The 57,671-nt window shown below is 63.7% G+C and carries 54 protein-coding genes and 1 tRNA gene (2 of these 55 running past the window's edge); 23 read left to right on the top strand and 32 right to left on the bottom strand.

Features of this window, described 5'->3' with window-relative positions:
* Nucleotides 1-225: the 5' portion of a hypothetical protein gene (locus ACE37B_RS11105; protein ID WP_409923390.1), read on the bottom strand. The gene continues 159 nt to the left of window position 1, outside the view; only the first 225 of its 384 coding nucleotides appear in the window; its start codon is at nucleotides 223-225; its stop codon lies off the left edge, out of view.
* Nucleotides 226-347: 122 nt separating this feature from the next.
* On the opposite strand from ACE37B_RS11105, the gene ACE37B_RS11110 reads away from it, so the two are divergent.
* Both ACE37B_RS11110 and ACE37B_RS11115 read left to right on the top strand, forming a co-directional pair.
* The gene (locus ACE37B_RS11110) at nucleotides 348-1,376 is read left to right on the top strand and encodes a M23 family metallopeptidase (RefSeq protein WP_409923391.1); all 1,029 of its coding nucleotides are present in this window, start codon (nucleotides 348-350) and stop codon (nucleotides 1,374-1,376) included.
* A 542-nt stretch (nucleotides 1,377-1,918) separates the two neighbouring features.
* The gene (locus tag ACE37B_RS11115; RefSeq protein ID WP_409923392.1) at nucleotides 1,919-2,680 is read left to right on the top strand and encodes a hypothetical protein; all 762 of its coding nucleotides are present in this window, start codon (nucleotides 1,919-1,921) and stop codon (nucleotides 2,678-2,680) included.
* Nucleotides 2,681-2,724: 44 nt separating this feature from the next.
* Here ACE37B_RS11115 and ACE37B_RS11120 read toward each other — a convergent pair whose 3' ends face one another.
* Both ACE37B_RS11120 and ACE37B_RS11125 read right to left on the bottom strand, forming a co-directional pair.
* On the bottom strand, nucleotides 2,725-5,964 hold the full coding sequence (locus ACE37B_RS11120; RefSeq protein ID WP_409923393.1) for a LysM peptidoglycan-binding domain-containing protein: 3,240 nt from the start codon (nucleotides 5,962-5,964) through the stop codon (nucleotides 2,725-2,727).
* Nucleotides 5,961-6,323, bottom strand: a complete 363-nt coding sequence (locus ACE37B_RS11125) for a hypothetical protein (RefSeq protein ID WP_409923394.1) — start codon at nucleotides 6,321-6,323, stop codon at nucleotides 5,961-5,963. The genes ACE37B_RS11120 and ACE37B_RS11125 overlap by 4 nt, the downstream gene beginning before the upstream one ends.
* Nucleotides 6,324-6,519: 196 nt before the next feature.
* Between ACE37B_RS11125 and ACE37B_RS11130 the strand changes: the two genes are divergently transcribed.
* The 5 genes from ACE37B_RS11130 (at nucleotide 6,520) to ACE37B_RS11150 (ending at nucleotide 10,623) form a co-directional block, all read left to right on the top strand.
* Nucleotides 6,520-7,647: a tyrosine-type recombinase/integrase gene (locus ACE37B_RS11130; RefSeq protein WP_409921483.1), complete on the top strand. Its 1,128-nt coding sequence runs from the start codon at nucleotides 6,520-6,522 to the stop codon at nucleotides 7,645-7,647.
* A complete protein-coding gene (locus ACE37B_RS11135) occupies nucleotides 7,616-7,933 on the top strand; it encodes a helix-turn-helix domain-containing protein (protein WP_409921482.1) in 318 nt (105 codons plus the stop codon). Before ACE37B_RS11130 ends, ACE37B_RS11135 begins: the two co-directional genes overlap by 32 nt.
* Nucleotides 7,934-8,601: 668 nt before the next feature.
* A complete protein-coding gene (locus ACE37B_RS11140) occupies nucleotides 8,602-9,618 on the top strand; it encodes a hypothetical protein (RefSeq protein ID WP_409921481.1) in 1,017 nt (338 codons plus the stop codon).
* Nucleotides 9,619-9,657: 39 nt separating this feature from the next.
* Entirely contained in the window at nucleotides 9,658-9,966 is a 309-nt protein-coding gene (locus ACE37B_RS11145; RefSeq protein WP_409921480.1) for an ArsR/SmtB family transcription factor, read from the top strand.
* Nucleotides 9,967-9,969: 3 nt separating this feature from the next.
* On the top strand, nucleotides 9,970-10,623 hold the full coding sequence (locus ACE37B_RS11150; protein ID WP_409921479.1) for a cation diffusion facilitator family transporter: 654 nt from the start codon (nucleotides 9,970-9,972) through the stop codon (nucleotides 10,621-10,623).
* Nucleotides 10,624-10,732: 109 nt separating this feature from the next.
* Here ACE37B_RS11150 and ACE37B_RS11155 read toward each other — a convergent pair whose 3' ends face one another.
* Nucleotides 10,733-11,125: a pilus assembly protein gene (locus ACE37B_RS11155; protein ID WP_409923395.1), complete on the bottom strand. Its 393-nt coding sequence runs from the start codon at nucleotides 11,123-11,125 to the stop codon at nucleotides 10,733-10,735.
* 32 nt (nucleotides 11,126-11,157) lie between these two features.
* Nucleotides 11,158-11,508 carry a TadE/TadG family type IV pilus assembly protein gene (locus ACE37B_RS11160; protein WP_409923396.1) on the bottom strand — a complete coding sequence of 117 codons (351 nt, stop codon included), beginning with the start codon at nucleotides 11,506-11,508 and terminating at the stop codon, nucleotides 11,158-11,160.
* A gap of 261 nt (nucleotides 11,509-11,769) precedes the next feature.
* Here ACE37B_RS11160 and ACE37B_RS11165 point away from each other — a divergent pair, with 261 nt between their 5' ends.
* On the top strand, nucleotides 11,770-12,864 hold the full coding sequence (locus ACE37B_RS11165; protein ID WP_409922866.1) for an IS5 family transposase: 1,095 nt from the start codon (nucleotides 11,770-11,772) through the stop codon (nucleotides 12,862-12,864).
* 172 nt (nucleotides 12,865-13,036) lie between these two features.
* Here the strand turns inward: ACE37B_RS11165 and ACE37B_RS11170 are convergent, their stop codons facing one another.
* The 10 genes from ACE37B_RS11170 to ACE37B_RS11215 all read right to left on the bottom strand — a co-directional run bounded on the left by ACE37B_RS11170 (nucleotide 13,037) and on the right by ACE37B_RS11215 (nucleotide 21,393).
* On the bottom strand, nucleotides 13,037-13,207 hold the full coding sequence (locus ACE37B_RS11170; protein ID WP_409923397.1) for a hypothetical protein: 171 nt from the start codon (nucleotides 13,205-13,207) through the stop codon (nucleotides 13,037-13,039).
* A gap of 29 nt (nucleotides 13,208-13,236) precedes the next feature.
* Complete coding sequence (locus tag ACE37B_RS11175; protein WP_409923398.1) at nucleotides 13,237-13,959, bottom strand: type II secretion system F family protein; 723 nt, start codon at nucleotides 13,957-13,959, stop codon at nucleotides 13,237-13,239.
* A gap of 164 nt (nucleotides 13,960-14,123) precedes the next feature.
* A complete protein-coding gene (locus ACE37B_RS11180; protein WP_409923399.1) occupies nucleotides 14,124-14,978 on the bottom strand; it encodes a type II secretion system F family protein in 855 nt (284 codons plus the stop codon).
* Complete coding sequence (locus tag ACE37B_RS11185; RefSeq protein WP_409923400.1) at nucleotides 14,975-16,327, bottom strand: ATPase, T2SS/T4P/T4SS family; 1,353 nt, start codon at nucleotides 16,325-16,327, stop codon at nucleotides 14,975-14,977. Before ACE37B_RS11185 ends, ACE37B_RS11180 begins: the two co-directional genes overlap by 4 nt.
* Complete coding sequence (locus tag ACE37B_RS11190) at nucleotides 16,324-17,079, bottom strand: hypothetical protein (RefSeq protein ID WP_409923401.1); 756 nt, start codon at nucleotides 17,077-17,079, stop codon at nucleotides 16,324-16,326. Before ACE37B_RS11190 ends, ACE37B_RS11185 begins: the two co-directional genes overlap by 4 nt.
* Nucleotides 17,076-17,726 (bottom strand): hypothetical protein, encoded by a 651-nt coding sequence (locus ACE37B_RS11195; RefSeq protein ID WP_409923402.1) that lies wholly within the window; start codon nucleotides 17,724-17,726, stop codon nucleotides 17,076-17,078. The genes ACE37B_RS11190 and ACE37B_RS11195 overlap by 4 nt, the downstream gene beginning before the upstream one ends.
* A gap of 9 nt (nucleotides 17,727-17,735) precedes the next feature.
* Complete coding sequence (locus tag ACE37B_RS11200; RefSeq protein WP_409923403.1) at nucleotides 17,736-18,611, bottom strand: hypothetical protein; 876 nt, start codon at nucleotides 18,609-18,611, stop codon at nucleotides 17,736-17,738.
* Nucleotides 18,612-18,763: 152 nt separating this feature from the next.
* Nucleotides 18,764-19,579 carry a hypothetical protein gene (locus tag ACE37B_RS11205; protein WP_409923404.1) on the bottom strand — a complete coding sequence of 272 codons (816 nt, stop codon included), beginning with the start codon at nucleotides 19,577-19,579 and terminating at the stop codon, nucleotides 18,764-18,766.
* Complete coding sequence (locus ACE37B_RS11210) at nucleotides 19,576-20,529, bottom strand: GNAT family N-acetyltransferase (protein WP_409923405.1); 954 nt, start codon at nucleotides 20,527-20,529, stop codon at nucleotides 19,576-19,578. Before ACE37B_RS11210 ends, ACE37B_RS11205 begins: the two co-directional genes overlap by 4 nt.
* Nucleotides 20,530-20,970: 441 nt before the next feature.
* Entirely contained in the window at nucleotides 20,971-21,393 is a 423-nt protein-coding gene (locus ACE37B_RS11215) for a hypothetical protein (protein ID WP_409923406.1), read from the bottom strand.
* Between the two features lie 257 nt (nucleotides 21,394-21,650).
* Here ACE37B_RS11215 and ACE37B_RS11220 point away from each other — a divergent pair, with 257 nt between their 5' ends.
* From ACE37B_RS11220 to ACE37B_RS11255, 8 genes are all read left to right on the top strand, one after another.
* Nucleotides 21,651-22,262, top strand: coding sequence for a BrxE family protein (locus ACE37B_RS11220; RefSeq protein WP_409923407.1), 612 nt, complete (start codon nucleotides 21,651-21,653; stop codon nucleotides 22,260-22,262).
* A gap of 5 nt (nucleotides 22,263-22,267) precedes the next feature.
* A complete protein-coding gene (locus tag ACE37B_RS11225; protein ID WP_409923408.1) occupies nucleotides 22,268-23,026 on the top strand; it encodes a BrxA family protein in 759 nt (252 codons plus the stop codon).
* Nucleotides 23,013-23,588: a BREX protein BrxB domain-containing protein gene (locus ACE37B_RS11230; protein ID WP_409923409.1), complete on the top strand. Its 576-nt coding sequence runs from the start codon at nucleotides 23,013-23,015 to the stop codon at nucleotides 23,586-23,588. The genes ACE37B_RS11225 and ACE37B_RS11230 overlap by 14 nt, the downstream gene beginning before the upstream one ends.
* Nucleotides 23,585-27,040, top strand: coding sequence for a BREX system P-loop protein BrxC (gene brxC / locus ACE37B_RS11235; RefSeq protein WP_409923410.1), 3,456 nt, complete (start codon nucleotides 23,585-23,587; stop codon nucleotides 27,038-27,040). Before ACE37B_RS11230 ends, brxC begins: the two co-directional genes overlap by 4 nt.
* On the top strand, nucleotides 27,037-30,819 hold the full coding sequence (locus tag ACE37B_RS11240; protein ID WP_409923411.1) for an Eco57I restriction-modification methylase domain-containing protein: 3,783 nt from the start codon (nucleotides 27,037-27,039) through the stop codon (nucleotides 30,817-30,819). Before brxC ends, ACE37B_RS11240 begins: the two co-directional genes overlap by 4 nt.
* Nucleotides 30,816-33,302 carry a PglZ domain-containing protein gene (locus ACE37B_RS11245; protein WP_409923412.1) on the top strand — a complete coding sequence of 829 codons (2,487 nt, stop codon included), beginning with the start codon at nucleotides 30,816-30,818 and terminating at the stop codon, nucleotides 33,300-33,302. Before ACE37B_RS11240 ends, ACE37B_RS11245 begins: the two co-directional genes overlap by 4 nt.
* Nucleotides 33,299-35,296: a protease Lon-related BREX system protein BrxL gene (gene brxL, locus ACE37B_RS11250; RefSeq protein WP_409923413.1), complete on the top strand. Its 1,998-nt coding sequence runs from the start codon at nucleotides 33,299-33,301 to the stop codon at nucleotides 35,294-35,296. The genes ACE37B_RS11245 and brxL overlap by 4 nt, the downstream gene beginning before the upstream one ends.
* A gap of 99 nt (nucleotides 35,297-35,395) precedes the next feature.
* Entirely contained in the window at nucleotides 35,396-36,295 is a 900-nt protein-coding gene (locus ACE37B_RS11255) for a hypothetical protein (protein ID WP_409923414.1), read from the top strand.
* 63 nt (nucleotides 36,296-36,358) lie between these two features.
* On the opposite strand, the gene ACE37B_RS11260 is transcribed toward ACE37B_RS11255, so the two are convergent.
* Together ACE37B_RS11260 and ACE37B_RS11265 are read right to left on the bottom strand one after the other, a co-directional pair.
* Complete coding sequence (locus ACE37B_RS11260) at nucleotides 36,359-36,769, bottom strand: hypothetical protein (RefSeq protein WP_409923415.1); 411 nt, start codon at nucleotides 36,767-36,769, stop codon at nucleotides 36,359-36,361.
* 125 nt (nucleotides 36,770-36,894) lie between these two features.
* Nucleotides 36,895-37,557, bottom strand: coding sequence for a hypothetical protein (locus ACE37B_RS11265; RefSeq protein ID WP_409923416.1), 663 nt, complete (start codon nucleotides 37,555-37,557; stop codon nucleotides 36,895-36,897).
* 450 nt (nucleotides 37,558-38,007) lie between these two features.
* Here ACE37B_RS11265 and ACE37B_RS11270 point away from each other — a divergent pair.
* Both ACE37B_RS11270 and ACE37B_RS11275 read left to right on the top strand, forming a co-directional pair.
* Nucleotides 38,008-38,081, top strand: a tRNA-Gly gene (locus tag ACE37B_RS11270).
* A 126-nt stretch (nucleotides 38,082-38,207) separates the two neighbouring features.
* Nucleotides 38,208-39,308 carry a tyrosine-type recombinase/integrase gene (locus ACE37B_RS11275; RefSeq protein ID WP_409923417.1) on the top strand — a complete coding sequence of 367 codons (1,101 nt, stop codon included), beginning with the start codon at nucleotides 38,208-38,210 and terminating at the stop codon, nucleotides 39,306-39,308.
* Between the two features lie 60 nt (nucleotides 39,309-39,368).
* Here ACE37B_RS11275 and ACE37B_RS11280 read toward each other — a convergent pair whose 3' ends face one another.
* The 4 genes from ACE37B_RS11280 to ACE37B_RS11295 all read right to left on the bottom strand — a co-directional run bounded on the left by ACE37B_RS11280 (nucleotide 39,369) and on the right by ACE37B_RS11295 (nucleotide 42,621).
* Nucleotides 39,369-39,590 carry a helix-turn-helix domain-containing protein gene (locus ACE37B_RS11280; RefSeq protein ID WP_409923418.1) on the bottom strand — a complete coding sequence of 74 codons (222 nt, stop codon included), beginning with the start codon at nucleotides 39,588-39,590 and terminating at the stop codon, nucleotides 39,369-39,371.
* A gap of 447 nt (nucleotides 39,591-40,037) precedes the next feature.
* Entirely contained in the window at nucleotides 40,038-41,141 is a 1,104-nt protein-coding gene (locus ACE37B_RS11285; RefSeq protein WP_409923419.1) for a three-Cys-motif partner protein TcmP, read from the bottom strand.
* 2 nt (nucleotides 41,142-41,143) lie between these two features.
* Nucleotides 41,144-41,890, bottom strand: a complete 747-nt coding sequence (locus ACE37B_RS11290) for a DUF5131 family protein (RefSeq protein ID WP_409923420.1) — start codon at nucleotides 41,888-41,890, stop codon at nucleotides 41,144-41,146.
* A gap of 353 nt (nucleotides 41,891-42,243) precedes the next feature.
* The gene (locus ACE37B_RS11295) at nucleotides 42,244-42,621 is read right to left on the bottom strand and encodes a hypothetical protein (protein WP_409923421.1); all 378 of its coding nucleotides are present in this window, start codon (nucleotides 42,619-42,621) and stop codon (nucleotides 42,244-42,246) included.
* A 625-nt stretch (nucleotides 42,622-43,246) separates the two neighbouring features.
* On the opposite strand from ACE37B_RS11295, the gene ACE37B_RS11300 reads away from it, so the two are divergent.
* Complete coding sequence (locus ACE37B_RS11300) at nucleotides 43,247-43,660, top strand: helix-turn-helix domain-containing protein (RefSeq protein WP_409923422.1); 414 nt, start codon at nucleotides 43,247-43,249, stop codon at nucleotides 43,658-43,660.
* A gap of 16 nt (nucleotides 43,661-43,676) precedes the next feature.
* Here the strand turns inward: ACE37B_RS11300 and ACE37B_RS11305 are convergent, their stop codons facing one another.
* The 3 genes from ACE37B_RS11305 to ACE37B_RS11315 form a co-directional block, all read right to left on the bottom strand.
* Nucleotides 43,677-43,958, bottom strand: a complete 282-nt coding sequence (locus ACE37B_RS11305; protein ID WP_409923423.1) for a hypothetical protein — start codon at nucleotides 43,956-43,958, stop codon at nucleotides 43,677-43,679.
* A 102-nt stretch (nucleotides 43,959-44,060) separates the two neighbouring features.
* A complete protein-coding gene (locus tag ACE37B_RS11310) occupies nucleotides 44,061-44,498 on the bottom strand; it encodes a hypothetical protein (protein ID WP_409923424.1) in 438 nt (145 codons plus the stop codon).
* A 251-nt stretch (nucleotides 44,499-44,749) separates the two neighbouring features.
* On the bottom strand, nucleotides 44,750-45,160 hold the full coding sequence (locus ACE37B_RS11315) for a DUF6349 family protein (protein WP_409923425.1): 411 nt from the start codon (nucleotides 45,158-45,160) through the stop codon (nucleotides 44,750-44,752).
* Between the two features lie 340 nt (nucleotides 45,161-45,500).
* On the opposite strand from ACE37B_RS11315, the gene ACE37B_RS11320 reads away from it, so the two are divergent.
* The 3 genes from ACE37B_RS11320 to ACE37B_RS11330 are packed head-to-tail and all read left to right on the top strand — an operon-like array spanning nucleotide 45,501 to nucleotide 46,745.
* Nucleotides 45,501-45,833, top strand: coding sequence for a hypothetical protein (locus ACE37B_RS11320; protein WP_409923426.1), 333 nt, complete (start codon nucleotides 45,501-45,503; stop codon nucleotides 45,831-45,833).
* Nucleotides 45,834-45,855: 22 nt separating this feature from the next.
* Nucleotides 45,856-46,446 (top strand): hypothetical protein, encoded by a 591-nt coding sequence (locus ACE37B_RS11325; RefSeq protein ID WP_409923427.1) that lies wholly within the window; start codon nucleotides 45,856-45,858, stop codon nucleotides 46,444-46,446.
* Nucleotides 46,446-46,745, top strand: a complete 300-nt coding sequence (locus tag ACE37B_RS11330; RefSeq protein WP_409923428.1) for a hypothetical protein — start codon at nucleotides 46,446-46,448, stop codon at nucleotides 46,743-46,745. Before ACE37B_RS11325 ends, ACE37B_RS11330 begins: the two co-directional genes overlap by 1 nt.
* Before the next feature lie 425 nt (nucleotides 46,746-47,170).
* Here ACE37B_RS11330 and ACE37B_RS11335 read toward each other — a convergent pair whose 3' ends face one another.
* From ACE37B_RS11335 to ACE37B_RS11345, 3 genes are read right to left on the bottom strand one after another with little or no spacing between them, the layout of a single operon-like run.
* Nucleotides 47,171-47,500: a hypothetical protein gene (locus tag ACE37B_RS11335; protein WP_409923429.1), complete on the bottom strand. Its 330-nt coding sequence runs from the start codon at nucleotides 47,498-47,500 to the stop codon at nucleotides 47,171-47,173.
* Entirely contained in the window at nucleotides 47,500-48,102 is a 603-nt protein-coding gene (locus ACE37B_RS11340) for a hypothetical protein (protein ID WP_409923430.1), read from the bottom strand. Before ACE37B_RS11340 ends, ACE37B_RS11335 begins: the two co-directional genes overlap by 1 nt.
* Entirely contained in the window at nucleotides 48,099-48,422 is a 324-nt protein-coding gene (locus ACE37B_RS11345; RefSeq protein ID WP_409923431.1) for a hypothetical protein, read from the bottom strand. Before ACE37B_RS11345 ends, ACE37B_RS11340 begins: the two co-directional genes overlap by 4 nt.
* A gap of 279 nt (nucleotides 48,423-48,701) precedes the next feature.
* Between ACE37B_RS11345 and mobF the strand changes: the two genes are divergently transcribed.
* The gene (gene mobF, locus ACE37B_RS11350; RefSeq protein ID WP_409923432.1) at nucleotides 48,702-53,012 is read left to right on the top strand and encodes a MobF family relaxase; all 4,311 of its coding nucleotides are present in this window, start codon (nucleotides 48,702-48,704) and stop codon (nucleotides 53,010-53,012) included.
* A gap of 158 nt (nucleotides 53,013-53,170) precedes the next feature.
* Here the strand turns inward: mobF and ACE37B_RS11355 are convergent, their stop codons facing one another.
* The 5 genes from ACE37B_RS11355 to ACE37B_RS11375 all read right to left on the bottom strand — a co-directional run.
* Nucleotides 53,171-53,722 carry a hypothetical protein gene (locus tag ACE37B_RS11355; protein ID WP_409923433.1) on the bottom strand — a complete coding sequence of 184 codons (552 nt, stop codon included), beginning with the start codon at nucleotides 53,720-53,722 and terminating at the stop codon, nucleotides 53,171-53,173.
* 137 nt (nucleotides 53,723-53,859) lie between these two features.
* On the bottom strand, nucleotides 53,860-54,342 hold the full coding sequence (locus tag ACE37B_RS11360) for a hypothetical protein (protein ID WP_409923434.1): 483 nt from the start codon (nucleotides 54,340-54,342) through the stop codon (nucleotides 53,860-53,862).
* Nucleotides 54,343-54,552: 210 nt separating this feature from the next.
* A complete protein-coding gene (locus ACE37B_RS11365) occupies nucleotides 54,553-54,858 on the bottom strand; it encodes a hypothetical protein (protein WP_409923435.1) in 306 nt (101 codons plus the stop codon).
* Nucleotides 54,855-56,627, bottom strand: coding sequence for a hypothetical protein (locus ACE37B_RS11370; protein WP_409923436.1), 1,773 nt, complete (start codon nucleotides 56,625-56,627; stop codon nucleotides 54,855-54,857). Before ACE37B_RS11370 ends, ACE37B_RS11365 begins: the two co-directional genes overlap by 4 nt.
* Nucleotides 56,624-57,671: the end of a type IV secretory system conjugative DNA transfer family protein gene (locus tag ACE37B_RS11375; protein ID WP_409923437.1), read on the bottom strand. Its footprint extends 1,055 nt past the window's final position; 1,048 of the gene's 2,103 nt are visible here — the last part of the coding sequence; the start codon falls outside the window, past its right edge; it ends in the stop codon at nucleotides 56,624-56,626. The genes ACE37B_RS11370 and ACE37B_RS11375 overlap by 4 nt, the downstream gene beginning before the upstream one ends.

The following is a 57,671-nucleotide window of genomic DNA, read 5'->3' on the forward strand; positions in this document are numbered from 1 at the left end:
CGCCAACCCGCATACTCCGAGCGCCAACCAGAAACCCCACGACAGGATCTGCGTGAAGAGGGCGGCGCCCGGCAGTCCATCCGATGACGGCGACACATCATCGAGCGGCGATGCCGCCACCGGGTCGCTGGGCACAAACACCGTGGCAGCGATGAGCGGCGGCAGCACCGCTGCGATGATGCCGGTGCGGCGTCGTGCTGCTCGGCGAATGGTGGGGTCGGACATCGAGAACTCCTGTGGGCCGTGACCCGCCCGATGCGGATCATCTACCCACCTGACCCACCGGCGAACTGCCCAACCGTTACATCGCGAAACGAATCGCTCCTTCGGCGGAGTGTCGGGAAGGCATGAGACTCATCGCTGCTTTCCTCGCCACCTGTGTCATGTCGGTACTGTCGATCCCGCTCGTGTTCGCCAACGGCGGGCCAGCAACATCGCCCTACGCGTGCGGTCGACTCGGTGTCATCCTCGACACGATCCGCACCCTGGAGTCCGGAGGCGACTACACCATCCGGGCTCGAGGCGCGTCGGCCGCCGGCGCGTATCAGTACATCACCAGCACGTGGCGACACTGGGCCGACGAAGCCGGCGTCTCGACCGAGTTGTACCCGACCGCCGACACCGCTCCCCCGCACATTCAAGACCGCGTCGCCGGCGCCAACGTCTCCGCGATCCTCGCCGACAACGACAACCTCATCGAGGTCGTCCCCGTCATCTGGTACTACCCCGCCGCGCTCGGCAACCCCGAGATCATGGACCAGATTCCGATGCCATCGGCGGGCAACGTCCTCACGGTGCGGGAGTACCAGACCCGGTGGCTCGACACCTACAACGAGAAGCTCGCCGCAACCGACGGCGAGACCCCGACCTGTGCTGCCACCGACGTCACCGGCGAGTGGGCCCTGCCGTTGCCTCGCGAGATCCTCACCGTCGAGATGCTCAGCGCACCTCACCACACGTACCCGGCACTCGACCTCATGGTCCCCGTTGGAACGCCAGTTTTCGCCATCACCGGGGGCCGCGTCGACCGCGTGACGAACTGGAATTACAACTGGTGGGCAGTCGGCTGTGGCGTCTCACGGCCACCCGCAGGCTGCCAGAGTTGCGGCATCGGGATCACGATCCAGCACCCCGACGGCCTCCGCCACACGTACTGCCACAACTCCCGTAACCACGTCACCGTCGGCGACGAGATCGCCCCCGGACAACACATCGCAGACTCTGGAAACACCGGCCGCTCGGGTGCGGCTCACCTCCATCTAGAAATGCGAGTTGACGGCCGGCGGTTCTGCCCCCAACAGCTGATGGTTGCCCTAGTTGGCGGTAATCAATTCGCGGGAGTCGCCAATCCGCCGACACAAGGATGCAGCTTCTGACCACGTGGGGCTTCAACGCCGCCCCACGTGGATGGCTGCGTGTCTCTCAGACGACACCGCCTCCGAACGCCGAACCCAAGAACCGGCCCATATGACTCGCTCGACGCTGACTACTCCGACAGCGTCAAGGTCAAGCTCAACGATCGATCGTGGGCGGCCGATACAGAGACATGCCATTGGCGTGCCTCGACGACAACGGCAATTTGCTTGACAGCACTGCAATGACCGGTGACGAGTGGGCCGATGTGCATCGAGTCACGCCCCGAGCGGTGCTGGCGTGCCGGTTCTGCGAAACGCGGATGCAAGCGAAGGTCTCCAAGGGTGGGCTCCGATTCTTTGCCCATGACCGGCGCACCCCTTCATGTCCTAGCGAGGGTGAGACTCCCGAGCACCGGCGGCTCAAGTCCGCCGTCGCAAGAGAGCTTCGCGAAGCAGGCTGGATCGCGGAGGTGGAAGCCGACGGCGGCGCCTGGCGCGCGGACGTACTGGGAACGACACCGAGCGGCGATCGTCGTGTTGCTTTCGAGGTCCAGCTGGCGGCGATGACCGTCGACGACGGTAAGGCTCGCACCGACCGCTACGCCGAGAGCGGAGTAGAAACGGTGTGGGTGACCCCGAAGGTTCCGAGCTGGTTCTTCGAGATTCCCGGCCTACAGGTGAGCGAGGACTCAGACGCGCTCTCCGTCCATCGCGGATGCCTATCGCGCCGCGGATTCCACAATTGGCAGCGGCCCGACCCATTCGAATTCTCTCGATTCGTCCGCGCCCTCGCCTCATCCAAACTGACGGTTCAGACGCTGCGGTGTTGGCACAGCGAGGAGTTGCCGTATGGTCAATCCACCACCCTCAGGTCATTCACCAATCCGGTCGCTTGGGTCAAGCCAGCGGAGTGGGAGACCGAGGCCACGGCACAGGCCAAATCTGACGCAGAAGACGAGCGCGAAGAACGCCAACGCGAACTGCATGCCCAGCGGGTTCGCGACCTCAACGAGCGACAGCAACGCCTTGCGCCCCTCGTCGTGCAGGCGGCAGAACGGGCCACCGGTTGGGTTGCTCGCGCTGGTGATCCTCGAGCCCGCGGCGACATACCCGCATCGAGTCGCACCTATGCGTTCGGGGTCCCGGTGTTCGTGCAGACCAACGGCACCGACCAACTGTGGGCTGTGGTGTGCCCCGTGGAGTCACGGATCGGGTCGTGGGCACGGCACAAGTGGAAAGGCGTCACCGTGTTCGTTGATTCCGAAGCGGAACGCCGACGTCTCGTAACCGCGCTGCACGACGAAGTACGCGTTCAGCTGCTCTGAAACGCGTGGGGCGAGAGTCGTCATCGGCACCCAGCCCAGCGCATCTACGCAGACTCTGCGAGCGGATCGGTCTCATCGAGATGTGCAACCAGGCGAAGGCGAGCTGCGTCGACGGACCGTTGAAGCCGGTCGTCCCCGAGAGCACGAGCGATGGTCTGTTCGATCTGTCGGATTGGGAGTTCGGCGAGGGGGTCGTCGAGTACGCACGCAGCTCGGGCCGTAGCAGTGACGATGAGCGCTGCGTCTTTGGCTTCAGCGGCGAGTTCGATGAGGCGGGCGGTGTAAGTCTGGAGGGTGGATGTCATCGCCGCTACAACTCCTTCGCTGTTTGGCCAGAACTCGTAGCCGCGTCGGGATCTGAGCAGCGGACCCTTCATCAGGTCGAGGCCGCCGCCCAGCACAGCCAGCGAATCGCCCGAGGTGAGCACTTCCAATTCCTGGAGACGGTGTTCGAGGAGGTCGATATCGGTCAGGATGAGTGGACTGACGAGGTACTGGCTTCGACCATGGTTCCCCGGGGCGGCCTCGGGCAGAAGGTCTTTCCCGTCGCTACCGGCGCCGAGCTTGCGGCGGAGGATCGACATGCGATTCTCGATGGTTTTTCGTGCGCGCTCCGGTCCGACTGACTCGTGAATGAGACCGATGTGGATCTCGGTGCGGTGCCGCAGGCACACGAGCAGCGCGAGCAGTTCGGTCTCATCGGCGGTGAGGTCAACGCCTTCGGCTCTGGGTTCCCCCATCACTCGCAGCAACACGTCGTGAGGCGGAGGTTCGTACAGCTCCTGTGAGTAGGTCTCCTCGCCCGCGGCTGTCACCTCATTCGGATCTTCGGCGGACGCCAGGACGGAGGCGAACAGATCGTCGGGCTCGATGAGTTCGGTCTCGGCGGCGGCGAGATCCTCCACGAGTTCGGCGATCTCTTCGGCGGCCTCGTCGGTCACGTTCGGGAGAACGAGATCGACGCCGGACCACAGCGCCGTTCCGTCACCATTCATGATGATGCGTTCACCTGCGTCCGACGGGTCGCCGAGCACGACGACTGCGACCCCGCTCGACCGGGCGCACAGGCTCACGAGTTTGTCGAGGCCTTCGCGATCATCGATCGATGCACAATCGACGACGAACACTTGGGGGTCCGTCGATCCGTCATCTTCGTCGAGGCCGGCTCGTACTTCGCTCGGTGTCGTCCCGTCGGCGAGTCGACGCTCCGCGCGCCGTTCGGCTACTCGGATCGCTCGTTCGATCGTTGTGTCGGTCCATGTTCGATCGCAGTGTTCGGCGCCAGGTACATCGAGTCCGATGAGGTTGACGTCCATCGACACGCCGAGGGGATAGGTGGCGAGTTCGTAGACGATGGAGCGGACGAGACCGAGCGAACAGCTGCGGTCTCCGGTGATCGCCACGCTGCCGGCGGTCTCGAGATCGAGGAGCACCTCGTCGCCGGCCTCGTCGGTTCGGACACCAATGGTGACGAGTGCAGGAGTGAGCAGTTGGCGGTGCTCTTCGACGGGGTCATCGAAGCGATGGGTCCACGAGTGGCCGCCGTCGATGGTCGACCACCCCTTCGGTGGCGATGCAGCGGGCTTGGCGAACAGCACTTCGATTCGTTCCGCGCCGAGCTGGACGGCCCGAACGGCAGGCGGTTCGCCGTGCATTGATGCATAGGGAGTGATCGAGCGGAGGAGTGCGGTGATGGTCGACAGGTCACTCGCCGCCGACCTGGTCAGAAGTGCATGCTCCGCCCCCGAGGCGGTGTTCGATGGCGCTGGCAGTCGGCGGCCGGGCTGGAGCTGGCTGAGTCGGCGACGTCGGAGTCTGGCGATGAAAGCTGCGAGTCCCGTGGTCAGAAGAGAACCAGCGAGGACGGTTGGCCATACCGATCGTTCGGCATCGGTGAAGACACCGGCGACCAGCTCGCTCTCGCCTGGCATCGCGTTGGACGGTGCTGCCGGTGGAGAGACCGCAGGAACAGCCGCTGGCGATATCGACGATGCGGGGAGGCCGTTGATCTGTGGCGACGGCACAGGTGTCGGGAGATCGACTTCATCAGGTGCGGGAATCGACGGGACCGGCAGCTCGGGACTCTCGACGGGCGGCGACATCTCTTCATCGACGACGTCGGACGGTTCGACAGGAACCGATCGAGGTGTCGTCGGTGCCGGGTCAGCTTCCGAAGCGGCATCCGTCTCGAGCCCCGATGTCGGGGGAAGCTCGATACGCCAGCCAGGAATGATGAGGTTGGGATCGTCGAGGGTACGACCGTCGGGCATCACCGAACCCCGGTTGAGATCCCACAGATCGGTCCAGCGGTCAGGTGTGCCGAGGTGGCTCTCGCTGATCGCTGAGAGCGTGTCGCCCGGTTGCACGACGTGGACGTCGAACGCCGATTCCGCCGAGGCAGCGACGGCCGATGGGTTCTGGAAGGTCCAGCCGGGATGGATCACCTCGGTCCTTGCATCGAACACGACGCCTGGCGCGACCTCTTGGCCGTCGAGCAGCGACCGGAGTTCGGTATGGCGCGAACCGTCGCCGAGGAACGCCTCGGCGACGTCCCAGAGTCCATCGTTCGGTTGGACGACATAGACGCCATCAGCGAGAGTCGGCTGCGGTTCGGCGGGCGCTTCGATCACCGGGATGGTGACGACAGTTCCAGCGGGGAAGACGCCGCCGGTCCAGTTCGTAGTGCGGTTCATCGCGACGATGTCGTCGCGCAGGGTCTCGTCGCCGAGGTCGATGGCAATCGACAGCGGGGTGGCTCGACCGTCGGCGACAATTGTGGTCGTTTGCGCTGATGTCGGAGCCGTCTCGGTTGGGTCGGCGGGCGCGCTGATCGGTGGGCGTGGGTCGAGGCTCCCGGCGAGAGACGCTCCAGTCGAAGCGATCGCAGCGGTTGGCCACGTCGAGATGGTCGTTGCGGTGGTGACGGTGCCGAGCACTGCGATCCGCACAAGCCGGTGAACGAAGGTGGACCGTGATCGCACGACCGACGGCGCTGACATTCGCCCCGCCGCCGGTGTGTCGACTGCTCGCGCCCGCAGGAGTCGGAACGTCTCGCTGCCGATCGTGATGGCCAGCCAGATCCAGATCACGACGAACAACAGGGCGGCGATTCGCATCACGGTGTCAGCCGCCACCCGGCCTTGCTCGACCTCACTGGTCAGTGTCGACCATTCGGGATACGGCCGCCCGATCAGCAAGGCGACAAGGACGGGCGGCACGACGACGAGGACGACGAGTGCAACGCACGCACCGATACGGAGAAGCAGTCCTTGGATGCGGGTCACGAGAACTCCAATCGGGCTCGACCCTCGGCTATGGCGACGAGACTCGCCGAGCCGGTGAAGCGGACGAAGGTGGCGGGGCGACGTTCGGTGATGGTTACGAGCACGACGTCCCGAGAAGGGAATGACACTTGGACGTCGGTGGCCGGGACGCCGAGTCGGCCGGCGTGATCGATGGCGGCTTGGCGGGCGAGGTCGGCGTCGAGACCGTCGGCGGGTGAACCGGTTGCGATCGCCGCGCGTGCGGCTCCCTCCGCGGTGTTGCTCGCGTGACGCTCGGCAGCGAGGTAGCGGGCGCCGTCGAAGATGAGGGCAGCGCCCGCGACTGCAATCACGACCATCATGACGAGAGCGACCGACACCGACCCTCTGTCGCGATCAACACCGGCGTCGGTCATGTGGGGAATGTGTTGAGTTGGTCGGGGCGCGTTGCGCCTGATCGACCGGCGGACTGGGACGGGGCAGGCTTCTGAGACTGCCGAGCTTTTGTGAAGAGTGTTCGGGATTGTCGACTACTCTCGTGTTTCTGTGATATTCGATCGGGTTGCGTGAACGCTGATGTCGGGCGGGTTGGCGGTGGTGCGGTCGTTGGGTTCACAGCGCAGCTTCCAGACGTTGGGTGGGTTGGAGGATCTCGAGCAGGAACTCGTCGACCAGTTCTGCCTTGCAGCGGTCGCGTCGGGAGTGACTGACCACTACATCTCGTCGCAGCGTTCGACGGTGTTCGAGTTCGTCCGTTTCCTCGGCCGCCCGATGTGGACCGCGACACCGAGTGACGGCGACCGGTTCTTGACGTGGCTGCGACGCGATCGTCGCCAGGCCCGCTCGACGGTGCAGACGAAGGCGTGGATGGTGGCGTCGTTCTTCGAGTTCGTGATCGCCCGCTATCAGGGCGACATCCACGCCCTTGCTGGTGTCGTGGTGGTGCAGCCGATCGATGAGTTCAACCGGCCGACCAAATCGGACCGGGACTCGATCCGTGTCCCGCCGTCGACGGCTGAGATCGACACGATGTTCACGGCGTGGGCTCAAACGTTGCCCCACGCCCGCAAGTATCTGCCGGCGGCACGCGACTACACGGCGGCGTCGTTGTGGCGGCGGGGCGGGTTGCGGATCAACGAGTCCAAGATGCTCGACATCGGTGACTGGCGACGCGACCTGGGTCCGCACGGCAAGTTGCACGTCCGGTTCGGCAAGGGCCATCACGGCAAGGGCGCCAAGGTTCGACTGGTCCCGGGGATCAACGGCATCGATGCGCTGATGGAGTGGTGGATGAACGATGTCCGTCACCAGTTCGGCGACGATTGGGACGATCCGGCCGCGCCGATGTTCCCGAGCGAACGACGTGATTCGACCACGGGGCGTTGTGGTCGGATCGGCACCAACCAGTTGCGCACCGGGTTCGTCGCGGCCGTTGAGACGTGGCTGCCGGACTGGGCCGGCCGGCTCACGCCGCACGGGATGCGTCACTTCTGTGCGTCGTCGCTCTACGAGCGCGGCATCGACCTGAAGGCAATCCAGGAACTGCTCGGCCATAGCTGGCTGTCCACGACCACCCGCTACATCCATGTCCACGACGACCACATCGAACAAGCGTGGACGTCGGCCAACGAGCGGGTCACCACCCGCCTCAACCAACACGAAGGAGATCGCGATGCGTTGGAACTTGCGCATGACCGCAGCTGAACGCGGCATCTGGAAATCGACCGAACTGCGCCGCCAGCTCGCCGATGCCGGTCTGCATATCTCGGCCGGGAAGATGTCGGGGTTGTGGACCGGGAACCCGACCACGATCAGACTCGACGACCTCGACGTGATCTGCTCGGTCCTGGACTGCACCACCGAGGATTTGCTGATCCGCGAACCCGACAAGGTCGACGCCCAACGACCCGCCACCCAAGAAGCGGTCAATGAGACGTCGTCGGCAAGGGTTCCGCGGCACGGAAGGAACAGAACCGTTCCACCCGCGTGAGTTCGACACCGACGTGTCCGACGTGTCTCGAGCGGCCACGGGCGCATCGCCGCACCCTGTTCTGCTACCGGTGCCAGCCCGGCGGTCCGCAACCGGAGCCACCCTGCGACGGGTGCGGCTCGACCACCAACTACTTCACTGGCGGCAAGTGCGTGTTGTGCGCCCGGGACGCTCCCCAACCACCCGGAAGTTGCATCGACTGCCACGCCTGGGGCGTCACTCGCCGGGGCCGCTGGGTCTGCCGGCCGTGCTTCAGCTACCGAAAGAACCATCGGACTGGTGTCTGCGTTGGGTGCGACCGGAACCTCGCACGAGACAGCCAGAGACTGTGTCGATGCTGCTACCGACACCTTGCCGCACACCGCGCAGCACACGGCCTCAAGATCCCAGCAACGAGTCTTCGCTCGACCGGACAGCAACTGGTCTTCACCGAGATGGTCAAAGCCGGCCGAGCCCCTCCATCGGCGCCGGTCCCTGAACGCACCGCTGGTTGGCCCGACCGGCCGGTCCCACACCAACAACTTGTCCTGTTCGATCACACGCCGGACCTGCGCAACGGTCGCCCGCCACCGCGCACGCCCCGTGACCCAGTCCTGGCTGCCGCGCTCAGCGAGCACGTCACCGCGGTTGCCGAGCGGCTGCGTTGGAACCCTCAACACGAAACCAACGTGCGCAGCTCGGTCCGGATCCTGCTCGATCTCCAACACACCCCCGGCGCTGCGATCACCGCCACCGAAATCTCCGTGCTCCAACAACTCGGCCTGCCCGCCCGAGTCGTGCGCGACCTCCTCGACGAAGTCCACATGTTCGACGACGACCGAACACCCGCCATCGTCGGCTGGCTCGACACTCGAGTCGACCACCTGCCCGATCAGATGCGCAGCGAGATCGGCGTGTGGTTCGACATCATGCACGCGGGCAGCACCACCGCGCCTCGGCGCCGTCCTCGTGACCAGGTCACCATCCGGCTCTACGCCCGCTGGTTCCTCCCCACCCTCACCCGATGGGCAGCCACCGGCACGACATCGCTGCGCACCATCACCCGCGACGACGTGATCGTTGCGCTCGCTGTCGAGGGCATCAACCGGCACGGCACCGGTCTCGCGTTGCGCAGCCTGTTCGGAGTCCTCAAAGCCCGCCGTCTCGTGTTCGTCAACCCGACCGCCCGGATCTCCACCGGGGCCGACACCGACAAACCCAAAACGCCCGCCGACCTCGCCCTCATCGACGCTGCGCTCAACGACCCCAACTCGGCTCGCGCCGCCGTCGCTGCGCTCGCGATCTACCACGGCCTCAACACTGGCCAGCTCCGCAACATTCGACTGATCGATCTCTACGACCGCCGACTTCACATCGGCACTCGCACCATCCCCCTCGCTGCACCCGTCCATGGGCGCATCGACGCCTACCTCGCCGACCGAGCCCGACGCTGGCCCAGAGCGATCAACCCGCACCTGTTCATCCACTTCCGCAACCACCAACGCCTCGAACCCGTCGGCGGCCGCTGGATGAAGACCACCGTCGACTACCCAGGCGGCGTCAACGCACTCCGCCGCGACCGAATCCTCCACGAAGCCGAAGCCACCGGAGGCGACACCCGCCGACTCTGCGACCTCTTCGGACTCTCCATCACCGCCGCCTCGAAGTTCACCGACACCGTCAACCACCCCGACCTCGACAACTGAGCAGTCGCAACAATACAGCAGGGCATGTACTGTTGAGGTGTGGACACACTCACCCGCACCGTTGATCTTGACACCCTCGACCGTGTCGGCCGGGCCCTGGCGAACCCGACCCGCCGCCAGATCCTCATCGCCCTGCTCGACGAACCCGGCTACCCCGCACAGCTTGCGGAACGTCTCGACACCAGCCGGGCGAACCTGTCCAACCACCTCACCTGTTTGCGCGAGTGCGGCCTCGTCACCGCGACCAACGAGGGGCGCCACGTCCGTTACACCCACGCCGACCCACAACTCGGTGACGCCCTGCGAATCCTCGCCCGGCTCCAACTCGACGGCACATGCACCAACTGACCCATGGACCAGCCCACCGCTACTCACGTCATCGCTGACACCGCCGAGCGCTCCCGACTGCTCGTCATCGCGCAACGACTCGCGATCTTCACCATTGCGTGGAACGTCACCGAAGGCATCGTCGCGATCACCGCAGCAACGCTCGCCAATAGCCAAGCACTGATCGGGTTCGGCCTCGACAGCGCCGTCGAATCGATCTCGGCAAGCGTCCTGCTCTGGCGTCTCAATGTCGAACGACGCAACCCCGAGCGCGCCGAACGAGTCGAACACATCGCAACCCGCGTGATCGGCGTCAGCTTCTTGCTGCTCGCAGCGTTCGTGGCCTACGACGCGATCAACGCGCTCGTCGACAACAACGAACCCGACACCTCGATCATCGGCATCGCGCTCACCGCCACCTCGCTGATGGTCATGCCGATCCTCGCCCGCCGCAAAAAGCGTGTGGCGATCGCGCTCGCCAGCAAAGCCGCCGAAGCCGACAGCAACCAGACCTGGGCATGCGTCTGGCTCTCCGCAGTCGTGCTCGGCGGCCTCGTGCTCAACGCAGCCTTCGGATGGTGGTGGGCCGACCCCATCGCAGCACTCGGCGTCGTCGTATTCCTCGGCCTCGAAGGACGCGAAGCACTCACCGCCGACAGCCTCGACGACTGCTGCTGAACCCTTCGCGTCCGAGTTCGCCGAACGCCAGCGCCCGCACCATGCGCAGGCCGCCACCCACCCTTGGGTTCCCGGCAACGAAGGCTTCAGAAATGCTGAACTCATGGCCCTATCGGCGGAACCTCTCGACTACTTGTTGGTCGGTGACGGTCACTGTGCGGTTGCCGGGTGTCCAGATGCCAGTGAGCGACTGGTTGGCAACGGTGCACGAAACGCTGACGGTGACGACGGCGCCCTGCCAGGTGCCGAGGTCGGAAGGCTCCCAACCGAACGACACCGACGGCCCGCCGGTGCAGCGCTGCGGCAGACCGGAACGATTGACGGCGGCAGCGGCGGCCGCTGACGCTTCGTCGGGATCGCCGGCGATCGACGCAGCTCGGGCACCGTCCTGTGCCGCGTTCGTGACCTGCACGCCCGACGCGGCGAGGCGGCCGACGAAGCCGAGGAACACGACCATCACGAGCGCGGCGATGCCGAGGTAGACCACCTCGACAGCTCCCACGAACCCGGCGTCCCGATGCGTCGACGCGACCATCAGCGTTCCTTCGGAGCGGACTCTGTGACCGACGCCGTGAAGCCTCCGGCGTCGAACAGCACGCCGGGCGTGTTGCCGGACACCGTGACGGTGACGATTCCGTCGACCTCGCTGCACGACACCGCAACACCGGACGACCAACCACCGGCGCGCCGAGCGATGAGCGCCTCGGCCTTCGACGTACCCGCAGCGCACGTTCCGTCGAACGCTGCAGCGACGCGCGCACCCTCAGCTGCAGCCTCGTCAAAGACGTTGCGGGCGTGCCAGAAGCTGACCGTCTCCACGAGCAGGAGCACGATGGCGATCAGAGCTACGCCACCGAACAGCGTCTCCATTCCTGCGTCGACCACTCCGGCGTCACCTCGTAGCCGTCGCTGGGGCGCGCCTGCACGAGGGCTTCCGGGCACGGACGGGTCGAGGGCGGCGGAGGTCACGGCGAGCGGTCAGGGAGACGGCGCGACGGGATCGGGGACGTTGCTCTGCGCGTCGTTGAAGACGCCGATGACGAACAGTCCTGCGGCGATGGCGATCGCTACGGCGACCGCTAGCAGGGTGCTGAAAAACCCGGATTGGTGCTCGCGTTCTGTGTCTGGATGGAAAAGAATGGGGTCATGCGTGGAACGCCTGATCGTCAGCTTGCTCTGTTGTCGTCGTTGAGCACCGAGGACCTGATCCCGGCCGAGCACCCGATCCGGAGGATCCGTGTGGTGGTCGACACCGTGCTTGCCTCGATGGACACTTCGTTCGAGGCGATGTATGCGACGTCGGGACGTCCGTCGGTGCCGCCGGAGCAGTTGTTGAAGGCGTCGGTGTTGATGGCGATGTACTCGATGCGTTCCGAGCGGGCGTTCTGCGAACGCCTCAACTACGACATGTTGTTCAAGTGGTTCCTCGACCTCCCGATCGATGCAGCTTCGTTCGACGCTTCGACGTTCTCCAAGAACCGCCAACGCCTCCTCGACGCTGACATCGCCGACGAGTTCTTCGCCGCCGTGGTCCGCCAGGCGAAGCTGCGCCGGTACATGTCGTCGGATCATTTCTCCGTCGACGGCACCTTGTTGCAGGCGTGGGCGTCGCACAAGTCGTTCAAGCCCAAAGACGACTCGGGCAGCGACAACAACGAGGGCCCAAAGGGCCGCAACTCCGAGGTGCAGTGGCACGGCCAGAAACGCTCGAACGACACGCACGCGTCGACGACCGATCCGGACGCACGCTTGTATCGCAAGTCGAACAACACCGCCGCCCAGCTCTGCTACGCCGGTCACCTCTTGATCGAGCACCGCTCGGCGTTGATCGCCGATGCCGAGGTGACAGCGGCGACCGGGTTCGCAGAACGTGACTGCGCGATCGACATGTTGAAACGACTGCCGAAGAGTGGTCGGCGAAGAACGGTGGCGGGCGACAAGAACTACGACACGAAGAACTTCGTGAAAGACGTTCGCGCCGCCGGGTTCACGCCGCACGTCGCGCAGAACAACACCAACCGAAGATCGGCGATCGACGCCAGAACGACCCGCCACGCCGGCTACACCGTGTCGCAGCGGATCCGAAAGCGGGTGGAGGAACCGTTCGGCTGGATCAAGACAGTCGGCCAGGGCCGCAAGGTCCGCTACATCGGCAACGACCGGAACCGGGCCTGGTTCAAGATGGAAGCCGCCGTCTACAACCTGATCCGGATCACGGCCCTCGACGCCGCAACCGGATGAAGATCACCTCGGCAAGGTCGCCACCGGCCGCCTCCGGAGTCGGGGATCAGTGAGCGATCACCCGAAACCGACAACGGAGATCCCCGAAAACTGACATCGAAGACCAAGCCAGCGCAATGACAACGAGGCGGGCCGCCCTCGATCCGGGCGTCCCGCCCTCAGACCCCGAATTTCAGCACCCTGCTAGGAAGATGAGCTTCGAGGGTGAGTCCTCGACGCCGGTGTCATCGGCGAGTCGTCGGCCGAGCACCCGGCTGCTGTCGGCGAGCCAGGTGTATGCGACGGCGAGCCAGACTGCGACGGCCGCGACGGGCCGGGTCAGTGGGGCGGGTTCGGTATTCATGTCTGCTCCTTGCTGGGTTGGTGGTCAGGTCAGGTGAAGGCCTCGGAGATCTGCTGCATGACGGGGTACGCGAGGAAGAGGACCATGCCGAACACCATCCCCATCGTCGGGAGTGAGAGGTTGGCGTTTGCCTTGTCGGCACGGTCGGTGATGTCGGCGAGTTGGCGGGCCCGCATCGCCTTCGCTTCGGTGCGGATGGTCGCTGCGACCGAGACACCGACGCCCGCTTGGCGCTGGAGCGAGGTTGCGAGGCCTCGGAGTTGATCGAGTTCGTAGGTGTCGGCCATCGCCGAGAGCGCGTCCCACACGGTGAGCCCCATCGGTTGGGCGGTGTCGATGGTCTGGCGGAGCAGGTCGAAGCCGAACCCGTCGCCTGCGTCGGCGGCGAAGGTCAGGGCGTCCTCGACGGATCGGTTCGTCGTGAGGGCGACTGCGAGCAACTGGACGAAGTCGTTCACGACTCTGTGCAGTTCGGCTCGTCGGCTCGCCGCTCGGGTTCGAACATCGGCGATCACTCGCCAGCCGAACAGGCCGGCGACGAACGGCACGAGCAACCAGATGATCGGCGACGACACCTGGCCGGACGCCACCAGTGCAGCAGCGGCGACCATCATTGCGAACGCCGTCGCCACGACCGTGATGATCAGCGTGCCGATGACGGTCGGGACCGTGTAGCCGGTCAGCGTGAGCTCCGACCCGAGCCTGGCCTCGACGGCTCTTCCGAGCGACCCAGCAGCGAGTGGACGACCCACCCGGATGGACAGGGTTCCGCCGGGGTCATCCGCAACCGCGCGTCGAGGCTCGACTCGAGCCCGAACGGCTCGGAGCGTGAGCGGCGCCGGCCTGAACGATCGGATGGTCGCTCCGACGGCGGCAACCGAAAGGACCGCAACGAGAACGGCGGTGGCTGTGAGGCTCACGACGTCACCTCGTCCGGAAGCCGGAGCCGGTAGCGGGTGCCGAGGTCGTAGCGCGTGAGCCGCCGCAAGGCGACGAGGCACAGTGCCCACAACCCGCACGGCACCAGCAGCCAGATCTGCCCAGGCACGGACCGATACGGGTCGAGAAGGTCGGCGGCGAAGGCGACGAGCCCGGCGACGAACAGAGCCGTGAGGATGACGAGGCGACGCATCGCCCGCTGGAAGATGCGTCGGGTCCGGTCGATCTCGTCCCTCGCTCGCATCTCGTCGCGCGCCGCCATCGCCAATTCGTCGAGCGTGTCGTGCATTCGGCCGCCGCCCGCTCCCCCGCCGACAACGAGAACGATCGCCGCCACCGCCGCGTCCGCTGTCGGGTGGCCGACGTCGTCCGCCAGTTCCCGCAGAGCGTCAGGCAGACGCCGACCTTGGCGGCGCCGGAGGAGGAAGTTCGCCATCGGTTCGGCAAGCACGCCGGAGGTGTCCTCGGCGACGAGCTCGACGGCGTTCTCGATCGCGACACTCGATCGGCGCACCACGTCGCGCAGCTGCTCCAGCCACTGGGCGACCGCTTCGATGGTCGCCCGGTCTCGCTTCGTGTCCGACACTGAAAACAGCCACCGCCACGATCCGACGAACACGCCGGCGGCGACAGCGGCGACGGGCCAGCGCGTGAGCGCGAGCACGACGAAGCCAGCGAGCACCGCGCCGAGCAGCAAGCGGGTCGAGCCTCTGTCGATGACGGCCGTGCGCTTCGTACGAACGGGTGCCGGGTGGAACGCCATCCAGAGCGACGCGACGCCAGCAGCACCGAGGAACCCGGCGACGAGCGCAATCGAGAGCGGCGAGTTCATCGGACCATCCCGATGACCTGCAGCGGCTTGTACGTGTCCTCGCCAGAGGTCCACCAACGAGACGAGAACTCCGGGTCGTGGCGACGAAGCTTGCGAAGCATCGCGGCTTGAGGTTCGTTAATCGGGCGTGCCCGGTCATCGGGAGCTCCGTCCACACTGCCGTAGACGCGGTGCAGGACGAACCGCTCGCCGGCGTTCTCGACAGACGGAGCGGCGATTTCCGACACCCAGCGACCCTCGGCGTTCGTGCCCTCCAACGCGACGACGAGGTCGATCGCCCGGTACACCTGCGTCTTCACGTCGGGCGACCGCTGGCCGGTGTCGGACGCAATGAGGTTCACGAGATTGTCGAGCGCGTCCTCGGCGTCACCACCGTGGACCGTTCCCATCGCGCCCTGGCCGGTTTGCATCGCCCGAACGAGCGGCGCACCCTCACCGCCACGGACCTCACCGACCACGATCCAATCGGCCCGCGTCCGCATGGCCGGGCGCATCGCCTCGGCTGGCGTGTAGCCCTTCGAGTCGATCGTGGTCGGCAACCGTTCCTGGTAGGCGATGACGTAGGGGTGCTTGCCCATCTGCAGCACGTTGAGTTCGAAGTCCGATTCGATCGTCGTGATCACCGCCGATGCATCGATCTCAGCGATCGTCGCCCGCAACCAGGTTGTCTTGCCCGATCCCATCGGCCCGACGAACAGCAATCCGAGTCCTGCCGCCACCGCCGTCCGCAACAGCTCGACGATCCCTGCGTCGGCTGCGCCACGGTTGTACAACTCGTCGAGCGACGCTCCGAACAGCGCGGCGCGACGAATTGCGATGTACGGACGCTGCACCGGGTCGAACCCGCCGGCGTGGAAGCGGACGCCCGGCTCGAGTTCGAAGTCGACCTCGTGGTTCTCGATGTTGAACGGCCGACCGTGCGACACCGAGACGTCATAGATGATCCGCTCCAAGTCCCGATCACGAGCGACCAGCGGCGGCCACTCCTCGACCGTGCCGTCGAGCTGCTCGACCCGAACCGGCGCCGACCCGAACACGAGGATGTCGGTCACGTTCGGGTTGCGCAGCGCTCCCATCAGCTTCGGGATCGTGAACAGCGCAGCAATGACGTGTTCGACGACTGCTCGCTCGTCGGCATCGGAAAGGGCGGACACCCGCGTGTCTCGTCGACGGGCGGCAAGTTCGGGAAGCACCTCGCGTTCGACGACGAGACGTGTGCGCTCCTCGCGCACCTGCGTCTCCTCGTTCGACTCGTCGCGTCCCTTCGGTGGAAACCGGTCGCCGAAGTCGCGCCGGATCTCGCTCGCCAGGGCGTCGAGGTCTTCGGCGCTGAGCACGTCGGGAGTCATGCGACGGTCCCGTCGATCAGATGGGCGAGCGTCGATGCGGCCGCACCGACAAGGTCGTGGCGACGTACCGCGCGGTGATCGAGCGATCCGCCGCGCAGGACGTGGTCGACCACTCTCGGCTCCCAATCCCACCAGCCGGCCATCCGCCCTTCGAGTTCGTCGGCGACGTTCGGGCCGAACCGTTCCGTCGAGCCGCCCGGGGTGTCGACGACGACGAGTCGGGCGGTGTCGAGCGAAAGGCCAGCAACACCCGGGGCCGACTGGCCCTTCGCGTCCATCCACGCCACCGTCGACGTCAGCGCTGCGGCGTCGGGGTTGGTGACCATCACCAGTGCGTCGGACCGTTCGATGATCGGCCACGACGGGACGTCGCCGCCTCGGAGCGAACCAACGTCGACCACGACCACATCACCCAACCGCCTCAGCGCCTCGACCCAGGGGCGGCGAGGTGATGCGACGGCGGACCAGGCCTGGAACGAATCCCACGGTGAGGTCACCACGTTCACAGGGCCGAGTCGGCGAGACGATGCCTGCAGCACGGTCTCGACGCGCTCGTCCGACCGCGTGAACGCAACCCGGCCCAGCGAGTCGACGCCGGCGAGTGCCGGTGCCCGACTGGCGAGCACTCCGCCCGCTGGGTCGGCCTCGACCAACCAGGCGTCGTGGCCCCGCATTGCCGCAGCTGACGCGAGCAGCAGCGCAGTCGTCGATGCACCGATGCCACGCCATGAGCCGACGGTGATCACGGTCACTCGTCCGCTCCGATCGGTCGGACGACGACGACCAACTCATCGGTTCCTGCCCACGTACCGACGAGTGCTGCATTGCCTTCGGCGACGGCGAGCGTCACCGAGGCTTCGTCCGTCTCCGAGATCGAGACCGCCACGACGCGGACATCGACGACCGGCGGTTCGCCGGCAGCCCGGTCGACGATCGACACCGCTAGCGCCTCGTCGCCACGCTGGATCTCTTCCGGGTAGCGACCGGCGCGCAGCACGGCACCGACGAGCCGCTCGCCGGTGAACGTTTCGGGCTCGTTCGTCACCATCGACGGGCCGAGCAGGTCGCCGGGTTCGAGGTCGACGACCGCGACCGATCCAACGATCTCGGATCGCTGCGACTCGACGTAGATGCGTCCGAAGCCGGCATCGTTCGAAATGCCCGTCGACCCGATCGCCGAGTCCGGGATCGGCTCACCGGCAGCCACCGGCTCGACGACCGTGAGCACCTGCGTTCGCTCGGACGCCGACGAGACCGCCCACAACACCAACATCACGATCAGTACGAACAACCCAGCCGCGGCGAGCAGCCACGGCAGCCGAACCTTCGGGCGCGGCGACGTCGGCTTCGACGGCGCGCGGGCAGCGGTCGACTGGCGGACCTGTTCACTCAGGGACATGGCGGCTCCTCACTCATTGACGTTCACCGCCGCCAGTTCGCCCACTCGGAACGTTGTCGGTTCCGACAGCCACACGTAGTCCGGCTGCGCCTCGACGGCGCCCGACGCCCAGAACGTGACGGCGAAGATCTGCCGGGCCGTGATGGTCGCTTCGCCCGGACCGGGAGGAGTCCACTCGCACGCCCGGTTCGAGCCGGGTTCGGCGAAGTCGGCGAGATCCGACGGTCGCTGCGGGAACTCGACCACTTCGGAGACTGCGAACTCGTCGTTCGTCTCGACGCACGGCACGACGCCGGAGAACGGCTCCGACGGACGGTCCGGATCGGGTACGAAATCGACCAGGAACTCGAGACGCGTCGGCCGAGCGATCAGCGCCAGCTCCCAGCCGCGCCAGTACTCGACGTTCGATCGCTGCGTGCGCCACGCCGCTCCGTTGATCGCCAGCCAGGCAGGGTTGCGAACGACGAGACCACCCCACCGATCGACAACGGCGTTCTCGTAGACGGCGAGGTCCTCGAGTTGCAGCCCGTTGTAGAGGTTCGTGATGCGAGGTCGCGGATCGAGCATCGGGTCGGTGGCACTGACGTCGATGAAGCCGAGGAAGTTGGCCGAGTAGTACGTGTCGACGCAGTACACCGAAAACGTGCGCGTCCGTTCACTGAGGCGTGGCGCCGAGTCAGGGTCGAACGCTGTGATATCGACGGGGAGCGGGATCTCGACGGCAATGCCCTCGATGAAGATCCACTTCGTCGACCGAACCGGTCGGGTCTCCTCGACCACGTCCAACGTGTCGGGATCATCCCCTTCCGCAACACCGGAACACTCTGCTGCGACGCCTCCGCCATGCGTCCGGAACACCGACCCGCCAGGGATCGATGTATGCACGCCGATGCCGCCAGAGCCGTTGCGGATGTGAACTTGCCGCGAGCCCGGGATCAGCGGCGGGCCACTACCGCCTTGGCCTCCCGGTACCGCGCTCACTGTCGCCGGAAGCACCCCAAGGACGACGGCTGCAAGAACGACGACCAGAAGTGGCCTCACCGGCATGCCCGTTCGTCGTCCTGGATGTCGGTCACGATCCACCCACCGTCGACCCGCACGAGCCGGATGATCAAGGGCGCCGTCTCCGAGCCTGGGGTCTCGCCATCAGCCAATGAGCCGTCTGTGTTGACGTAGTTCGAACCGCTGATGGCGCAGTCGAAGATGAAGGCTTCGTCGTCCGAACGAGGATCTGCGAGCACGATCGGGCGAAGCACGTCGTTGTCGCCCTGAAATGCGAGGTGTTGGCCGGCTTCGTTGCGAGGAGCGAAGACGTTGTCGCTGTAGGTCGCGCCGCCGTCGAGGAACGACGCGGCCATTGCCTCGGATGGTTCGATCGGAATCGGGTTCTGCGTGACCTGGCCATACAACGCCTTCATCGCTCGGGCGTAGGCCTCGATGATCTCGAGGTCCTCCGGCAGCGGCGGAGCGACGTTGGCATCGGCCGGATCAGCCTCAGAGGGGATGAACAGGGCGACCATGTCGACCAACTCGATGATCTCGCCAGGGGACTCAACCCCCGGCACCGAGTCGAGGCGGGGACCCAGGTCATCAGCCGGCGAAGGGTCCTCGGTCGTGGAGGGAGGGATAGAGGAACTACTCGACGTGGTTGCGGGATCGGTCGTCGCGGCGGTGGCGTTCGGATTCTCGGAATCGACCGGTTCGCTCTGCGCCGTCGACTCCGGAGTCGTCGGGTAAGTGGCTGCGGAAGTGGGTACAGGCGCAGTCACCTCCGGTTCGCTCGACGACGAGCCACTGCAGGCAGACGCAAGCAGATACGCCACTCCCAGAAGTGCGGAGAGCTTCTTCGTCATACGTTCGCTCCATTCGAGATGAAGGAGGCAGCGATGACTGCCACCGTGGTTGCGACCATGAGGTATGGCCCGAATGGTTGAGGTCGTCGAGGTGTAGCGATCCTGACGACGGCCACACCGATGAACCCGACGAGTGGGACCATGATCGCCACCGACCAGGCGATCGCAGCGACCACGGCACCGCTCACTGCCGCGAACTTCACGTCACCGAATCCGATCGCTCCGGGGTCGAGCAGGTGGATGAGCAGCAGTGGAACTGCGGCGATGCCAGCGCCGGCCAACGGTCCGAGTCCAGCGTTCGTGACGTCAGCGGCCACTGCGCCGAATAGCACCGCAACGACCAGCAGGGAGTTCGGGATCCGCATGGAGCGGAGGTCGGCGCCTGCGGCGACACCGAGTGACATCAGGGCGAGTGCGAGCAACACGACCATGAGCGGCGACGCCATTTCGGTGACGGCGATCGCCAGGACTGCGACGACTACAGCGGCCACGAGAAGGAAGCGGTGCTCGATCCGTGCGGTGGTTCCAACGTCTCGTGTCGTTCGTTCCATGCTCACCTGACTGGTTGACGAAACGCCTTCAACTTCGACGAAGCCGTGGCGCCGGTAGAGCACGATGGCCCGCTCGTTTGATGGGTCGACGCGCAGCACGAGACGCAGGCCTTGTTCGTCCGCTTGCTCAATCACGTGCGCAAGCAGCGATGAAGCGTCGCCGTTCCCAGGACTTCCTGACGCGAAATTCGACAGCTCGAACACCGCGGCCGACCGTGCCCAACGACGTGCGAGAAGCAGGTGGCGCGTCACGATGACGATTCCGGCAATCGTCAGCGCCAATGCTGATCCAAGCCAAAGCAGCCGTCCGGCCGCGCCCAGATCAGGGTCTGCAGCGAGTCCGAGGGCGACGGCCGGCGCCGCCATCAGCATCACCAGGGCAACGGCGAGCAACGGCACGAGTCGCCGATTCGCAACTCGCGTGACCGAGCAGATCGCCGCACCGTGTCGGCGGAGCCGGCCGGAAGCAGCGAGAGCAAGCAGCGAACGAGAACGGCGAAGACCAAAGGCAGCTGAGTGTGTTGCAGACGACGCCCACAGGTCTCGAACGCTGGTCGCGCCACCGACCGAAACCGGCTCCGGGCGCAGGGCAGGCCAGACCATTCCGGCAGGGCGCCCGCTCGGTTCCGCCCCAACGTCCCCGAGCCCTGCGTGGGCCCTCGGCCACGCAGTCATGGCTGCACGATATTTCCGCGCCAGATGTGGCGCAAGGCGGACAGCGAGATTCGACCAGTCGGACACCATCGACCCTGACACGCCGCCGAGTGCCCCGACCGTTACACGGATTATTCGAAGCCGAGACCGAAAGACGAGTCCCATGATCCGATCCTGAGCAGTTGGCTACCGAATGGCGAGGGGGACAAGTCCCCGATCAATCCCAACGGCCGGCGTTGCAGCGAACATCTCCGCCGCCCGGCCGGGGCTCACGTGGCGGGCATCAAGGTCTGCCATGAACCGGTCGTGTGAGGTGCGCCCCGCTTCGGACAATCGGAACAGCCGCTCGTCGCCGACCGGCGGTGCGTAGCCCGAGACGCCGATGACACCACGGTCGAGATCACTGTGCACGACCTCGAATCGGTTCAGCCTCGCCAGTGCCCTGACCGCAACGCCAGGGGCAACGCCGACTGATGCAGCGAGATCCGCCACTTCGACTTGTTGACCGCCGGGCCTCAACTCGACCGATCGCCCGAGCCGACGGGCGAGCAACGTCGCCGTCGGACCGAGGAACTCGGACCAGACCTGCTCGACGTAAGGGTCGGTCAATCGAAAACAGTCCGCCGGGTCGGCGGAAATCGCTACGACGTGGAGCGAATGGGGCGATGCCGAACGGTCCATGCACACCGACACGCCGCCGAACAGCACTCCCGTTACAGAACTCCTCCGATTCCGAGACAACTCGACCGGGGCCGGCGTAGCTGGACACCACCCAACACCTCCGGACACATGACCTGCCCGACCTGATCGCCGTCGATGTCCAAGTTCACAAGCTGGATGTCCTCCAAAGCTCCCCAGACGATGAAGTGGCGAAACAGAACCCACAACGCATTTGGCCTAATCTGAGGGGCAAACCCACCGAAGAGATCGAACTGAGACGTCCCCTCATGGCAGACGAAGAAATTGAAGAAGCCGTGAGACTGGCGATCAACGTGACGCGACTCGGCGAGGCCGACATGCGCAACTGGTGGGGATCACGCGCGTTCGGTGCTGCCGGCCGTGTCGTCCTCAAGCAACGGCTCCCCAGGACGTGGCGGATGGCTGCCGTGGAACTTGACCTCGCCTCCGCGACGAACCGGCACAACGAGGCCATGAGTCGGACCAACGCAATTCACCTGTTCAGTGACAACTGGCCGGTCCGCCGATGGACGGCGGCCTGGGTTGCGGAGCAGAAGACCGCAACGGATCCCGACCCCCTCTTCGAAAGACTGGAATCTGCGACGCTCGCGTCGGTCGAGGAAGTGTTGTCATCGGGCCAAGCCAAAGCAGCCGGAGTCGGTGGACCGCTTCGAGTTGGCACGATCAATCGCGGTGACCTCACCGACCCAGCCACCGTCGTCGAAACGGTGCGAGCGCTCGGCGCTTCATACGTTGGCGTCGAACCTTTCGTAGTTCCGTACTTCGAGGTATCGAATTGACCTCGATGAACTCCAACATCTCGAAGCGAGGCGCGCTCCTGGACGACACGCGTCAGTTTGTCGCCTCGTGGGATGACGCTCTCAGCCGCGAGCAGAACCTTGAACGGTTCCGCCACGAAAACCTTCTGGGGTTGCCGACCCAATCGAGGGCGTCCGACGTGACGGTCTATGCACTTCGCCCACGGTTCATCGATCCTGGTGAAGATGTCCTGAAGGCGATTCGGCTGCTTGGGGACAGCAACGAGGCGTTCCGCGACGCGTGCTACTTCGAAGCGGCTCGCGCCGATGACCTGCTTGCCGCTTTCGCTGAAGGTCCAGTCTTTCAGTGGTACCAGGAAGGGCGGCTCGGGATCACCACCGATCTCGCGGAGCAGTGGCTTGACGACACCGAGCGTGCCGGCATGATTCCGGAATGGTCGGCTTCCCTCAAGCGGCGCGTCGCGCAAGGTCTGCTTGCCACGCTCCGGGACTTTGGACGATTGACCGGTGCCAACAAGTCGCGGAACAAAGAAATCGCCAGTCCGAGCATCTCTGACGGCGGGTTCGCATACGTCGCGTTCCGACTTCACCAGTCGGGTGAGTCGAGCCGGGGGCTGCTCGAATCGACCGTCTGGCGACGATGGCTGCTTGATCCGCCAAGAATCGATCAACACATGCATCGCCTCGCGAGCCAAGGACTCTTGTACTACGGGCGTGCGGGATCGACCCTTCGGATCGACTGGCGCGTGGACACCCTGCCGGAGGTCGCACGTGCCGCTGCCTGAGCCGATTCAGGACATCGCCAACCGAATCACGACGTATTTCGAGACACGAGCAACGCCACCGTTCCTCATCTACCAGTACGACCCCAGCGACGAGTACGCGGTCCGCAAAGAACTCGGCGACCTCCGCAAGTGGCTCGAAGCTGAACCACGAGGAATCGGGTGCGACACGGTCTCGCTCGCTTCGGTGTTCTGGGAGGCACTCGAGGAACACGGGCAACTGGACGAGGTCATCGAGTTGGAGCGGCAAGGAGCACACGAGGACGCACACCTGGCGGTGCAACAAATCCTCGGGTCTCGCCCGACTCTGGCCGATCGAGTCGTGTCTCGCATCGAAGCGACAGGCGACGAACGGTCGGCAGTGTTCCTGTACCGAGCGGGCGCCCTATATCCGGCACATCGAACGAGCACGCTGCTCGACGAACTGAAGGCACGCGTCAACCGTCCAGTGACCTTGCTCTACCCCGGCCGGGTGGTCGGCGACTATGGACTGAGTTTCATGGGCGAGACGGAACCGACCTACGGCTACCGAGCACTGATTATCCCCCGAGAGGCACAGAAGTGAGAATTGACGAGCTGTTCAGCCGACCCATCGATCGCAAGATCGAGGAGGTCATCAAGGTCGATGACGAGACAACCATTCGAACCGAGGTCGAGGAGTACATCCCGACCGACCACATCGAAGAGGAGCTCGTCGATGTCCTGAATCAGTTTCAGGAGAGCATCCTCAACCCAAGTGAGACGGTGAACATCTGGGTCTCGGGCTTTTTCGGATCCGGTAAGTCATCGTTTGCGAAGGTCCTCGGCTACCTCATCGCGAATCCGGTCGTCGATGGCAAGTCGGTCGCCGACCGGTTCTTCGACCTCAACTCGATTCCACAGGCTCGCCAGCTCCTCACGACCATCCACACTCAGGCACAGACCGAAACCGTGCTGCTCGACTTGGCCACGAGCCCGAACGTCTTGAAAGAGGGGGAAGCTGTCGTTCTCCCCGTCTACCGAACTCTGCTCGAATCGCTCGGATATAGCCGAGATGTCACGCTCGCTGAGTTGGAGTTCGCGCTCGAAGGCCCGAACGAAGACACGAACCTCGACGACTTCCGCACCAAGTACGAGTCAGTCAACGGCCGCCCGTGGGAGCAGGACCGCAATATCATCACTGCCAAGAACCGCGCCAGTCGCGTCCTGCACGATCTCGATCCCGCCACCTATCCATCGGCCGACTCCTGGTCAAACGCAGCTCAGGCACCTGAGATCAACGCGAACTGGTTCGCTGACCGTGCGCTCGAGATGTTGAAGCGACGCCGGCCGGACAAGCAACGGCTCATCTTCATCGTCGACGAAGCCGGCCAATACGTAGCCCGTTCGGCTGATCGAATGCTCGGCCTGCAAGGGCTCGCTGAAGCGTGCCAGAAGAAGAAAGGTGCGCTGTGGCTGCTCGCCACCTCACAGGAGAAGCTGACCGACGTCGTCGACAGCCTCGAAGGCAAACAGACTGAGCTGGCAAAGGCAGTCGATCGCTTCCCCATCCGCGTCGACCTCCTACCGTCCGACATCGACGAGGTGACAGGGCGACGCGTTCTCGACAAGAACGCGCCAGGCGCAACGGCAATCCGCACGGCGCTTGAATCGGATCGAAACAAGCTGACCACCTCGGTGGCGCTGCAATCCGAGCGCTACAAGCCGTTCTCTGACGAGGACTTCATCCGGCTCTACCCGCTCGTGCCGTACCAGCTCCAGGTGCTCATCGACGCAGTATCCGCTCGACGGGCTCAAGGCGGGGCCCCGCAAACCATGGGCGGTTCCAACCGCACCATCATCAAGCACACCCAGCAGCTCATCACGAACCCGACAGTCGGCCTCGCCGGTGATGAGGTTGGCGCACTGGTAACACTCGACCGTTCGTACACGCTTCTTGAAGAGGTCATTCCCACCGCTTGGCGGCACGAGGTGGAGCAAGCGGCCGGCAACCACGGAGCAGACAGTCTTCACGCCAAGATCATGCGCGTCGTCGCACTCTGCACAGACGTACCCGGAGTGCCTCTGACGCCGCGAAACCTTGCCGTACTTCTTCACCCAAGCACCGACGCCGACCCGATCGAGAGCCAGGTTCGCGAGGCACTCGATGCGCTCGTCAAAGAAGATCACCTTCGAGAGGGCGACGAGGGGTACCGACTCCAAACGCCCGAGCAGAAGAACTGGGAGAAGGAACGGAAGCAAATCGACATGGGCGTCGGGCACTCGACCCGCCTGCGGAAACGACTCGTGCGGGAGCAACTCGGAGCCGTCACGGTGTCACGTGGTCGGACGTTCAAAGTCGAACTCTCCGCCGAGCGAGAGAAGGTCACCGACGGAGACATCGGGCTCGACATTCGCGAGGACGACGACCTCGACGCACTGCGCACCACCTCCAGAGCGGAGGGCAACGATGCCCGGATCTACTGGGCATACAGCACCCAGAACGACACGCATGAAGCACTCGTCGAGACACATCGAAGCCTCGAGATGATCGAGCGGTACAAGAACGCTCAAGGAGACGCGGAGCGGTTCCTCCTCCAAGAGGAACGCAAACGCGCAGACCGCGGCCAACGACGCGCTATCCAACTCTTGTCCCGCGACATCACCGCCGGCACCGTGGTGTTCGACGGCAGCACCGAAGCTGCCCCCGACGGCGACCTCAAGCCTGCAGCCGAGAAAGTTCTGTCGGCCCATCTCGACAAGATTTATCCTCGCCTCTCGGAGTTCACAGCCACGGTCAAGCGTCCCGACGCGGTCCAGGTCCTCAAGGCTGACTCGATCGCAGGTCTGCCCGATTGCTGTGGATCCGAAGGGCTCGCAATTGTGGCGCTCACCGCTGGCGGGCCTGAACTCGTCACCGACTCAGGACCAATCGAGACGGTCGTGTCCCATATCGCTGCGCGTCAGCAGTACAACGAAGACCAGAACGGCGGCCAGTTGGAACGCCACTTCGGCGCTCCGCCGTTCGGGGCTTCCCCCGAATCCATTCAAGTTGTTCTGGCAGCAGCGATGAGGGCCGGTCTTCTCAAAGTCGTGTCCCAAGCTGCCGGCATCACTTCCCACACCGATCAACGGCTTGAGCCTGTCTTCACGAAACTGCCGACCTTCCGGTCGGCTTCTTTCAAAATTGCCGAAGACACTGGTCCCAATGCCGACGTTCGCGGATCAGTTGCCGAGTGGCTCCATGACTTGACCGGCGAACAAATCGGGCTCGGACTCGAAGCGCTCGCTGCGCGAGGACGTTCGACGTTCTCACCTCTTCGCCAGCCGTGCACCGAAGCGCGCTCGACGCTCAAGGGAGCTGGGCTCGTCGTCCCCGAGTCACTCGATGTCATGGACGAACTCCTCGGACGGGTGACAGGGGCTGACGACGAGATTGTGGTCGAAACGATGCACGAACGCTCATCGGATCTCTCCGCCGGGCGCTCTGCAATCAGCGAACTGGCTGAACTCGTCGAGAATGAGATGCCCTCCCTGGCAGCTGCACGGAAGGCCCAGCAGGAGGGGGCGGCACTGGAAGAGGCCACCGAAGAAGCCAAAGGACTCGGAGACCTACTGGCACGTGCCCGCTACACCGAAGACCTCGCAAAGATCAAGGCCGCAACAACGAGCATCGAGACAGCGATTGCCTCGAAGTTGTCCACGCTTCAATCCGAAGTTGAAGCAGAGACGTCGGCCGCGCTGCAGAAGCTCCGCAGTCGATTCCCCAGCGTCGATGACAGCGTCTTCACCGACGTCACTTCCCGACTGCGGGCGCTCCCAAAAGCGACTGCAGTTCCGATTCTGGAAGCCAATCAACTGTCCGTTGCCGGGCTCACCCAAACAGCATCCGACGAACTCGACCGTCTCTCGTCGACGAGAGACGTTAAGCATGTTCGCCCCGCCGAGGTCTGGAGCTCACCCATCACCTCGGTGGCTGAGTTGGACTCTGCACTTGATCGAATTCGCACAGCAGTTCTGAGTGAACTCGACGACGACGCTGAGGTCCGTTTCCGATGAGCGAAGCGCTGAACGGAGACCAACGGACCGCACTCAACGCACTCGTTCAGAAGGGTCGCTCGTTGCTTGAAGCGGATCTCTTCACAACCCTTGAGGGCGAATACGGCATTCATCGCAGCGATGGGCGAATCGAAGACATCGCTGCCCTCTCACTCGACACCCGTCGGTCGGCTGTCCGGGCCGATCTGCTTGACGTCATCTCCTTCCTCCGCTCTGAAGGTGAGACCGCTCGGGCGGCCGTTGACAGGCTCGTGCGGGAGGCGGCGTTCACCCACCTCAACCGGTTCATCGCTCTCCGAGTCGCTGAAGGCCTCGGAATCATGCAGGAAGCGATCGCGGACGGGATCTCATCGCTGGGATTCCGAGACTTCATTGAAATCGCTCCTGCAAGCGCTGACGAGGACTGGGAACGCTTTCGACTCTTCCTTCGGATCTGCGCAGACGAGCTGTCAACAGACGTTCCAGCCCTCTTCGACCCACGCAACCCGCTCCTCGATCTTGAACCGACGACCGCAACCTTCGCCGAACTCATCAACCTCATCGCAGGTTCCGACGAAGACATCTGGACCGCGCCCGATGCGCTTGGCTGGTCGTATCAGTTCTTCAACTCCGGTGATGAGCGACGAGAGATGCGGGAATCCTCCGCGCCACGCAACTCGCGCGAGCTCGCAGTTCGAAATCAGTTCTTCACGCCGTCGTATGTCGTGGAGTTCCTTGTCCAGAATGGTCTCGGAGCTCACCTGTCCTCGGCGATCCCGGGACTCGGAGATGAGCTACCGCTACTCCTGGAGGTTCCCGAGGTCTCGGGGTCAATCGACCTCGAGGACGTGTCGGCGCTCGATCCGGCGTGCGGTTCGGGTCATTTCCTCCTCGGGGCATACGACGTACTCGAGACTGCATGGCAACACGCTGGAGTCGATCCGGACAAGGCTGCACCGTCAATCGTCGCCTCGCTGTGGGGGATCGACATCGATCCACGCGCAACGCAGATTGCACAGGCGGCCGTCATTTTTCGAGCTCGCCGACACTGTCGGACCGAGCTACCTCGACCGCACATCATCTGCGCGAGGGCGCTTCCTCACGGTCCGTCTGCCAACGCGCTCACGGACGAACTGCCGGAGCACGTGGCGCGGGTCGTCCGAGCGATCGCCGAGGAGCTCACGCTGGCTCCCGTACTCGGACCGCTCCTCCAGATCGAGAAGCGCTTGGAGACCGAAACACGCGACATCTTCGGTACAGGCGAAGTGGCTGGCTCGTTGTCCGAAGGTGCTGACAAGGACGTCGCTGACGACATCCGTGGCCAGGTGCTTGAGGCGTTGTCGACCATTGCAGACTCAACGACCTCCTCCGCATCGGAACGCCTCTTTGCTGCAGAGGCTCAAGACTCTGTTCGATTCGTCGAAGCGATGAGCCGAAAGTTCACGGCAGTACTGATGAACCCGCCCTTCGGTGAGCCCGTCCCCGAAACCAAGAAGTACCTCAAGGCGGCCTACCCCTGGGCCCCGACAAAAGACTGCAACCTGCTGGCGTTGTTTGTAGGTCGCGGGCTGGATCTATCTGAGACCGGTCATGGAACTTGCGGCGCTATTACCTCACGCGCCGGGTTTTTCCTCAAGACATCCGAAGACTGGCGAGAGAATGTCCTTCTCGGCAATCGACTGACGTCCGTTGTCGACCTTGGGTACGGGGTAATGGAGCAGGCACTCGTCGAGGCGGCCGCTTACGTGGTGAGGAACGCAGCACCACACGGGTCCGCCACATTCATCCGTTTGCTGAAAGAGACTGATCGGCCTATCGGATTACGAGACGCAGCAAGCGCTCGCCGGTCTGAGCGACCAGACGAGCGCGTCTTCGAGGTAGAGCTCAGGGACCTACGGGCGATTCCCGGATCGCCGTTGGCTTACTGGGCTGGCGACTCAATTCGCCGGCTCTTCGAGCAGCTACCGGCGCTGGAAGGTTCAGGCGGCAACGCTCGGCAAGGTCTCGCATCAGCAGACGATTTCCAGTTCGTTCGCGCCTTCTGGGAAGTTGCGCCAGAGCGGATCGGCCACTCAACGGAAGATGCCCGCCGGAGTCGCCGGTGGGTGCCATTTGCGAAGGGCGGTGCCTATAGCCCCTTCTGGTCAGACGTTCACCTCCTAGTTGACTGGCAGGATGGAGGCGAGCACCTGAAGGCCTTCGCCGGGTCAGTCATACGCAACCCCCAGTTCTACTTTCGTGGCGGGCTCACATGGCCGCCGCGAACGAACTCCGGGTTAGGCATGAGGCTCCTGCCATCGGGTGTCGCCTTCGCTCACAAAGGTTGCGGTGTGTTCCCGCTTGAGGGATCGACCTTGGCGTTGCTGGGTTGGCTGCGTAGTCGCCTCGTCCAAGCGTTAATCGACACCATGGTGGCGGCAGGCGAAGAGGTCTCCTCCGGCGGCGCATCACGGAGCTACGAGGTTGGACTAGTTCAGAAGCTGCCATGGCTCAATGTTCCTGCCCTAGCACCAATCGCAGAGCGACTCGCTCGACGCGCCTCCGTCGCTGATGAGTTCGACGAGGTGACTAGGCGCTTTGTTCAGCCACGACAAAATCTGGCGCTACGCAGACTGCGCATCGGTAAGCAGCTAGAAGACGGTGCCGAACTCGATCAAGTTGCGCTCGATGCTGCGGGACTTGACGCTGCCGGTCGACAGTACCTTGACGAAGAGCTCGGAGCGTTCCCGACGCAATATCCGATGACCGGCGACCATGACGATCGGATCGAAGATCTCTGGACGCGCCCGATCGGCGACGTGATTGACGAACTGATCGAAGAGAGCGGCGGATCGCGTGCCATCGCCAATCTCACGTTCGTTGCTGATCGTCGGGTCGAGGTCATTGCTCACGGGCTCAAGGTGAACCCCGAGTCGATCCTTCGTGTCGTCGAAGAACGGGCGATCATCGCCCCCGGCGAAATCGAGGAAGAGTCTGCTCGTCTGCTGTCGTACCTCTTCGGAGTTGCTTTCGGGAGATGGGACGTCCGGATCGGAATCGACTCTGACACTGCGCACAGACAAGCCGACCTCATGGCGCCACCTGCGCCCTACTCGCCAGGGATGCTGCTGGGCGCTGACGGTCGTCCAATGACCAATCCGGACGACTATCCGGTCGACTTGCCGGCGGACGGCCTGCTCCTTGACCAAGCCGGTCACGAGTGGGACGTGGCAAGTCGGGTCGGAGCGGCTGCTGAGGCGATGTTTGGTGGACGAGAAGAACTCTCCGCAGCGATCAGCGGCTTGATGCGCCGCCCGTCCGTCGAGGGCTACTACCGATCAGCGTTCTTCAAGGACCACCTTTCCCGCTACTCGATGAGTCGCCGTAAGGCACCCATCTATTGGCAGCTCCAGGTCCCATCCAAACAGTGGGGAATCTGGTTGTACATGCCCAGGCTCTCCCGCGAGATGCTGTTTGCTGTCGTGCGAGCGACGGAGGAACGGCAACGTCTTGCCGATCAACGGATCGGAACGTTGCAGCGCGAGTACGACGATGGCGGCGCGGGCCGAACCACGGCCGCTGTGTTGAAAGAACTCAACGCAGAACAAGACCTGTCGGTCGAACTCACTTCGTTCCGGGATGAGGCCGACCGGATCGCCAATCTCGGTTGGCAGCCCGACCTCGACGACGGTGCAGTCCTGAACGCAGCGCCGCTCGCAAGTCTCTTCCCAGCATGGAAGGATGCCGCCAAATACCGCAACGAGCTGCTTAAGGGCAAGCACGACTGGGCGACGGTGGCTCAGTTCGCCAACCAACTATGAGTCCTCTCCTCGATCATCTCGCGACCAAGTTGCAGGCCAAGTTGCAGCGCTACGGCGTTGTCGTTTGGGACGACCACGAGAGTGCCTACGGAGCCGTCGTGGAAGACGTGGTTCCTGAGGACACGACCGTCGCCCGATTCGACGGCAGCTGGTTCGAGCTGAGACGAACGATCGAGGCATCCCTCTCCGGCGATTCGCCACCAGCGCTATTGGTCTACGTCCCCATCGCAGCACCCGATCCTGATCCGCTCGAAGAACTTCGAGCTGTCGGAGCCAAGTTCCAATTGTTGCTCGCCACCGCAATCCGGTCGGGGTTGTCGGGTCAGTTGACTGAGAGTCGAATCGAGGAGCTCGGCAAACAGTGTTCGACGATCGTCGAAGCCGAGGCAGCGATCAGTGGAGGGGGCAACGAATCAGACGCGCGTCTCGTGGCGCTCGTCGGACGCTCGAGCACCGCTGAGATCGCCCACCAGCTACTTTCCGGCGAACACGACGAGACGATCCACTCAGACCAATTGCTCTCAGTCGTCAACGATTTCTTTGTGAAGGCGTTGGGAGCTTCCACGGCGACCGGCTCGATCGCTGAGATCCGTCGAGCAGCGTTCCGTCATCTCGTGCTCGTCAGCATCGAGAGCAGCGGAGCGGAGTTGCCGGCGGAGGTCCAGGGTGTCCACAGGGCGCCCACCCCGAACCAGCGAAAGACCTGTCTTGCGGCGCTTGAGGCTCTTCAGCACGACCGGGGTGCAACCGACGAGCTCCTCGAACTTGCGGAGAACGCTGACAGCCTTCTGCGTCTTCCGCTGGCGCTTGAGTGGCACGACTCCTTGATGGATGTCGACGCAACGATCACGATGGACGAGATTGCGATTCGTGAGGCGATTCGACGCCTCGACGATGGTCGATGGTTGGATGCCACCACCTTGGCGGAGCATCGTCTCGCGACAAGTTGGTGGGCGCAGCCCAATCAGCTCCACACGAACGACTTGCCCACCCGCTGGCGTGCGATTCGCGCGATTGCCTCACTGCACACTGCAATCGCTGAGCCGATCTCGAAGTCGGCGTCAACGATCGAACTCGTCGGGTGGTACGAGGAGTCCGGCTGGAAGGTCGACACTGCGTATCGCCAGCTCGAACTGCTTCGTGTCACGGCCGGGGCCGATCTCAATGAGTTCGATGAGCTCTTCGCAACGGGCCGGGCGAGCTACGAGGACTGGCTCGATCGCGTGCTCACACAGACTGCTACAGCCCTAGCGAACGATGCCCACCTGCCCGACTCCAAACTTCAACGGCACGTCCACCGAATGGAAGTGCGAAACCAACCACGTACCGCGTATCTCCTCGTGGACGCCCTCCGCTACGAGCTGGGCCACGACCTTGCGTCACGTCTCGGTCGCCTGAACGCTGTAGTCGAGCTGCGAGGAGCCGTCGCAGCTGTTCCCACAATTACGCCTGTCGGAATGGCCGCTCTGACGCCAGGCGCCGACGTCGACTATCGAGTCGACCTCGATGCCGACGACCGTCTGCACGTCGCACTCGGCGGGGAACGGGTCGTCGCAGTTCCCGAGCGCATCAAGCGACTCGAAGACGCACACGGCAAGGTCGCGGACGTTCCACTCGACAAGCTCGCCCAGCTGACGAATCGCGAGCTTCGCAAGGCGATCGACGGTTCGTCACTCGTTCTCGTTCGGTCGACCGAAATCGACACTGACGGAGAGTCCGACCAGCTCGCCGCGAGTTGGGGTTCGTTCGACAGCATTCTCGAAGTGCTTCACACCGCAGTAGCGCGACTGCTACACGCTGGTATTGAGCGCGTTGTCATTTCTGCCGACCACGGATTCCTAGCTGTCCGGCGACTCGGTGAGGATCGCCGTATCGAGAAGCCACCGACCGGGAAGGGCGAGCTTCACCGTCGTGCCTGGATTGGCCGAGGCGGAACGGCAACCGAATCGACAATCAAGATCCCGTTGTCCGACTTCGGGATAGCGGGCGACCTCGACATCATCGCGCCGCGAGGTCTTGGGGTTTTCACCTCCGGCGGCGGCTTGCAGTTCTTCCATGGTGGGCTGTCGCCACAGGAACTCATCGTGCCCGTCATCACAGTGACATCGAGCGAGGTGACCGCGGAACCGAAGTACGAGATTCAGCTGTCCGTGGCCGGATCGCGGATCTCGACCGGGGTCGTGGCTATCACGATTCAGATGACCGGCGATCTCTTCACTCGCGAGTCAGGTGTCCGAGTCGCGCTCACGCAGAATGGGCAACGGATCGCGCGGGTTGTGGGAGGAGACGGCTATGACGCCCAGACCGAGACGATCGATGCCGCAGTGGATTCGCCGCGAGTGATCACGATGCAAATTTCCGAGAACCTCGTTGCGGGATCTACTGCCACACTTGAGGTACTCGACGCTGCAACCGGCGTGCGCCTCGGCGCAGCGATCGACGTCGACGTCGTTGCCAATGTGATTGTGGAGGATGAGTTGTGATTGAGCGCGAGTTTGATCGTCTCGACGAACTGGCGAACCGATTCTTCCCTGGCCGTGTCGTTCGCAAGGACCTCGTCCGACAGGTCAAGGTCGGTGCGTCGGTGCCCGTCTACGTCCTCGAGTTTCTTCTGGGGAAGTACTGCGCGTCGTCGGATCCGTTCGAGATCGAGGCCGGTCTGACCGTCGTCAACCAGGTGTTGTCAGACAACTTCATCCGGCCGGACGAGTCGGAGAAGGCGAAGGCTGAGCTGAAACGAAAGGGCAAGCATCGGCTCATCGACAAAGTCGACGTCCGTTTCGTGGAGAGCGACAAGAAGTTCTGGGCCACGCTCAGCAACTTCGGCTCGAAGTTCGTCAACATCCCCGAGGAGATCGTCTACAAGTACGAGCGCCTCCTGGGTGGCGGAGCATGGAGTCAGCTCGACCTCGTCTACAACGACCTCGAAGACACCGCTCAGAAGACGCCGTTCTACATCTCAGGCCTCAAGCCAATCCAGGTCGCGGCGTTCGACCTTCCCGCGTACATCGAAGCAAGGTCTGAGTTCACACGCGACGACTGGCTCGACCTGTTGATGCGCACCCTCGGGCTCGAACCGAGCGAGTACGACCTGCGCGGGAAGCTGCTTGCACTCACCCGGCTCATCCCAATGGTCGAGCGGAACTACAACCTCGTCGAACTCGGACCATGGGGAACCGGCAAGTCCTTCGTCTACAGAGAGTCGAACCCCAACTCGATTCTGATCTCTGGCGGGAAGGTCACCGTTGCACAGCTCTTCGTGAACATGTCGACGGGTCGGGTCGGTCTCCTCGGAACATGGGACGCCGTGGCCTTCGACGAAGTGGCCGGCCTCCAAATGTCCGACTCGACGGTCGTGAACATGCTCAAGGACTTCATGGAGTCCGGATCCTTTGCTCGGGGTAAGGAGGAGATCCCGGCAGAGGCGTCGGTGGTGTTCGTCGGCAATACGTCGAAACCCCACGATGAGCTCGTCCGGACGTCCCACCTCTTCGCCGACCTCCCGACGTCGATGATCGACCCAGCGTTCCTCGACCGGCTGCACTACTACCTTCCCGGCTGGGAGGCACCGAAGCTCGAGAGCAGACTCTTCACCGACCACTTCGGCTTCGTCTCAGACTTCTTCGCCGAAGCGATGCGGCAGCTCCGAAAGACGAGCCAGGTACGGGCGATCGATGCCGATTTCACGCTCGGCTCCCACCTGTCAGCGCGCGACGAGAAGTCCGTTCGCAAGACTGTCTCCGGCCTCGTCAAGATTCTGCACCCCCACGGCGAGTGGAGCCACGGCGATCTTCGGGAGTACCTGGAGTTCGCAATCGAAGGTCGACGGCGGGTCAAGGAACAGCTCAAGAAGCTCGCCCCACACGACTACGCCAAGACCGCCTTCTCCTACATCGAGAACGACACCGGCCGAGAGATCTGGATCGACGTACCCGAGCAGCCCGACGAGATCGAGACGACCCCCGACCTCGACATCGAAGAGGTCGAGGTCGAGCAACGCCGAACCACCGCCGACCTAATCGACGCCGGCGAGAGCAAGTCGGTCGAGTACAAGCAGACCGCCCGATACAACCCTCACACCGGCACCGTCGACAAGAAGCTCGAACACGCAGTGTTCAAGTCGGTCGCCGGCTTCATGAACGCTGCCGGCGGCGTGCTACTCATCGGCGTCCACGACGCGATGAAGGCAACCGGACTGAAGGGTGACTACTCAGCGACGGGCAACAACGGGCGGGACGGGTTCGAGAACTGGCTGATCACGCAGCTCGATCACATGATTGGCAAGTCGCCGACCGCGACCCTCGTCGAGGTCTCATTCGACGAGTTCCCGGAAGGCGACGTCTGTCGAGTAGACGTGAAGCCGAGTCATCAGCCCGTGTACCTCGGAGACGACGCTGAGTTCTACGTCCGCATGGGCAACTCCACTCGCCCGTACAACACCCGCGACGCAATGGAATACATCAGGACTCGCTGGTGACAGTCCAGAACTGCAGTGCTCTGTCGCCTACCCCGTCAGCGACGACGCTTCAGCGCTCTCCGTCGACTGCACGCGCTAAGTCAGTGTGGGCGATCTGAGATGCCCGACTTCGATCGATCACGAGCGTGGATGGGTCGGAGCATCGCGTACGCCGTGTTCAGAACGCAGTTCACCGAGCTCAATTCTCAGTACTGGGCCGGCGTCCCCTCGGAGCTGCTCTCGCGTCGGTTTGTGGCAGACCATCACGGCGGCGACGATTTCAAGACGGCTCTTCAGGTTCGAAGCGACTCGTGGAACGCTGTCGGACATTCCGTCGCGACTTACGCGGAACGGTTTGAGATTCATCGGGGGTGGAGCCGCCGGCTCACCCTCATTCTCCTCACATCGTGTTTTGAGCGGTTCTTGGATTCGATTAGTGCTGCCGCCGTCGCCTCGGACCCACTTAGGAAGCCGGGCTTTCCGAAGCCCGTCGATGGCGCTTCATTTCTCAAGCACGGAACCGATGTCCCGTCGCTCTCCGATCCGCTGACCGTGGGCGACTGGTCGCGGCGCATCTCGGTGTACACGAAGAACTTCGGTGATCCCCCCGCTGCGCTCAGAGCAGCGGAGGGCGAATTGGAGCGACTTCGAGTTCATCGCAACCAGATTGCACACCAGTTCGGCCTCGACGACGGAATCGTTCGACCGGGAGCACAACCATCGGCACGCCCGATCTCTCACGACAGTCTCATCAAACTCTTCGACACCGTCTTCCGTGTAGTTGACGCAGTCGAGCAGCACTTAACGACCGACTTCGTCGGCGACTTCGAGACGATTGAGATATACCACCTTCTTCGGACCGAGCGGAAAGCGCTCCTCAGGCGGACCGGCGTCTCCGACGTGGCCCACGGTGGCGCGCACTGGAAGCTCTTCCAGAACTTCGCTGGAGAGTTCTTCGGTCATTCACCAGGCACGCAGTACTGCCGTCAGATGCAGGACTTTTACCGCACGCTCGCGTAGCTGGAGTCTTGGCCTATCTCGGCGGCACCTGGATGGCAGGTCGGCGCGTCCCCGGTTCCTTGGTCACGCTTCGTCAGCTGCGCTCTCGAGAGCATCGATTCGAGAGTGCAGGGAGGCGATGGCGATTTGAGCCGTCACCACAGCTGACTCCAGTTCGTCGATACGACCTTCTTCATCTCGCTCATCGACGTCTGTTCGGCGACCGACCTTGGACCAGCCCCTGCGCCCGTCTTCGGTCTCGACCGCAACTCGGCAGGTGAAGCCGAGCCGAGTGAGAACTCGCTGGGCTTCAAGCGTTGTGAAGGACCGCCGCTCCCATCCGGTGATCGTGGCAAACACCTGCTTCGGCGGATACACCGTGTTCTTCATCTCAACGACGTGCTTCCTAAACGGTTCAGGATCGATGCCCGTCATCCGCTCCAGCACCTGCTCGTAGGTCACGTCTAGCGCCCGTCCACCCACGGTAAATCTCATCTCAATGCTCCTTTGACTTATAGTAAGTTACAGTAACTTACTGCAACTCACCGAAAAGTCAAGTCCCCTGGCGTGTCCCGATCAGAGTGCTCGCGTGTCTGTGTTCAGGAGAGACGTGTCTGTGTTCAGGAGAGATCGGAAAGCATGACCGGACGGTGAGAACCGCGATCGATCTCACCGATGAGCGGCAACGTGAAAAAAATCTCATGTTGCTCGCCGACGGGATAGGTGAGCAGAGGTCCTAGGTCGAACCACGGCACGTGGTGCTCGCTGGCGTGGTCGACGAGTGTCGCGTAGAACGGAGGTGCCGCAACCACCAATCGGGGCGTCGCCGAAAGCGCCGAGGTCCCATCCCGTAGGTCCAGGTTGATCTCGATGACGTCCTCCTGCGATGTTGTCCACATCTTCAGCGACGTTGTCACAGCGAACCGAAGGAACACGTCCTCTGGCGGCGTCACCGCTGTCCCGAGACGGACGGCCTCCGCCACGGCCGGATGCTGATCGCGGAGGTTTCCGTCGAGCGCAAAGGCCCACGCCCAAATGGCGCGCCCAATTGCGCCGGCGTCGCACTGCCCCCGGAACGCAAGGCCGTCAACAACGGGCGTTTCAGAGTGGACCCGACCAAGTACCTGTCGCCAAAAGTTGAGGTAACGCTCGTCCCACGCTCCCGTGCGGTTGTTGCACGCTTCGCAGAACCACCATCCCCACATGCCGCCGTCGGACGGCCGGCCGAGTCCGATGCTCGGCAAAGAATCGGCGCCCTCGTATCGACGGACCAGTCCTCGCATCTCGCCGTCGTTGCCTGTTGCTTTCGCAGGGACATGCGTCTTAGAGAGGCCAGCAGCTGGCACGTCGCCGCATAGACGGCACGCCCCGCTCTTGTTGCCTCGATGAACGGCGATCGGCTCAACTCTCACATCTCGAGTCTCGCGGACGACCATGAACAGGACGACAGCGATTTGCACCAGCTCGCCGAGAAGCCCTCGAAGGAGCGGCAACCTGGCAGCCCACCACCGCACACCCGACCAGGACTATCCCGGGGTCTGCCCCCTATCGGCCGTCGGCGACGCACTCGTGCCCACAACGTGCCCACAACGTGCCCACAACAGGGGTTCACAGGGGTCAAGAGGGACTATCCTGAAAATTTCACACCAACAACAGCAAGTCCCGGGCTCTGGTACGAAACACCAGGTCACGTGGCTTGTCGGCGTGTCCTCCGGCTATGGTCGGGGGCCTTCGCGGATGTAGTTCAATGGTAGAACATCAGCTTCCCAAGCTGAGAACGCGGGTTCGATTCCCGTCATCCGCTCCAAGTTTCATAGCTGGATAAGACCAGCTCAGAGGCACTTTCGGCCCGAACCGCTACTTCTTGCAGAGATGCTACGGTGGGTTTCGTGCCTAGAACGTGCCTAGAAGAATGCGCAACAGGGAGCACCAAGTGAGTGCTACGCGGCAATTCGGGACGATCCGGAAGCTCCCGAGCGGGCGCTTCCAGGCGCGCTACTCGCACCTTGGCAAGCAGGTCGGAGCGAAGGACACGTTCGCTACGAAGACCGACGCTCGTCGGTGGTTGTCGAACATCGAGACGGACCTCGCACGCGGCGATCACTTCGACGAGTCGGCCGGCAGGGTGCGCTTCGGTGTGTACGCGCTCCGCTGGCTCGAGGAGCGCGCACTGCGACCACGCACTCGGGAGATGTACGAGTCGCAGCTGCGCAAGTGGATCCTCCCAACGTTCGAGATGGTCACCCTCAACGACGTCGTCACGCGCGACGTTCGTTCCTGGCGCGCCGGCCTTCTCCAAACGCATCTGGCGGAGAACTCGGTGGCGAAGGTGTACCGGTTGTTCCGCACGATCATGGAGACGGCCGTGGAGGACGGCATGATCCGAGCGAACCCCGTAAAGCTGAAAGGCGCGGCGAAGGAGAAGATTCACCTTCGGCCCGAGGTGACCTTCAAGGACGTGGTTCGCCTCGCCGAAGTTGTCGAGCCTCAATTCAGCGCGCTGGTCTGGGCAGCGGCAACTTCAGGGCTCCGATTCGGCGAACTCACCGCACTCCGCCGATCCGACGTCGACCCCGAAACGGGGCAGCTGCGTGTTCTCAGGTCGCTGGCGTTCGTGAAGGGTGTCGGACCCGTGTTCGGCCCTCCGAAGACCGAGTCAGGTGAGCGGATGGTCTCGCTCGATTCGACGACGCTCGAGATCCTCCGCAAACACATGGATTCCTTCACGGAGCCAGCTGCCGATGCACTGGTCTTTCGATCGGTCAAGGGCTGCCCACTGCTCAACCGCTACTTCCATCCGTCTTGGACCCGAGCGAAACGCAACGCCGACGTCAACCCGGAGATCCGCTTCCACGACCTTCGCCACCTCGCCGGCACGACGGCCGCGAGCGCCGGCGCCTCGACGAAGGAGATCATGGCGCGCCTCGGTCATTCGACACCCGACGCATCACTCCGCTATCTCAAGGCGACGGAAGCGCGCGATGCCGAGATCGCTGCCGGCATGGGTGATCGAATCGCAAGGGAGTTGTTGTAGCTGGCGACCCGACGTCGTTTCGAATGAACCACCACGCTGCTGGACTTCGACCGACGGCCTTCAGCTGATCGGGTCGATGCGTTGACTGCCGATCCAGGCGTCGAGTTCGTACAGATCGAAGAAGAGGTACTTGCCGACCTTTGAGTACGGGATCCGCCGCTCAGCGACCAGTCGTCGCAGGTAGCACACCTTGCAACCCAGCCACTCGGCCGCCGCTTCAATCCGTACCCAGTGCGGTGAGGGTCGATCGGTTCGACCTCGACTCTCATCTTTCTCGCTCATGTCGTGTTCCCAACTCTCTCGGCGAGCCCGGCGGACTCGTCCATCACCAAAGATGGGGAAGCAGATGCAGGACCGTTTCACGGAATCTCCGGAATTCTTGTGAAGGTGACCCTGTGGGCCCTGCACCAGCGAACTCGACGTTGCCCGGCCGAGCGTCGCCGTGAGATGACAGCTCATGGCAGCGCAGGTGTCGCCGCCGCACACTCGACACTCAAATGCGGTACCTCCGTGTCGGACAACCGAAACCGTTTCTCGGCGGACCGGATCAAGCGTCGAGATGAGTTGTGATCCGTGAGGACGAAGCGCCTGATAGGTACAGCTTCCGGATCGCATCTCGCTGAATGGACATGATCGGTCCTGACGCCGACGGAAGACGGTGTGTCCCTCTTGGATGCAGTCGATGAATCGCATGCCTGCGCCGTCGGGTTCCATCCATACCGTCCTGGATCAGAACAAGCTGGACTGCTGCTCCTGCGGGGCGCCTCCATTGGTGAGCTTGTACACCTTGGCCGTAGCGGTTCGGCCTGTCGAAACTTGCTCGGCGATCTTGTCCTCCACGAGTAGGTCCATCGCCGTCTTCGCGTGGGATCGCTTGTACACAGTTTCGGCAAGAGTGTAAGCGCCGAGGTCGTGGAGGTTCTGTTGGCCGTCCAGCATCTGGCCGATCAGGTCCTTCTTCAACGACGTGAAGTCCGGCTTGTCGAAGGTGAAGAAGAGTTGGCCTTGGTCCTTCGGGTCCCGGAAGCGCTGACCGGCGCCCGCATCGACTTTCCAGAGCGCATCCTTCATCTTCTCGACGCCCGCAAGATTGCTGGTGCCGAAGATCAGGAAAAGCGTGTGGCCGCCTTCGTCGATCATCTCGAAGGTCAGCGTGTGCTCGAGGCCGATCCTGTGGAGCCGTTCGCGATACTCGGCGACCAGGAACGGCCGCTTCTCGGGTGTCGGGAGGTCGGCAACCTTGCGCCAATGCGCATCGCCGAAGACCTTGTCGCCGGCCACGTTGTCCTTGAGTGTCGCAAATCGCTTGAAGAACGCATCGGCGAACGTCACCAAGACCTCGGATGAATCGTTCTCTGCGATCCGCTGGACGACGTGGAATGGAGTGTCGACGCCCCAGCCATCGAGGTTGGCGAAGACCGGTCCACTCCATGCTCCAACACGATCAAGAATCGGCAGCAGGTCGTCTTCACAAGTCCCGTGGGCGACCTCTACTTCGAGCAATGCAGGAAGTGCACCGTCCGGGTAGTTCTCCTGGAATAGTGATCGGAGGTGATCGGCTCGACCGGCGTGTGCTTCGAGGAACACGAGGCGAAGCGGGTTCGCCCACTTGGCGACTTCGGTTCGGCGAGCCTGGCCCAACGCAATCGTTGGGGAGCTCTCGTCGCTGTTGGTGTATTTGCCTGGTCCGGCGAACCCATCGACGTATGTGACGCCGCCCTTGCTGTACCTGGCAACGATCGGGAACCACGCCTGCAGGTAGCGGCTCAGAAGTTGGTGTTTGGCGGCGGTGTGAGGGTCACGCTCCCAGAGGAGCGTTGTTGGTGGCGCCACGTTCAGCTCGCTACTTGGGTAGGGAGTTGGTCCCAGACCTCGCCTTCAAGTTCACGACCGCCAGCTTTGGGGGTTCGGCCGCCCCACTGCTTGAAGAAGAAGGCGACCTTTGCATCAGCGCAGCCATCCCTGAGTTCGGTCACCCACTCCTGTTCGACGGGCCGAGAGTGCGGACCCGACTCGCCGCCCGCAATGACCCAGTGGATGCCTTCAAGATTGACGGCTCCGAGGGCGCCCAGCAGGGGTTCGGCGCTGACGAAACGCACCGCCGCCGGCACGTTGCGGAGGTGATCGATCCGGAACAGATAGCGATCGGTTTCGACACTCACGCCCATCCACAGGTTTGACGGCCAGTCGAGTTGGTCGGCGATCCGTTCGAGGCGTTTCGAGCGTTTCGTCAGCATCTGGTAGGTGTGCTGCGGTGTCTCACGAATCACGTCGAAAACTCGGCGGATGAACGCAATCGGCACGTCCTTGTGGAAGAGATCGCTCATGGAATTCACGAATATCAGCCGCGGCGCCGCCCAACGCCGCGGGACGTCAAGCGAGTTCTCGTGGACCGTCAGTTTGAAGCCCGGTCCGCTCGTACGGGGGTCACCGTCGAGTTGATACTTCTGCGATCCCATCGCTTTCAGACGCTTCGACAGGGTCAGCGCGTAACAGTTATCGCACCCTGGCGAGACCTGATCGCAGCCTGTCGTTGGGTTCCACGTTGCTTCGGTCCATTCGATCGCCGATTTGTCGGACATGAGCCACCCTTTTGTTCGAGCCGTGATTGGTAGTGTCGATAACAGTACGCCGGGGGTACCTCAGCGCTCGCGGATCCGTCGACGCCTCACCATGCGCCAATCACGAAAGGCGGAGACCGTATCGCGGCCGAAGCGATAGGCCGTTGGCGAGGGGTCCTCGGGGAAAGCGTGAGGAGAACGAATCGCTTCACGCCGCAATTGCTGCACACAACGTCCTCGGCTGCGAACCACGACCAGCATGGCAGCGGATATCTGTAGCGCACGATTGGTCCAGCCCGGCACGGCGCCAAACTTGTCCTCGTCGAGATCCGAGCGGCGGCACAGCGCCGCACCTCGGAGCGGCTGGCGAAGACTCAGCTGACGATCTCACGTTGCGCAGCGATGGACCAGTTGTCGAGCAGCATCAGCATCTGTTCGAGGTCAGCCCGCTCGCCGGGTGCATTCACTTGCACGGTCTCAGTCCACCAGGCGCCAGTCGGTGACGTCATCGTGACCGTGACGCGGCCCCAATGCTCGGTGCGGTACACGAAGAAGAACGCAATCCCAATGACCGACCAGAACGTCAACACGCCCATCACCAACGACCACACCGGCTGTACGCAGTTGGCACCCCACGACGACTCCCACTTCCACCGCGTTCCGACCAAGTCGTAGACGCCGATCGGGGTGTAGACGTGACTGTCGGTCACCGTCATCTGCGCCAGTTGCAGCCGAACTGGTTCGCTGGTCATGAGTTCACCGTCCTTCCTTCCTCGTGGTCGTCACTTGCGGGATCGGCTTCTCCGGGCGGCGGCCAGGAGCCGCTGCACCACTGCGATGCGTCGAGGAAGCGTCACCATTGCGGACGACTCTTCACGGGAAGGCGGCGACGGATCGATTCGGCCTGCTCCGAAGATGTGTACGGCACGAACACCACTCGTCGGTGCACAGCGACGCACTCATGGAACGGCTCCTCCGGGTCCACTCCGACGGTGACCATGAAATGACCACAGGACGGGCAAACCCACGGCATCTTGACTTGTGTCCCGCGTAGCTCAAGCCCATTCGTCATCGCCGTCACGTCACACGACCTCCGTGCGGTGCGCCGCGGGACAACGCTGGCCCGCTCCATTGACCCCTACGAGATGCATGACATCGCTCCGATCTGTTCGAGCGTTCGAGGAGGCCGAGTGCGAAGCTGGGGAACACCCAGCATCCCACCCGTCTACCCCAAGTGTCAACCCGCCACGTTGGGGAAGATGCACGGAGCCCGTTGGTGCCATGCCCACCTATGGGTCACGAGCCGGAGTTCGTTTCACACCGCTGAACCGAGGGAGCACCAATCCGAGGTATGCGGACGCGCTCTACGCTCGTCGCGTGGACGGGATCGACAACAGGGAGTGGCTGGAGGCGCAGCTCGAAAGGAACGTGTCGATCACCAACATTGCTGATGTCGCCGGCGTGTCCCGCCAGACCGTTTACGCATGGATCGAGCGACACAAGCTTCGGCCAGTTCGTTCTCAACGAGTTCGACCGCCGCCGGACGAACTCGCTCGGCTCTACGACCGATGCCGCACAACGCGCGAACTCGGCGAACAACTTGGCGTCGCTCCCGAGACCGCTCGGCGCTGGCTCATCGATGCAGACATCGAGCGCCGGCGGGCGCGTCTCGACACTGGCGAAGTGCGGGCCAAGCGTCTGGCAGGAGCGACCATCGCGCAGCTCGCGATCGACCACGGGGTCGGCAACGACACCATCCGCCGGCGGCTCGACCCGTCATGGGGCGAGTGACGCCAGCCGCAGCAGATCAGACGATGGCAAACGCTTCGTCTGGGATCTCGGAGTCGGCACACGACTCGCACAGGCAGATCGGGACGACTGCCGGGGTGCGGATGACGTCGCCCGTGTCGAAGTATGGCTCGCCTGGCTCAACGGCGGGGATGGCGGATCCAGCGGTGCACAAACCTAAGCCCTGATACGCGCACATCGTTGGCTTCGACGCCCACGCCCACCGAGCCCGGTTCGGAAATCGAGCAAGCCAGAAGTCCGCAGCGGTCACCACCATCTCGTCGTGGTCCATCTCGTTCACGACCATCACATTACAGCCTTGACAGATGGGGTAAACGGGTTGCCGTGAAGGTTGAGGGTCAACGCGATCGGGAAGTCGAGCTGGGCTATGCCGAGTTCTTTGCTATCTCGAAGCGGCGCGGCGGACGGTTTCGTAGGCGACGCCGAAGTGGTCAGCGATCTTCTGCCACGTCCAGTCGTCCTCGCGGAGCTTGTGGATCTCATCGACGTCGATGTCGGCTCGTCGTCGACCTCCCGACACGCTCGGCTCAGCCATCTCGACCCCGGCCTGGAAGAGCCACGTCCGCATGGCCGCCGGCGAGATCTCGTACTCGGCGGCGAGTGGCCTGATGGAGCCCACCCGTTGATAGTCGGCGGCCAGCTGCTCCGGCGACGGGCGACTGTCGTGGCGGGTCGTGGTCGAGAGTCCGTGGCGGCCGACCCACGTCGACGCAGTCTGGCGAGAGACGCCGGCCTGTTCGGCAATGGCTGTGACGGTGTCGCCGGCGTCGAGGCGAGCAGCGACCCAGTCGCGGTCGCGAACGTCAGGGGAAGTGGACACGGTGCACATCATCTCACGTCGCCCCGATCGCAAGGTGGGCGATCCTGTCGTCGTGGCGGCGGTATGCGCTCCACTGAGCGGCGGTGAGTTCACCGAACCATTCGTTCAAGACCATGAGAACAGCTCCTGTCGTTGCGCGACCTTCGTCGACAACATCGATGCGGCGGTCCAATAGGTGCGACCGCACGCGGGTCGACCTGGACGAGGAGGGTGGCACTGGGCCGGGCCCTGGCGAGTCGAGTGTCGTGTGATCAGAAAAGACCGAGTTGTTCCTCCGCACGCTCCGAGAGCGGCCGACCCCGCCGTTCGGGATCTTCAGCGACGATCTCGCCACACATGTCGTAGAAGCCCCTCGACCAATGCGACCGCGACCCTCCCCCGACCCGAGTCGTACGGATCACACCGCCACGCTCAGGTGACAGCGACGCCTCGAGGCCGAAGCCGTCATAGAGCGCAGTGATCTGACGCGCCCACTTTGCGAACGCCTTGTCGTTCGCGTCGGAATGGTGACGAGTCACGATCGGCACCGACCTCCACCCGACGAGCGCGTGGTCGAGCGCATCAGCAATCGCCGCACCCTCGTCGCCCGGATGCTCCTCCGAGCCCGCCCACCCGCACCCGACGCACGCACCGCGGTACACGATTGCTCGCCGAGTCGCCACGTCACCATGTTGACCAGGCGTGTCGAAATCCCAGCAGTACGTGTCCTCCACCGTCGCCTGACACCGACCCTCGATCACAACGTCGTCAGCGCCAATCAGCGAGCGACCCGGCCACCACAGAGCGACCTCGAAACGACGCCCCGTGTGGAGGAAGCTCGCAGCACACAACTCACCCGGCTGAGCACCACACATACCGCACCTCGACAAGAAGCAGCGGTCGTCACGGCTCGACGTCCAGGTCAAAGCTCCAACTGGTTCAGCGACAGAAAGCTCGTCCATAGATCCAACATTACTCCTTTCTGTCTTGACAGTCAAGACAGAAAGGAGTAATGTGTTCCACATGGCAATGACCGAAGAAGCCACCACTTCTCGCCCAGCCCCGATCGGGGGAGTCGGTCCTCTGGGGCTGGGCGAAACCATCTCAACAGTCATCCGAGCCACCGAGGGCACCTGCCCCAAGTGCGACTTCGTGACCCTGAACCAGCACTCGATCGGAGCAGTCGCTGCAGCAGCAGCGCACACGCGCACCGAGCACCCCGCAATTGCCGAGGCCCGCTACTTCTTTCCCGAAGACGCCTGGCAGCGCATCCCCGTCGACTTCGGCTTCACCACCGTCGACGCCGTTCTTCTCCCCGACGCCGGACAGCTCGCACTGTTCGACACCACCCGCTGAACACCACTCCCAGGAGCACCCAATGGAACCCACCACCCTCAACACCACCACCGCCGACAGCACGACCATCGCCCTGAGCGCATGGATCGATCCGACCGTTGAGGCCATCGGGCACGATCCCCGCAGCCGCTACGTGGAGACCTACTGGCTGGGCGTGCTCGGCCCGACCGCCTCTTGGGTTCTGCGCCGTTGGAGCGATGTCCTCGACGCCAACCCCGACGGCGTCGAGATCAACCTCACCGAACTCGCCCGAGAGATGGGACTGAGCTACACCATTGGCCGCTCATCCCCGTTCGCAAAAGCCATCCAACGCCTGATGATGTTCGGCCTCGCCCACTCGACACCGTTCGGGATCGCCGTGCGCCGCAGCATCCCCGACGTCGCACACCGCCACGTCCGCCGCATGACCGACGACCTCCAAGCCCGCCACACCCTCGATGTCGCAGCAACAGCGGCCACGCTCGACGACTTCACCCGGGCTCACACGATTGCTCTCGCCATGCGCACCGCAGGAGACGAAACCTCCCGCATCGAACGCCAACTCGTCGCCATCGGTATCGCCGCCACCGTCGCCGAAACAATCGCCGCCAACCTTGCAGCACTGGATCGCTGATGATCGCAGGAGACGAAGCCGACAGCTGGAACGACGCCGGACCCTGCCCCGCATGCGGACAGAACGACTGCTGGCTCGGCTGCCCCGACGCTGAGATCGACACCGACGTCCAGAACGACATCGACGAGATGCTGTGCGGCTGCGACTACTGCAACATGGTCGGTCAGCCGTGCTGGCAAGCGCGCTCCCGGCGTAGCAACGCTGACAGGGTGATCGCCACGATCGAACTCTCGCCCGAAGGCGAAGCCGCACTCCTCGAACTGCTTGGCCGATCAACAACAGCTGGACCCGACGAGTGATCCTCTTATCGGAACGCGTTAGAACGCAGTCCGTTTCGAGCGCGTCTGCCAGCGTCCAGCATCGACGGGGATGCTCCACAGCCGGCGCAGCCGATGGAACTCGCGACGCGCCACTACCGGACAGGCTGCGCCACGATCCTCAGCAGCACCGACGATCGAGCCAAGCGAGCCGAGTAACACGCTGCGCCACGCCACATGACGGTCGCCGTGGTCCTCGATCCGATGCGACATCGCGACGATCACCTCAGGATCTTCGGTCGCTTGCAAGCACACGTCGATGAGCACGCCCTGAACATCGTTCTGGTCGCAGCCGTGCCGAACACAGTGATCCACCAGGCCTCGCAAAGCGACATCGATTGACACATCGGTCGACGCCGACAGTCGTTCCCAGATGTCGGACAACTCCGAGCACATCACCACGCCAGTCACCGCTCCAACTCAAGTCCCTCGACCGCGTCGCCGAGACGATCGTGCTGCACGTAGCAGCCACCCGACGCCCAGTACGCACGGCCGTCGTCACCCAGGTACATGTACCGGCGAGTCATGATGTGCTTGTACATCTGAATCACGACCCCGGTCGACAACAGCACCTCGGACATCCACATGAAGTCCGCCGGCTCGATCGCCGCTGGCATCACGGCACTGTCGCCCACGAACGCTTCGAGCGGCTCCCAGTTCGTCGCAGTTGCGTCGCTCGTCCACCACACCCCATCAGCACCAGCGGCCCAGCCCTCCGGTTCCTTCGAGTGCCTCATCAGAAGTCGTAGTGAGGTCGCTCGACGCTCAGGCCACCATCGGGTTCTGAACGGTGGCCGCGTACGAATCGGAAAGGGCCCGACCGGCGACCCTCGAGCGCCATCGCAGCAAACCCGGCCCGAAACCACAGGCCGTCAACCAACCCCGGTGGCGACACCTGCGTCAAAGCTCGCCCAGCGACCACCGCAACGAACCCGCACTGGCGTCCCGGGAGTCGAGCAGGAGCGGCAGCAAGCTCTCGCAGCGCCACGATTCCCGCCACACGATCAGCACGAGCAGCTGACCGGGTGACATCGCTGAGCAACATCACCGCACTGTGCGGAACTCGCGACGGCATCGACGCGATCCATGCTGAGACATCGTCGAGGCCGACTGGTCGATCCAACACGCTGCGACCAAGCCATCCAACCCGCAACGCCACCCGCAGCAGCGACTCGGCACAACCCTTGATGTACGGATCGTTGCCTGGCCCGTCATGAACACTGCCGTAGGTCGTCAATGCCGCCGCGGCGATCGACGCCCGCCGCCACGACGACGCCGCGTCGATCGGGTCAGCCGGAATCCACGTCAGCGACGAACGCGACGCTTTCAAGTCGTTCACGACGCACCATTCGCCGCGGGATTTGCAGCCTTGCGCCCATCATCGGCAGGCGCACGATCCGCGATGAGCTTGACTGCTGTGCGGACCCTTGCCGGTGACCACTCGATCACGTCGGCAATCGCGACAACGTCGGACACCTCAGCGATCGCGGCCAACGCTTCAGCCGCCTCGACGTCGAGGCCGTCCAACTCGTCGCTCAGCCGCCGTCGCCGGTCCTCCACCGCGAAGAACTCGGTGTAGCCCTTCGACTCACGATCACGACGATCCTTCAGTCGATCCAGAGCAACCCGCTCCGCTTCCGATCCTGCCTTTCGAGCCATCGCTCGCCTCCAATCATCTCGACGCTCGCACCGATCACGAACGACTCGATATCTATGGGCACGGCACCGGGCGAACGTTTCAACATCTGAAGCGCGAAACACGCCAACACCGATCACGCCCGACGCCGAGCCACCAACCGTCGGCCCAAGCCATCGACCGCAGAACCCGCACCAACCGAACCGCCGACTCACTTTTTCTCACCACACAGATGCACTGGCAAGCCAGTGCTGCACAAAACCGGCGAAACGGGAGCCCCCAAATGGACCCATACCCCTCTGATGCTGTCGGTATGGAAGCTCCGGGTCGGGGCCGAGGACTACTACTTGGAGCGAGTCGCCAAGGGCCTCGACGACTACTACTCCGGTGCAGGAGAAACGCAGGGCGAGTGGATCGGGACAGCGTCGGGAGCGCTCGGCCTCGAGCACGACGTCGCCAGCGAAGAGCTTCGATCGGTCCTCGCCGGCCTCGCTCCGGGCACCGCTCTGACGCCGAACAACACCCAGGTCCGCACCTTCAAGAACCGAGTTCCCGGCTTCGACCTCACGTTCTCAGCACCCAAATCGGTGTCGATCCTCTACGCGCTCGGAGACCCGCTCGTGCGTGCCCAGGTCGTCGAAGCGACCGATCTGGCGGTCGGGGAAGCCTTGAGCTGGCTCGAGCGAGAAGCGTGTTTCGTGCGGCGTGGGTCCAACACTCACCCGGACAAAACGTCCGAGTTCGAGAAGTGGGGGACACGGCGACTGCCCGGTGCTGGGTTCATCGCTGCCCAGTTCCGGCATCGCACGAGCCGTCAAGGCGACCCGCAACTCCACTCCCACGTGCTGATTGCGAACATGACCAGAGGGCCCGACGGCAAGTGGTCAGCGCTCGACGGGCAAGCCATCTTCAAGTCGAAGATCGCGGCCGGAACCGTCTACCAATCGGTGTTGCGCAACGAGTTGACGCAGCGCCTCGGCGTCGAGTGGACCGAAGTCCACAAAGGCCTGGCCGACATTATCGGGGTACCTGACATGGTCCGCCGGCAGTTCTCCAAACGGCGTGCCGAGATCGAAACCGAACTCGCCCGCACCGGCAGATCCGGGCCCGACGCCGCGAACATCGCCGCGCTCACGACACGCACTGCGAAGCATGAGATCGACCAGGAGACTCTCGACGCTCAATGGCTCGAAGAAGCCGCGAGCATCGGGTACGGCCCCAGCGACATCAACGATCTGCTCGATTCCGCGAATCCTGCGTCACGCGGCTTCGCCGCCGACACTGCCGACGGCGTACTCGCAAAGGATTCGCTCATCTCGATCCAGTCACACAGCAGGTACCACGGATCGATCACTCACGAACAGCTCACGATCGACCAGTTCGCCAACCGGATCGGCCACAAGCTCCCCGAAACCGATGCCATCGTGAACCGGCTCGGCGTCCAGAACGCCGTTGCCGACCAGCTCGGCGGAACCGGCTCCGCACGACTGCTCGAACGCCTCACCGACGCCGTACTCGCACACCGAGAACTCGTCCCTCTCCCTCGCGAATCGGAGCACCACGTTGCATGGGAGCAGCGCTGGACCACCCGCACACTCATCAACAAAGAGACCGATCTCACCGCGCTGTTCACCCCCGACCCGACACCCACAGCAGGCCTCGTCGACCCCGCCCTCGTCGAGCACTACATCGCCAACATCAACACCACCCTCGGCCCCGACCAGGCCGACACTGTGCGACGACTTGCGACACAAGGCCTCGCTGTCGAAGCCGTCGTCGGCAAAGCCGGCACTGGCAAGACGTACACGATGAACGCCGTTCGTGAAGTGTTCGAGTCCGCTGGCTACAACGTCGTCGGCACCTGCCCCACAGGTCGAGCAGCTCGAGAACTCTCCGAGGGCGCCGGAATCGACGCCGTCACCATCCACCGATTCCTGGGCAACGGTGTCCACGAACTCGACGACCGCTCTGTGGTCGTGGTCGACGAGGCAGGAATGGTCGGCACGTTCCAGTTCCACGAACTCGCCACCAAAGCGCGACGCGCCGGGGCGAAAGTGATCGTCGTTGGCGACCATCACCAGCTCCCAGAGATCGAGGCAGGAGGATCATTCGCCGCGCTCCTGCGTGCGATCGAGGACCAACGCTGCGAACTCACGATCAACCGACGTCAGCGCCACGAATGGGAACACCCAGCCCTCGACCACCTCCGCAACGGCGACATCGCAGCATTCTGGAAGGCATACATCGATCACGACCGAGTCATCCTCGGTGACGACCAGGCCGAGGTCCAGGGACGCGCTGTCGCTGACTGGTTCTCCGCATACGAGTCCGGATCGAACGCCCACATGCTTGCCGGGACCGTGTCCGAAGCGAAGCTCCTCAACGACGTCGCACGAAGCTTCGTTGCGCGCACCGGGCGCCTCACCGGTGACGCATACGACATCGCTGGCAAGGACTACCAGCGCGGCGACCGAGTCCTGTTGACCAAGAACATGCCCGGCCAACTCGACCTCGACTGCGGCAAGAAGATGCGTGTCGACAACGGAATGATCGGCACGATCACGAACATCAACCACAAGCGCCACGAGATCGACATGCAGCTCATCAGTGGTCGGAACATCCGTCTCGGACGCCAGTACGTCACCGAAGGGCACCTCACCCACGGATACGCCACCACATTCCACAAGGCCCAAGGACTCACCTGCGACGACGTGTTCGTCGTCGGCCCACGCGGCATGTACCGCGAGTCTGGCTACGTCGCCCTGTCAAGAGCGAAGAACGAAGCACACCTCTACGCCACCTCCAACGACGCCGCCGTCATTGGAGAACAGCCACACACGACCGGGATCCCGTTGCCCTCAGAACGCATCGGCGACGCACAGTCCGATGTCGTCGGCACACTCAACCTGTCGATGGCCAAGCAGTTCGCCATCGCCCATCAACCCGACCTCGTCGCCGTATCCGACCTGGCCCACAGCCACACGATCGGGAACCTCGAAGAGCGCCAGGGCTACATCAACCGCGTCGCCTCACAGCTCCGAAAGGACGGCCACACCGACCCGTCCCGAGCCATCAAACACCACGCCGACGCCACCATCCACCGCTCCCTCATGCACATCGGAGGGCGCGTCAACGCCCTCGACCGCGACAACATCGGCACCGTCACCCACCTCATCGACAGCACCGGGCAAGCCAACGTTCAGTTCACCAGCAGCGACGGCGAACGCACGTACACCAAGGTCATGGACTGGCAGAACCTGCGACCCGTCGACTCACCCGCGCCGGCGGAGATCACCCCAGCAGCAGCGAAATACCTCGACGAACTCGATCAGATCCTCACCGACGAACTCGAGAACTGGGAGAGAGCACTCCTCGAACACGGCGTCGAGGTAGCCGACTTCGAGATGATCCCCACCGCCATCGAGCAGCGCCGCACACAGCTCGTTCACCAACTTCGAGCCACCCCGCCAGCATGGCTGCGCTACTGGGTCGGCGACCGGCCAACCGACCCGACCGGTGCCGTTGTCTACGACGACCACCTCTCCAAGCTCGCCCAATGGCGCGACACACACCACCTCGACGACACCACCGAGGGCTACGGCCCAGCACCCGCCCACCCCGAACTCCGGGCCCGATGGGAACGACTCCTCGACGGCGCACTCACCGCCCGGACATGGCTCGCCAACCACCAGCCAAGCCTCGATGTCGAGACGCATGACCCGATCGACCTGCTCGCCGCACGCAACCGGATCATCGAACTCGAAGCACTCTTCGACGCCGCGCCCGCCGACACCCGACGCATGGTCGACGACCTCACCGGCAACACCACCATGACCGTCGAGGACCGCCTCGAAGCACTCGCCATCGCCCAGAAGGGCCTGACCGAGCGTGCCGACTGGATCCTCGAACATTGGCCCAACGTCGTTGAATACCTTGACCTCCAAGACCTCACCATCGACGCCGGACCACTTGATCACTGGCCCACACCGCTGCCCGCCGCAGCCCAAGACCTCTACAACCAACTCGCCGCGACTACGGCCGACACACCGCAGCCACGCACCCTGGTCGAACTCGACCTCGCGCTCATCGAAGCAAGCCCAGCCCGCCAAGCAGAACTCGCTCGCCATCAACGCAACCAGATCTACGACGCCATCGACACCCTCCGAGCCGACACGACGCCCGCCGGTTTCGACGTCCGGTCCGAACAACTCACACGCCTCGTACATCGACGCGACGAACTCACGGACAACATCGAAACCCTCGACGCCCTAAGACGCCTCGACGGATGGAACGCACGCCCAGACCCGCACCTCGCTGCTGCCATCAACCAACGCACCAACCACCTCGCACACCAAGCGATTAGCACCCACCAACAGTGGGTTGCGAACTGCGTTCAACAAGCCCAGATCAGCAACCCATCTGCCCGTATCGACGAGATACGACGCCTCGTGCTCGACGTAGCCGGCTACCGCGAACGCGCCGGTCACGCCGGAGCGGACCCAATCGGGCCAGTGCCTACCGATGGACCTCTCGTCGAGGCGCACACATCACTCACAACCCGCCTCGACACAAGAGCCGGCATACCCGCACCGGCTGACCTGTCGATCGACTGAGGGGCGGACGAGCACCAGACCGGTCACGATGTCGACACAATATGAGCGCAGCCGGTGAGATCAGCGCCCAAATCTGGGGCGATCTGAAGTGCTGCACTGCTCGGTCTGGCCGTATGGGTGTGGACGTAGATATCGATACTCGAGTCGGTTCGTTGGGGTCAGCGCGACGGCGTCGCTGGTTCGGTGAGCATCGCGATCGCGTCCGTTTCAAGGGTGTCGACGCGATCCTTGAAGGCTGCAATGGCTGCCAACCCATTGGCGACCACTTCGAGGTCGTGCTTGTCCTTGTAGATCGGGCCCATCACCGCGTCCGGATAATCATTCAGGAACGATGCGAGTTTGCCCACGGTCTCGCGAAGGTGGGGATCAGATAGGAACAGTCGGGCACGGGTGATCGCCACGTTGCGGCGCTCGATGATCTCACGTTGTCGAACGCCGGTGTCCGTGTCGACGAACTCGACGAGATCGTCGTGGGTCATCTTCCAGAACACTGGGAGCAGGACCTCCATTAGTTGCGTCCACTCGCGTGCAGGAAGAAGCACGTCGACCACGAGTTCGCGGTCGACTCGTCGACGTGACGCGTCGGCGTCGAGGGTTGCCCGATTGTCGTGTCGGGCGTTGGTCATACGCGTCGCGGTGAGAGCCGCGCCGGCCGAGATGATTGGCGACGCGATCGACACTGCGATCGCCCAGGTTGTTGTGTCTGCCATCGTCGGCGCTTATCGCTTCTCAGTGTCGGGTCGTCGGGGCGGCGGCGGGGTATTGCGTACTTCGCTCCCACCAGTATCGGGCCGGCCCGGCGGGGGCGGCGGCGGAGGTGGCGGGGGTTTCTCGTTCTCGGACATGTTCACCTCCCTACGAAGATGCTCAGGACTCCGATGGCGGTGAGGCCGAGAGCGACCACCTGGACGGTGAGCACCCAACCAAGCCAGCGAAGCTTCGAGTCGTTGTTGCGATGGTGTTTGACGGCGTCCGCGAGGAGGCTGGAACGGAGTTCCTCGGCGGTGGCGTTCTCGAAGTACCAACCGAAGGTGCTCGGGTCCGATTCGAACACCCAGCGATACGGGACCAGAACGATGATCGCGCACACCATTGAGGTGGCGAACCATCCGACTGACCAGCGTGCCCAGCCGTCAGTAAGTGTGAGTCCGGCGTTGCTTCCGAGTCCCGCAGACACGCCGACGGTTACGCTCGCTGCGCTGAGCAGCGTGGCGGATCGGCTGCGGAAGTCAGAGAGAAGTCCGCGCTGTGCCTCGACCGCCTTCCAGGACCGTTCGAGGGCGAGGGTGAGCCGTGCGTCGCCGCCCGCCGATTCCTCAACCATCGCCATGCGGACGATTCTACTTCGCAGGTGTAACGCGCTCGCTGGTATCGGTGCGTCGCGTTGTTGGACATCGCCCAGGCAAACAGGAGCACTTCGGCACCCGCGGCAGGAGCAACCACCGGCGCTCAACCCACTCCAGAATGACGATCGCCCCGAGGGCTACGGCCGCCGGTGTTGCGTTGTTCCACAAGACCCTCGACCAGTCGATACTGCTACTTACAGGCCTTCCTGCCAGTCCACCACTGCCTCGGAGAGCGCTCTCGCAACGGTGAGGTCCGGGCGGGGCCCGGAGCGAAGTTTGTCGACTGCCCCGATCAGTTCGAGCAGTGATGCGGCCAACGGATCGTGATGCTCGGTATTCGTGAACGGAAGCGAAGCGTGGTGTTCTGCTGACGCTGTTGCGCTCCACTCGTCGATCGCTTCAACGAAGGCGTCGCTGAAGGTCACGTCGTTGTCGGACCAGTAGATCGTCGAGATGAAGCGGTCGATGGCGGCGAGGTTGGCGTCGGCGATGTCGGTCATGGTGCCGACGGCTCCGGCGTCGACGGCGCCGCAGGTTCCGAGCTGCGCCAAGAGTCGAGGATTGCCAGCATCGGATCAGCTGGCTCAGGAACGTCGACGGCGGGCGATGGGAGCATTGACGGATGAGCGTAGTACTCCCAGCTGCCCTCGATTCCGGGCCACTCGTCCTTCAACTCGCGCAGCGCTTTGGCTCCGTCACCGTTGTTCATGGCGACGGCGACTGCGACAGCGGTACTTGGGTTCGCGTCGACTGAGGCGAGCACTCGCACGACCTCAGCCGATGACACTTCCAGGGTCTTGGCCATCTCGACAACGGTGGTCGGTGTCGGATCGCCGAGCGCCACTCGACGAAGGACTTTCATCGATAGCAGTCGTTCGCCGCGTGCGATGTCGACGGGCGCCTCGATAGTCGGCGTGGACCTCAGTTCGGGCAGGGTGATCTCGTGAATCGCTGCTGCGACTTCATCGGGCGGGTACATCGTCGGGGACTCCGAATCACCGGTCGCGGTCAACAGCGCCTCGTTGACTTGGCCAACATCGCGACCGAAACGGGTCAGGATGCGCGCCGCCTGTAGCGCTGACTGACCTGAGTCGGCGAGGATCGTTGCCACCTCAGCAGAGTGGTCGATTCGGTAGATGTGCTTGACGAGATCTTGAGCCTGGTGTTCGTCCAGCTCACCGCGCAGCGCCGTCAGGAAGTCCTTGTCGCTGCTGTCGGACCGTTCGATTGCTGAAATCGCCGGCACGGAAACGCCGGAGAGGTCGCGCTGCTCGGGCCGCGATGCTGCGGCCGTGAGCGGCGCTACTGGTGTCGCTGCTGACGCTCCTGGAAGTTCGATGACGTTCGTGTCTGCATCGGGTAGCGCGAAGTCGTTCAGGTCGACGATCAGCTTGACGCCGAGTTCGTGCTCGAGCGTCCCGACGAGTTGCTTGGTGGTTTCCAGCACCTTCAGCGCGGTCTGTTCGATCAGTTTGGGGTCGCCTCCGGACCAGCCGGTGATGTACGGCACCGAGTAGCCCTGAGAGTCGAGGCCGATGGTCTGGCCGAGCAGGTAGGCGACTGATTCGGCCTCGACCTCGCGCATGTCTCGTGTGAGACCACCGACGCTTCGTTCGTGGTGGTCGAGCTGCACGTGCGCCCATTCGTGAAGCAACGTCTTGACCTGCTGGGCACCTTCGAGCGTTGACGCGATCCGCACTTTCGCGGCGTTGTAGTCGGTGTACCCGTTCCATGATTCGGTGGGTGTCGGCGTCTGGAACCCGACGTCGTAGCCGTCGGCTTCGAGGTGCTCTTTCACGGCCGAGAACACGTCTTGCCACCGGTTCGCGCCGGTCAACAGTGCCGGTGCTACTGCGTCCTCGCCGATGTCGGGGCTGGCGACGAGCTGGCCCTGATGAAAGACCTTGACGGTGCGGAAGCCGCGCAGGAAGTGTTTGGTGACCTCGTCACCGGTTGTCTCGTCGACCGTCTTGGCCGATCCTTTCATCGGCGCCAGAATCCGCAGGCCGCTTTGGCCCTTCGCTACCTGGCAGGTGCCGCCATCGGTCGATGGGATGCGCTGCCAGGTGCGGTAGCCAGCCACGTGGCCTTCCGCTCCCTGCATGGCGAGAAGCATCTGGTTCTGTGGCGAGTAACGGTGGAACGTTCTTGCGGCCGACAGGTAGTTGATCCAGTCGTCGCTCGACGCCATGTTCGTGAGCTTCTCCCGCAGTGCGTTGTGGAGCTCCTCGACGGCTTTGCCGTGGTCGACACGGGGGGAACGGCTCATGACGACACCTCGCTGTCGTTCAGGTCATAGATGACCGGTTTTGGTTTGGCTGGTGTTGTGGACACCGAAATCGAGTCCTCAAACGGCAGCGAGTCCGGCGGCGACGGCGGCACAGGCGCTGGCGCCTGGGTGGGCTCGGGCCGGGTCGGGACGCTGGTGCGTCGCCGTTGCTTGGTGGGAAGCCACGGGCCGGACCCGCCCGGTTCGGAGCGGAACGGCGGAGGCGATGGGACCATCGCCTTCAACGCCTTGTTACGCCACCACTCGCGCCCGTAGATGTGAGCCGGTGGCATGTTCGAGTGGATCAGCAGCGCCGAGCCGTACTCCGGGAGGCGGGCGAGGAAGTACGGGACCATTGCCTCGTTGTTCTTCTGCCCGCTGATCGATCGGCGACCCGAGCCGGACCCGACATCGTTCGACCAGGATCGACGCTCGATCTCTTCGTCGCCCACGATCTTGGACACGTAGCCCAACGTCGAGTCGTCCGAGGCTCCAGGAAAGAACAGCTTCGTGGCGTGGTTGGTGAGCAACGTGTCGGCACGTTTGCCGTACGCCTCGTGGATCTGCGCGTAGGACTGCCAGATCGTCACGAGCTGGATGCCGATCCCGGCGCACGTCGATGACACTTCGGGAAGCCAGTCGAGGGGCATGTTGCCGGCCTCGTCGATCAACATGAGTAGCGGAGCGGGCAGCCGATCGCCGCGCATCTCCCACTCGTATGCCTGTGACTTCAAGTCCGAGAGCAGCCCGGCGAGCACTGGGGCGAGGCGCTGGTAGTCGTCGAGCGACACGAGCAGGTACAGCGTGTTCGCCTTGTCGCCTTCGGGGCCGGTGTCCATCAGCCAGTCGAGATCGATCCACTCGCCGTCACCGTCGATGTCGGTCGCGGCGATGACGTTCGGGTCGAGCCACGGATCACACACCGTCTGAGCCGTGGCGTACACCGACGCGACCAGCTTCTGGTCAGGCTTCTTCCAGATCGCGTTGAGGTGGCGGATCGCGGCTGCGGCAGCGTCGCGAGAGTCTGGATTGAACAGTGCGGCG

The sequence above is a fragment of the Ilumatobacter sp. genome, assembly GCF_046290335.1.
GTDB lineage: Bacteria > Actinomycetota > Acidimicrobiia > Acidimicrobiales > Ilumatobacteraceae > Ilumatobacter_A.

Excerpts from the sequence above, each read along its gene's own strand:
- ACE37B_RS11110 (WP_409923391.1), top strand. The coding sequence starts at position 348 with ATGAGACTCATCGCTGCTTTCCTCGCCACCTGTGTCATGTCGGTACTG.
- ACE37B_RS11115 (WP_409923392.1), top strand. The coding sequence starts at position 1,919 with ATGACCGTCGACGACGGTAAGGCTCGCACCGACCGCTACGCCGAGAGC.
- ACE37B_RS11130 (WP_409921483.1), top strand. The coding sequence starts at position 6,520 with ATGTCGGGCGGGTTGGCGGTGGTGCGGTCGTTGGGTTCACAGCGCAGC.
- ACE37B_RS11135 (WP_409921482.1), top strand. The coding sequence starts at position 7,616 with ATGCGTTGGAACTTGCGCATGACCGCAGCTGAACGCGGCATCTGGAAA.
- ACE37B_RS11150 (WP_409921479.1), top strand. The coding sequence starts at position 9,970 with ATGGACCAGCCCACCGCTACTCACGTCATCGCTGACACCGCCGAGCGC.
- ACE37B_RS11165 (WP_409922866.1), top strand. The coding sequence starts at position 11,770 with ATGCGTGGAACGCCTGATCGTCAGCTTGCTCTGTTGTCGTCGTTGAGC.
- ACE37B_RS11170 (WP_409923397.1), bottom strand. The coding sequence starts at position 13,207 with ATGAATACCGAACCCGCCCCACTGACCCGGCCCGTCGCGGCCGTCGCA.
- ACE37B_RS11180 (WP_409923399.1), bottom strand. The coding sequence starts at position 14,978 with ATGAACTCGCCGCTCTCGATTGCGCTCGTCGCCGGGTTCCTCGGTGCT.
- ACE37B_RS11185 (WP_409923400.1), bottom strand. The coding sequence starts at position 16,327 with ATGACTCCCGACGTGCTCAGCGCCGAAGACCTCGACGCCCTGGCGAGC.
- ACE37B_RS11195 (WP_409923402.1), bottom strand. The coding sequence starts at position 17,726 with ATGTCCCTGAGTGAACAGGTCCGCCAGTCGACCGCTGCCCGCGCGCCG.
- ACE37B_RS11205 (WP_409923404.1), bottom strand. The coding sequence starts at position 19,579 with ATGACGAAGAAGCTCTCCGCACTTCTGGGAGTGGCGTATCTGCTTGCG.
- ACE37B_RS11225 (WP_409923408.1), top strand. The coding sequence starts at position 22,268 with ATGAACTCCAACATCTCGAAGCGAGGCGCGCTCCTGGACGACACGCGT.
- ACE37B_RS11240 (WP_409923411.1), top strand. The coding sequence starts at position 27,037 with ATGAGCGAAGCGCTGAACGGAGACCAACGGACCGCACTCAACGCACTC.
- ACE37B_RS11245 (WP_409923412.1), top strand. The coding sequence starts at position 30,816 with ATGAGTCCTCTCCTCGATCATCTCGCGACCAAGTTGCAGGCCAAGTTG.
- ACE37B_RS11255 (WP_409923414.1), top strand. The coding sequence starts at position 35,396 with ATGCCCGACTTCGATCGATCACGAGCGTGGATGGGTCGGAGCATCGCG.
- ACE37B_RS11260 (WP_409923415.1), bottom strand. The coding sequence starts at position 36,769 with ATGAGATTTACCGTGGGTGGACGGGCGCTAGACGTGACCTACGAGCAG.
- ACE37B_RS11265 (WP_409923416.1), bottom strand. The coding sequence starts at position 37,557 with ATGCGAGGACTGGTCCGTCGATACGAGGGCGCCGATTCTTTGCCGAGC.
- ACE37B_RS11280 (WP_409923418.1), bottom strand. The coding sequence starts at position 39,590 with ATGAGCGAGAAAGATGAGAGTCGAGGTCGAACCGATCGACCCTCACCG.
- ACE37B_RS11290 (WP_409923420.1), bottom strand. The coding sequence starts at position 41,890 with ATGTCCGACAAATCGGCGATCGAATGGACCGAAGCAACGTGGAACCCA.
- ACE37B_RS11295 (WP_409923421.1), bottom strand. The coding sequence starts at position 42,621 with ATGACCAGCGAACCAGTTCGGCTGCAACTGGCGCAGATGACGGTGACC.
- ACE37B_RS11320 (WP_409923426.1), top strand. The coding sequence starts at position 45,501 with ATGGCAATGACCGAAGAAGCCACCACTTCTCGCCCAGCCCCGATCGGG.
- ACE37B_RS11325 (WP_409923427.1), top strand. The coding sequence starts at position 45,856 with ATGGAACCCACCACCCTCAACACCACCACCGCCGACAGCACGACCATC.
- ACE37B_RS11330 (WP_409923428.1), top strand. The coding sequence starts at position 46,446 with ATGATCGCAGGAGACGAAGCCGACAGCTGGAACGACGCCGGACCCTGC.
- ACE37B_RS11335 (WP_409923429.1), bottom strand. The coding sequence starts at position 47,500 with ATGAGGCACTCGAAGGAACCGGAGGGCTGGGCCGCTGGTGCTGATGGG.
- ACE37B_RS11345 (WP_409923431.1), bottom strand. The coding sequence starts at position 48,422 with ATGGCTCGAAAGGCAGGATCGGAAGCGGAGCGGGTTGCTCTGGATCGA.
- mobF (WP_409923432.1), top strand. The coding sequence starts at position 48,702 with ATGCTGTCGGTATGGAAGCTCCGGGTCGGGGCCGAGGACTACTACTTG.
- ACE37B_RS11355 (WP_409923433.1), bottom strand. The coding sequence starts at position 53,722 with ATGGCAGACACAACAACCTGGGCGATCGCAGTGTCGATCGCGTCGCCA.
- ACE37B_RS11360 (WP_409923434.1), bottom strand. The coding sequence starts at position 54,342 with ATGGCGATGGTTGAGGAATCGGCGGGCGGCGACGCACGGCTCACCCTC.
- ACE37B_RS11365 (WP_409923435.1), bottom strand. The coding sequence starts at position 54,858 with ATGACCGACATCGCCGACGCCAACCTCGCCGCCATCGACCGCTTCATC.
- ACE37B_RS11370 (WP_409923436.1), bottom strand. The coding sequence starts at position 56,627 with ATGAGCCGTTCCCCCCGTGTCGACCACGGCAAAGCCGTCGAGGAGCTC.